Genomic DNA, 43719 nt, shown 5'->3' with positions numbered 1-43719 from the left:
GCGCTCGTATTTTTCGTATGGCGCTCGTATTTTTCGTATGGCGCTCGTCCAGCAGGCTTTTCAGCCGCTGGACGAGCATAAAAGTTAGCCAATCAACAAAAAAACCGGCTAAGAAGGTCATTTAGGCAACCTTACTAGCCAGTTTTTATTCTTAAAGATACGTTATTGCTTCATCGTTTTTGTAGACCGTATCGATTGTAGCCCCGCCTAAACAGACATCTCCATCGTAGAACACGACAGCTTGTCCTGGTGTAATCGCGCGTTGTGGTTCATCAAAAACGACATGAAGTGTTTCGTCTTCCATTACGTGAACGGTTACGCCCATGTCAGGTTGGCGATATCGAAACTTCGCTGTACACTTAAAAGAAGCAGATAAAGGCTTGTCTGAAACGAAGCTCATTTTCACTGCTTTTAAGCTGTCAGAATAAAGCTTGTCATTATGAAAACCTTGCTCTACGTATAGTACGTTGTCTTTTAAATTCTTACCGACAACAAACCAAGGATCTCCGCTTCCTCCAATACCGAGGCCATGACGCTGACCGATTGTATGATACATCAATCCATCATGCTTCCCCTTAACTTCACCGTCGAACGTCTGCATCTCACCGGGCTTCGCAGGCAGATACTGACTTAAGAATGCTTTGAAGTCTTTTTCTCCAATAAAGCAGATGCCCGTTGAGTCTTTTTTCTTTGCCGTTGCGAGACCTGCCGCTTCAGCAATCTTGCGGATCTCAGGTTTCTTCAACTCACCGATTGGAAACAATACGCGTCGCAATTGTTCCTGTGTAAGCTGGTTGAGGAAATACGTTTGGTCTTTATTTTCATCAACACCGCGAAGCATTTTCACTTCACCATCTATTTCAGCCACACGTGCGTAATGGCCTGTGGCTACATAATCTGCACCTAAATTCATGGCGTGCTCAAGGAATGCCTTAAATTTGATTTCCTTGTTGCACATCACATCAGGATTAGGTGTTCTTCCTGCTTTATATTCTTCCAAAAAGTATGTGAATACCTTGTCCCAGTACTCTTTTTCAAAATTCACAGCGTAATATGGAATGCCGATCTGGTTACAGACCGCTATCACATCGTTGTAATCTTCTGTTGCTGTACAGACGCCGTTTTCATCGGTATCATCCCAGTTTTTCATAAAGATTCCGATAACGTCATAGCCTTGCTCTTTTAATAAAAGTGCGGCAACTGAAGAATCTACACCGCCGCTCATTCCAATGACTACTCGTGTATCTTGAGGTGCCTTTTTGTTTAGTTCCGTTTGCATACTGTCCACCTCATTTCTTTCATATGACAAACATTGTAACTTATTTTGTTAAACGTTTCACTATTTTTGCTGTCTCGATTGCCGCATACTCAATATCTTCCATATTGTTGCCGTATCCGAAGCTGAAACGAACGGATGACTTTGTTCGTTCACCTTCACCAAACATCGCTGCCAATACATGCGAAGGCTCATGTGAACCTGCTGTACAAGCCGAACCGCTTGATGCAGCAATACCCGCCAAATCTAGATTGACTAAAAGAACTTCTGTTTTCACTCCAGAAAAACTGACGTTGAGTATGTGGGGAAGTGTACTTTTCTCACTTCCGTTTTCAACATAAAAAATTCCTTCTTGATCCCAGATTTCTTTCATTTTTTCTTTATATTTCTGATATTGCGCGTAACGATCTTTGCGCTCAGCTTCAGCAAGAACAGCAGCTTTATGAAGAGCTCGAATTCCTGCTACGTTTTCAGTTCCTGCACGGCGTTTTCGCTCTTGCTCTCCACCGAATCCTTGAGGAATAAATGGAATGCCTTCTTTTACATAAAGAAAACCAGTTCCTTTTGGACTGTTGATCTTATGACCTGAAGCACTTAGGAGATCGATACTCAATTCCTTAACATCAATGGATACAAGTCCATATGCCTGAACAGCGTCCGTATGAAAAATGATCCCATTTTCTTTTAATACGTTGCCGATCGCTTTGATATCTTGAACGGTTCCAGTTTCATTGTTACAAAACATAATAGAAGCTAAAATCGTATCATTTCTTATTTCTTGCTTCAGCTCCTCAAGGGAGATTAGTCCGTTTTCATCCACCGATAAGTAGGTTACTTCAAAGCCTCTTTTTTCAAGTTCATGAAAAGTATGAAGAACCGCGTGATGTTCGATATGTGTAGTGATAAGATGTTTTCCGTTACCTTCTAAAGCAGAAGCGACACCTATTATTGCGAGGTTATCACTTTCCGTACCGCCGCTTGTAAAAATAATCTCATTTCTCGATGCACCGATTGATTCTGCAATCGCCGCTCTCGCATCATCAAGTACTTTTCGAACTCGTCTGCCAAATTGATGGATACTTGAAGGGTTTCCAAAATGCTCGGTAAGATACGGAATCATCTCTTCGACCACTTCAGGATGTACAGGAGATGTTGCAGCGTGATCTAAATATACGTTTTTCATTACTCCATTCCTTCCTATATATAAAACATGTAAGCGTCCTGTCCACCTTCGTCTTCATAATTTGCCAAATCTTCGAGTGTTGTAGAATCTAGTACGTCTTTTACTGCATCACGGATTTTAATCCATAGGTTCCGTTTAGCAGGTTCTTCATCGTCCATTACTTCTACTGGTGAGATCGGCCCTTCAAGAACACGGATGATATCTCCAGCTGTGATCGTTGAAGCTTCTTTAGCTAAAATATAACCTCCGTAAGCACCTCTTATACTTTTAACAAGACCTGCATTTCTTAGAGGTGCAATAAGCTGCTCCAGATAGTGTTCAGAAAGACTATATTCTTTTGCAATTAATTTTAGCGCGATAGGACCTTCACCTGATCTCTTTGCTAATGCCATCATGATGGTTAATCCGTACCTGCCTTTTGTTGATATTTTCAAATTGTTCACTCCGTTCTAAAACAAACTTCACTAACTTTTGGCAATACGGAAGAGTTCTTCCTACGATTGCTCCGATTGTTACACAAAAAATAATGGTACCAAATGAAATGGGGCCTTTTAACATCCATCCACAGAAAAGAACACAGAGTTCCATAAATAGACGAATGTTTGAAACTTTCATACCCGATCTCTCGGTAAGAGCGAGCATTAAACTGTCTCTTGGTCCAGCTCCGCACTCTGATGAAATATAAAGTCCGATGCCAAATCCTAAAATCAAGATTCCAATTATAAGGAACAGCCATTTCCCGACCCATGTAATCGGATCATGGAAAAAAGGCAGCCATAAATAAAAATCAATAAACAAGCCCACAGACACCATATTTAAAAAAGCACCTGACTGAGGCATCTTTTTAGTTAATAATGATGTTGCTAAAATAACGAAAAAGCCCATAATGATTGACCACGTTCCTATTGATAACCCGAACTGTGAAAACAAACCGATATGAAGGACATCCCATGGGGCGCTTCCTAAGTTTGCCTTGATCATTAGAGCAATTCCGAAGGCCATAATAAATAAACCCACAAAAAATACAGACCACTGAAACAAAAATTTGCTCCATCTTGAATGTTTTTGGTCTTTCACTATGCAAAATCCTTCCTTATTAAGTTGTCTGATTCTACCACTTTTCATAAATCTAAAGCTTATTATAGCATGAAATCATTTCACCTTGCATGGTGTACTGATGTATAGTATTGTCATATGACGACTAGAACAAGTGTACGGAAGGGTTGAAAAAATAATGGACTTGTTTTCTTATAAAGACGAAAGCTCTCACTCTCTAAAAAGACCTCTTGCTAACCGAATGCGCCCTAGGAAGATTGAGGAGTTTATCGGTCAAGAACACATTGCAGGAGAAGGAAAACTATTAAGGCGGGCGATCGAAGCGGATCAGCTTACCCCCATGATCTTTTTCGGTCCTCCTGGAACAGGCAAGACTACATTAGCCAAAATTATCGCCAACTCGACATCAGCATGGTTTGAGCAGTTAAATGCTGTTACTTCGGGAGTGGCAGACTTAAAAGTAATCATGGGAGCAGCAAGAGAACGACTTTTGTTAGAGGATAAGAAGACGGTGCTCTTTATCGATGAGATCCACCGCTTCAATAAAAGCCAGCAGGACGCCCTGCTTCCTTATGTAGAAGACGGTAGCGTTATCTTAATAGGAGCTACAACAGAAAGTCCGATGTTCGAGATCAATCCCGCCCTTTTATCCAGATCACGATTGTTTCGCTTTGAACCATTAACTGACGGGCATATCGCAAAAGTTATTGATCAAGCTCTTACTGATAAAGAAAGAGGATACGGCAAGCATCGTATCCATATGGAAAAAGAGGCACAAGATCATATTGTTTCTATAGCGAACGGTGATGCACGAACAGCACTTAATGCAGTGGAACTTGCTGTGTTGACAACAAAACCAGATAAGGATGGCACCATCCATATTACACTTGAAATTGCAGAAGAATCCATACAACAAAGAGTGCTTCAATATGATAAAAAAGGAGACAACCATTATGATACAGTCTCTGCTTTTATTAAAAGTATCCGCGGCTCTGATCCAGATGCTGCTCTCTATTGGCTTGCTAAAATGATTTATGCCGGAGAAGATCCGCGGTTTATTGCACGCCGCCTGCTTGTACATGCGGCTGAAGATATCGGATTAGCTGATCCGAACGCATTGTTGATTGCCCATGCTGCAAGCTATGCAGCAGACTTTACAGGAATGCCTGAAGCCCGTATCCCGCTTGCGGAAGCAACACTTTACCTAGCAACTGCTCCAAAAAGCAATAAAGTCATTACAGGAATCGATAAAGCACTCGATGTAGTAAAAAAAGAAAAAACAGGTCTTGTTCCGATCCACCTCCGTGATGCTCATTATAAAGGGGCAAAAGAATTGAAGCACGGTGAAGATTATAAGTATCCTCATCATTATGAAGATGGATATGTGCCACAAGAATATTTGCCTCGTCACCTGCAAGGCAAGACTTTTTATGAGCCGACTGAACGCGGGTTCGAAAAAAACATTAAAAAACGACTAGACTATTTCAATGAACGAAAGAAAAAAGGAAAGTAAATCTATGAGACTTTTAACCGTTTTAGCAAACTAGCAAAATTTCTCTCCTTCTGTGTATAGGATTCTCTCTCATTGGTAAACATGAAAATAGTAAATGAATATTTTTGTAGCTAAGGAGAGGATTACCGTGTCAAAAATCAGACAGGACGCATGGTCAGAAGAAGACGATCTCTTGCTGGCCGAAACGGTTTTGCGCCATGTCCGTGAAGGCAGTACACAGTTGCATGCATTTGAAGAGGTAGGAGATAAATTAGAACGAACGAGTGCTGCTGTTGGCTTCCGATGGAATGCGATCGTTAGAAAAAAATATGAACAAGCTTTAAAGATTGCTAAAAAGCAAAGAAAAGAGCGTCAGCGTGCGTTAGCAAGGTCGCAGCAACAGCAGCAGACTAAACCTGCTCAAAAGCCCGTTCAGCCGATTCAGCAGGTCCCAACACCACAGATGCATGATGACGAAACCTATCATCCTGAAGAGTTTTTTAAAACACCATATACGTATGATAGTAAAACTGCAGTTTCAATGTCTGCTTCCACACCTGCTGCTCATACTCCACAGAGCTATGTTAACCAGCCAGCAGCTGAAGCGCCGGCAGTTTCTGCGGTTTCGAGTACACCAGCAGCGTCGTCCACACCATTCTCTAATCGCCAGCCACAAGCTAGTAATGGAGATGAACTTACACTTGATGAAGTGATAGATTTCCTAAACGGTTTGAAACGAAACGGAATGTCAAGCGGGAAACTTGTTCAGGAAAATATGGAACTGCGATTACAGATGAACGAATTGCTGCAGCAAAATAAAGTGATGAAAGAACAGCTTGCCGTTCTAGAAAAAGAGCATCAAACCGTTCAAGAAGATTATCAAGCTCTCATCCAAATTATGGATCGAGCAAGAAAAATGGTGTTGTTTCAAGATGAGGAAACAAACCCAAACGTAAGCTTCCGCATGGATAAGAATGGAAATCTCGAGAAACTAGCAAAATAAATGTGAAAAATGACTCATTAGGTTGCGGCTTAAACCGGATGAGTCATTTTTACGTTTAAGATCGTGTAATTTTGTAGAAAATCGGATAAATCATTTTATACACGTAATTATTGAGTCTATACACCGGAATTATTTGCAATTACCTCGGAATTAATTAGGATTACCTCGTAAATAAAGCTGACGTGTGCATTACACAAAAACACTTTTCTAGCTATGTCCTTGTTAAATGAACAAGAATAACTAGAATCATTCAAAAGGTATAAAAAAGGCACTGACTTATCTCAGCCAGAACCTTTCCTCTCATTATTTATCTAATTCTTTCAATCTTTATATTGTTTTTCTCAATGATCTTATTAATGACATATCCCGCCATATACAGTCCTGATACGGATGGAACAAATGCGTTGGAAGAAGGCGGCATTTTAGCTTTACGAATGCCAGGAGCGTTCTCAGGTACAATCTCTTTGCGGATTTCTTCACGAATTTGTACTGGTTTCTCATCTGAGAAAACAACCGGTATACCTTTTGTAATTCCTTCTTTTCTTAGACGCTGACGGATAACCTTTGCAATTGGGTCATAGCTTGTTTTAGAAATGTCTACAATTTGAAGGCGCGTCGGATCTAGTTTATTCGCCACACCCATACTTGAGATGATTGGAATGTTGCGGTTCAAGCATTCCTTCATGAGATGTATTTTATAGGAGATCGTATCAGATGCATCAACTACAAAATCCAGTCCATATTCAAAAATCTGTTCATACGTTTCTTCCGTATAGAACATCTTAAGAGCAATAACTTCACAATCAGGATTAATCAGTGCGATTCTTTCTTTCATTAAATCCACTTTTGGTTGTCCAACAGTTGTTACTAGAGCATGTATTTGACGATTCACATTTGTGATATCGACGTCATCTTTATCGATAAGGATCAAACGGCCAACTCCTGAACGCGCAAGAGCTTCGGCTGAAAAAGAACCTACCCCGCCAATTCCCAGCACAGCAACAGTTGAGTTTTTCAGAACGTTGATTCCATCTTTTCCGATCGCAAGTTCATTTCTTGAAAATTGATAAAGCATACTAAAGAAATCTCCTTTCAGCGTGCACAAAATAAAGAAAATGCATCTTTATCAGCATATCCACTTTTGAAAACAAAATCAATATGCTTACTTGGTTTTTTGCACAAAAAAATGAGCCCCAAAAATGCCGTCTTCCCTTAGTTTTGAACCTGCTCTCGCAGGTGGGTGCCCTGTTTCGCATTTTGTCCGTCCCCTATCTCTCAGGGCATGGACGCTGTGAGAAAACACAAACTCCCTAGTACTTAATGTTGGCTCAAAACTTTCGGGTTGTTAACGGTCATCATAGGACCCATCGCTTAAATTCATACTATCATACGAAGATATCAAATACAAGACAAAATGTGTCTCCGTAAAAAACAATTCGTATTTTTCTAAATATTCGTTTACTTACTCTCTTGCTTTACTTTAACAGAAAGGTGCAGTTCATCTAATTGCTTTTCATTCACCTGGGATGGTGCGTTTGTCAACAAGCATGAAGCTGAAGCCGTTTTTGGAAATGCAATCGTATCTCTTAAGTTGGTTCTGCCAGCTAAAAGCATTACCATACGATCCAGTCCTAGAGCAATTCCGCCATGCGGAGGTGTTCCATACTCAAATGCTTCTAAAAGGAACCCAAACTCTTCACGTGCCGCTTCCTCAGTGAACCCTAATGTTTTAAACATTTTTTCTTGAATATCTCGCTGGTAGATACGCTGTGATCCGCCGCCTAGCTCATATCCGTTCAGAACTAAATCATACGCTTGAGCCCTTACTTCAGCCGGATTAGAATCCATTAGATGAAGATCTTCTGTCTTTGGCATTGTAAATGGATGGTGAAGAGCAACGTAGCGATTTGCATCTTCATCGTACTCCACAAGAGGGAAATCGACGACCCATAAGAAATTGAATTTGGATTGATCAATCAGATCGAGATCTTTTCCTAATTTTTGTCTAAGAGCCCCTAAGCTGTCTGCTACTACTGAAGGCTTATCTGCTACGAATAATAGCAAATCTCCTTCTTCTGCTTGAAGTGCACGTGTAAGGTTTGCTGCATCTTCTTCGTTAAAGAATTTGGAGATCGGTCCTTTTAAGCCTTCTGCCTCAACTTTCATCCAAGCTAGACCTTTTGCTCCGTATCGTGCTGTAAATTCAGTAAGTCCATCGATATCTTTCCTAGAATAGCTTGCTGCATTTCCTTTAACGTTGATCGCTTTAACTTGTCCGCCGTTCTCAACTGCTGCAGCAAATACTTTAAAACCTGAATTCTTCACAATTTCGGATACATTAGTAAGTTCTAGACCAAAACGAGTGTCGGGTTTATCTGAACCATAGCGGTCCATCGCTTCTTTGTAAGTCATTCTTGGGAATGGCTTTGGAATCTCAACACCTTTTACTTTTTCCAATAAACCAGTCATCATCTCTTCCATCATAGATAAGAGTGGTTCCTGACCCATAAAAGAAGTTTCGATATCGACTTGTGTGAATTCCGGCTGACGGTCTGCACGGAGGTCCTCATCTCTAAAACAACGAACAATTTGATAGTATTTCTCAAAACCAGAAACCATTAAAAGCTGCTTAAATAATTGTGGAGATTGGGGAAGAGCATAAAACTCTCCTGGGTGCACACGACTCGGTACAAGGTAATCACGAGCTCCTTCTGGTGTGCTCTTCGTAAGCATCGGTGTTTCCATCTCCATAAATTCATCATTCTCAAGGAAGTTGCGGATATAGCGTGTTACCTCATGTCTCATCTTCATTGTTTCTTGCATAACAGGACGACGCAAGTCTAGGTAACGGTATTTCAAACGAACGTCTTCTGTAATTTCCATATCTTCACTAATAGAGAACGGAGGTGTTTTTGCGCTGTTCAATATTTTAATATCTTCACCAGAAATTTCGACCTTACCTGTAGCCATAACAGGGTTTACAGTACTCGGATCACGTTCAATGACATTTCCAGTTACAGTAAGAACATACTCACTTCTTACTTTCTCAGCTGTTTCTAGTGCTTCTGCTGATACTTCAGGCGAAAAGACGATCTGTACAACTCCAGAACGGTCACGAAGATCAATGAAGATCAATCCGCCTAAGTCTCGTCTTTTTTGTACCCATCCAGTGATCGTTACCTTTTCACCGATAAATTGTTCCGTAATCTTTCCGCATTGATGTGTGCGATATTCCATGTGATGTGTCCTCCTTATTTCCCTTGCTTAATAAATGTGCTCAATTCTTCGATCACTACTTCTTGTTGATCGCCAGAATCCATATTTTTAACCTTTATGATTCCTTTTGAAAGCTCTTCTTCACCCAATATAGCAACATATTTTGCCATCAATCGGTCAGCAGCTTTAAATTGTGCTTTCATCTTTTTATCTAAGTAATCTTTGTCACTCTTAATGCCATTCTGACGAAGCTGACTTAAAATCGATACGGATTTTTGTTTTGCTTCATCACCAAGTGCAACAACATAACAGTCAAGTTCTTCTTTTGTTTTTAGCGTTACGCCTTCTGCTTCAAGTGCTAACAAAAGCCGTTCTAAGCTCATCGCAAAACCGATACTAGGAGTAGCAGGACCGCCTAAGTCTTCAACTAGACCATTGTATCTGCCGCCGCCGCTTAGTGTTGTAATTGCGCCAAAGCCGTCTGCTTCACTCATGATTTCAAACGCAGTGTGGTTGTAGTAATCTAATCCTCTAACTAGCGTTGGGTCGATCACATACTCAATGTTCATTGCTTCTAAGCTTGACTTCACGTCTTCAAAGTACGTTTTCGACTCTTCGTTTAAATATTCCAAGATTGAAGGAGCATTCTTCATAAGTTCGTGATCACGGTCTTTTTTACAATCTAGAATTCGAAGTGGATTTTTCAATAATCGGTTCTGACAATCTGAACAGAATTCATCAATTCTCGGTTCAAAATGTGCGATCAATGCTTCTTTATGAGACTTGCGGCTTTCAGCATCTCCTAATGTATTTAACACGAGACGAAGCTTTTTCAAACCAAGCTCTCTATATACCGTCATCGCAAGTGAGATTACTTCTGCATCAATGGCAGGATCTGCTGAACCCATTGCTTCAATACCAAACTGTACAAATTGACGATAACGCCCTGCTTGTGGTCTTTCATAACGGAACATAGGCTGGATGTAAAATAACTTTACTGGCTGCCCTGCAAGACCGAACATTTTATTTTCTACGTAGGATCGAGTTACAGGCGCTGTTCCTTCTGGACGAAGAGTTAAACTGCGGTCACCGCGATCATTGAATGTGTACATTTCTTTTTGTACGATATCTGTTGAGTCACCTACACCTCGCTGGAACAGGTCTGTATGTTCAAAGATCGGTGTGCGGATCTCTTTATAGTTAAAACGCGCTGATACTTCTTTCGCTTTTTGTTCAATCAGCTGCCACTTTTCTACTTCTCCTGGGAGTATATCTTTCGTTCCCCTTGGAATATTAATACTCATTTTCTTTCATCCTCCCGTTTTTTGTTAAAATCAAAAACAGTTTTCGTGTACTTTGTTGCTCTTATGAAAGTGGTTGATTTCCGCTCTAGGTGCTCGCTTTTTGCGGGGTGTGCGGTGAGCCTCCTAGCGCTATGCGCTGTTAGGAGTCTCACCTGTCCCACTCGTCCCGCAGGAGTCTCACACCTTGCGCTCCAACCAACTGTTCAAGTATGAGACTCGAACACAATGCCTTTAAGGCACAATATGTTAGAAAACAACCAAATAAAAAAATCCCGTCCCTTATGAAATCTGTCATTTCATAAGGGACGGGATTTCCCGCGGTGCCACCCTGCTTCGAAGCTAAATAGCTTCCTCATTTTGCAAGTAACGATTGCCCACGTGTAACTCTACTGAGGTTTAAAATAACCGTTCGAATTAAAACCTATGAAGTGTCTTTCGCTCTATCATCAGGGAGAAATACTTCCAGCCGTGGTATTTCCTCTCTAACCCTGTGGGGTAAAGGTACTTTTCTTCGTCATCAGTTTTACATTTTGGAATTGTAGACTATCATACTTTTCATTAGGGTATGATGTCAATAGTTTTCGCGTTTTATTTTTTTCCTTAATTGATTGACTTGATACAAGTTTAATCCAAACTCTTCTGCGAGCTCCATGTTGTTCGATGATTTTTCGAGTGAAAGAAAGTCATGAAAACTTAAATTCTTCCAAACAGGAACCCCTTCAATACCTTTTCGGTTCTGCCTCATTAAAAACCCTCCGCCTTTTTTGATTTAGTCTTTCCAACAAGGCGAAGGTTTCATTCATTTGTATTTACATTTTTGAGTCCAAAATCAAGGTTACAGGGCCATCATTCGTAAACGTTACATCCATCATTGCACCAAAAACACCTGTCTCAACATGAACACCTAAATTCTTGAGCTTGTTGTTAAAATACTCATACATGGTAATCGCATGATCAGGTTTTGCGGCTTCCATGAAATTCGGCCGTCTTCCTTTTTTCGTATCACCGTACAGAGTAAATTGAGAAATAGACAGAATGCTGCCGCCGATATCTTTCAGTGACAAGTTCATCTTTTCATTTTCATCTTCAAAGATACGAAGATTTACGATTTTTTCTGCTAAATAATCAGCGTCTTTCTCTGTATCATCATGTGTAACACCAACTAATAGCATAAGCCCGCTGTCGATTGTACCTTTCACTTCAGAATCAACAGTAACCTCTGCATGTTTAGCGCGCTGCAATACAACCTTCACTATTAATCACTTCCCTTACGCCTATTGCATCAGCCGTCTTACAGCATATATATCAGGAATCCGTTTAATTCGCTCTACAACTTTTTGCAGATGACTAACATTATGGATTGAAATGGACATGCTGATTGTTGCCATTTTATTTCGATCTGATTTACCGCTGACTGCTGTAATGTTTGTCTTTGTTTCTGCAACTGCATGCAGAACCTCATTAAGAAGACCACGACGGTCAAAGCCGTTAATTTCAATATCCACATTGTAATTTTTTGGCTGTTCCAAGTTACCTTCCCACTCAACAGGCAATAGACGTACTTGAGCATCTTCATTATGAACATTCACACAGTCTTCCCGGTGAACAGAAACACCGCGGCCTTTTGTAATATACCCTACAATGTCATCTCCAGGTACTGGATTACAGCACTTCGATAAACGAATAAGCATATTATCAATGCCTTTTACGACAATACCAGAATCTGTTCGTTTTTTGGGCTCAGGCTTATCAGCAGAATCCCTAATCGCATCAAGGAGATCCGAATTGTCAGGATCTTGCTCTTTTTTACGACGCACCTTATCTGTTAGTCGTGTAGCGATTTGAGCCGCTGTTATACCGTTATAGCCGACTGCTGCATACATGTCTTCCTCGCCTGCAAAATTATACTTTTGAGCGACATATTGAAGGTTTTCAGTTGTGAAAATGTCTTTAAGCTCGTAACCTCGATTCTTAATCTCTTTTTCGACGAGCTCTTTCCCTTTTGCAACGTTCTCTTCTCTTCTTTCACGCTTAAACCATTGTCGGATTTTATTTTTTGCATGAGAGCTTTGAGTGATCTTCAGCCAATCTTGGCTTGGTCCATAAGAATGTTTGCTCGTTAAAATCTCTATGATATCTCCAGTTTTTAAACGATAATCTAATGTGACCATCTTCCCGTTCACCTTAGCTCCGATACACCTGTTGCCAATTTCCGTATGGATACGGTAGGCAAAGTCAATCGGAACTGAACCTGAAGGCAGTTCATAAACATCTCCTTTAGGCGTGAAGACAAACACCATATCAGAGAAAAGGTCGACTTTTAAAGATTCCATAAATTCTTCAGCATCTACAACATCATTTTGCCATTCAAGAATTTCACGGAACCACGTCAGTTTATTTTCAAACGTACTAACAGGTGCTTTTGCAGCACCTTCTTTGTAAGCCCAGTGTGCAGCGATCCCGTATTCCGCTACACGGTGCATATCTGCAGTTCTGATCTGGACTTCGAGCGGATCTCCTTTTGGTCCGATAACGGTCGTATGAAGAGACTGGTACATATTTGCTTTAGGCATCGCAATGTAATCCTTAAAGCGTCCTGGCATAGGTTTATAGGCAGTGTGGATAATCCCTAATGCAGCATAGCAATCTTTAATATTTTGAACGATAATTCGAACGGCAAGCAGGTCATAGATCTCGTTAAACTGCTTGCCTTGTTTAGCCATTTTCCGATAAATGCTGTATATATGCTTAGGTCTTCCAGAAATATCCACCTGAATGTTAACTTCTGTGAGCTTGCTCTTCATTTCATCCATTACTTGATGAACATACTCTTCCCGTTCAGCGCGTTTTTGCTGCATTAAGTTAACGATTCTGTAGTATTGCTGTGGATTTAAATACCTTAAAGATACATCTTCTAGCTCCCACTTAATAGTTGAAATCCCAAGACGATGGGCAAGCGGCGCGAAGATTTCCAGCGTTTCATTTGCTTTTTGTATCTGCTTTTCTTTTGGCATATGTTTCAGTGTACGCATGTTGTGAAGACGGTCAGCAAGCTTAATCAGAATACATCTGATATCTTGTGCCATCGCAACAAACATCTTGCGGTGATTCTCAGCCTGCTGTTCCTCTTTAGACTTGAACTTGATCTTTTTCAGTTTTGTAACACCGTCAACAAGCATGGCCACTTCTTCATTAAACTGGTTGGATATATCCTTTAGAGAAATAGAAGTATCTTCAACTACATCGTGAAGAAACCCTGCAGCTACAGTTACAGGATCCATTTGCAGGTTTACAAGGATAGCTGCCACTTCAACAGGATGATGAATATAGGGCTCTCCTGATTTACGGAATTGTCCCTCATGTGCACTTTTTGCGTATTCATAGGCTTTCGTAATAAAGCCAATATCGTCTTTAGACAGATAGCTTTCCGCTTTTTGCAATACTTGCTCAATCGTCATGGAATCACCTTACGTTGTCATTGTATATTGCTTCTATTATCGTTAAATTGAACCCTCATGTAAAGCGAAAAACGAAATTTGTCGAATGAATGGGCAGTTTTTGTGACAGGATTGTAAAAAAAGGTTGTTGTTGTAAACATAAAACTACAAAGTTTACGAAAACAGCCAAAAATAACAACCTTTTAGAAGAGAATCTAAAAAAGAGCCCCTTTAAAAGGAACTCTCTCATCTTTTTAGTATTGAGTTAAAGTGAAGATATCATAACCTGAAAGCTTCTTACGACCATCTAGATAAGTAAGCTCGATCATGAATGCGATTCCGACAACCACTCCGCCAAGTTCTTCAACAAGTTTAATCGTTGCTTCAATTGTTCCGCCTGTAGCAAGTAAATCATCTGTAATCAAAACTCTTTGTCCTGGTTTGATTGCATCTTTATGCATTGTTAAAACATCTTTACCATATTCAAGCCCGTAATCAACTTTGATCACTTCACGAGGAAGTTTTCCTTCTTTACGAACCGGGACGAATCCTAGTCCAAGAGTGTAAGCTACAGGACATCCTACGATAAATCCACGTGCTTCAGGTCCAACAATAACATCAACCTGTTTTTCTTTAGCGTACACAGCAATATCATCCATTGCTTGTTTATATACTGCACCATCAGACATTAGTGAAGTGATATCTTTAAAACGAATGCCTTCAATTGGAAAATTTTCTACTACTGAAATAAACGGCTTATAATCCATGAATTTGTGCCTCCTGAAAATTACAAACTGGCTTTTGGCCGTGTTTGTTCTGTAAACCAGCTTTTTAAAGAATGATAAGAAGAATAAACGAGCTGATTCTCAATATCTGCTTGTTCAAACTTTCTCTGATACGTTTCAGAACTTTCTAATTCTCTTTTGCTAGGTTCTTTATTAATGAAAATAACACCATCGTCTATTGTAACAAAATCCAGCTCAAAAAACACCTTTGACATGAAATCTATTGTTTCTTTTGACCATCCCTTCCATTTCGCGAGTTCCGCTCCATCTTTACGAACATTAAACGTTTTTCGTTTTGCTAAAAATCCATAAAACCATTTAAAGTGTTCTCTTGTTGGCAGCGTAGTGAAAAAATGTTCTGTGTTCTGATGAAACACCGCATAAATACGAGCAGGTTCTCCGATTGTTTCCAGCCATTCAGAAAACGAAGCAAGAGAGGAAGGAACATCTAGGAACACTAAATATTTATCTTTAAAATAATCTTTCGGAAGTGCAAATAGCTCATCTTGTCCGATCACGTGTTCTTTCAATCCCTCAAGTCCAGCAAGATTTAATGTATCTTTTTCAAACGCAATAAAACACGTTTTGGAATATGGCAGACCCAGCAACCTCTTGACAGCGTCTTTTAGGCCGCGGTAGTCGAAAAGCTGAAAATGATTTACAGAGAGATCCTCAAGAAGCAGTTGAGGTTTTCGATATCCGTTCCATTCGTTAAGCTGAATTTGACCCACTAATGAAAGCAGCGAATAGGGCGTCATCTCTTCAAGCAAACTTCCTTTTTGAAAACCGATACAGTCCAATACAGACATCTCGCCGTTTCCTACTTGTAATTTTAGGTGATTCGACTGGCTGCCAATCTTTTTCATCTCTCGTATAGGCACTTCTTCGATCAATACACGAGGTGATGGGTTTCCTACACCAAAAGGAGCTAGAGCACTCAGCATCTCAACAGTTTCAAGTGAAACCTCATCTAGAGCAGCACTAAGGTCAATAGAAGTAACGGGAAGATAGTCTTCTGGCTTCAAACAATTCTTAGCTTGCTTTATAAGCCTGTTTCTTAGCTCGTCCACATCATGCATCGACAATGTCATTCCTGCTGCCATTGGATGACCTCCGAAATGGGGAAGGATATCTCTAGATTCTGAAAGGTTCTCAAACATATCGAACCCTTTTATGCTTCTAGCCGAACCTTTAGCCGTTTCCTTCTCCGGATCTAAGCAAAGCACGATTGTTGGCCGATAAAATTTTTCTACTAAACGGGATGCAACAATTCCGATTACCCCAGGGTTCCAACCCTCTTTTGCAAGTACTAGTACTTCATTTTCCTCAGGCGGGAAACGCTCCTCTACCATCGCGATTGCTTCTTTCGTGATTTCGTTAACGATCGCTTGACGCTCTTTGTTTACTGAGTCGATCTCTTCTGACAGCATGGCAGATTCTTCACGGTCGTTTGAGGTAAACAGCTCCACAACTGGCATAGCTGAACCAAGTCTGCCTGCTGCGTTTACTCTCGGTCCTATCGCAAATCCTACATCTTCCGCGGAAAGTTCTTTTTCATAAAGTCCAGCTACTTTTAAAAGCTCTTGCAAACCGATCTTATCTGTTTTTGAGAGTGCTTCGATTCCAAGTTTGGCGATCACTCTATTTTCATCAACGAGAGGAACGAGGTCGGCTATTGTTCCTATACACGCAAAATCAAGCAAGTGTAAGAGAGGTTTTCCGTGCAGCGCGTGTGCTACTTTAAAAGCAACCCCTACCCCTGCGAGTCCTGAAAAAGGATATGTGCAGCCTGGTTTTTTAGGGTTGATGATGCTATAAGCGTCTGGTAATACAGGCGGTGCTTCATGATGATCGGTAATGATAAAATCGAGTCCGATCTCTTTTGCAACAGCTGCCTCATGAACAGCAGAAATTCCCGTATCAACAGTTACTACAAGGGAATATCCATCTTCTTTTGCTTTTCTGAGAGCGGGCTCATTAGGTCCGTAACCTTCTGTGAATCGATTTGGGATGTAATAATCAAACTGTGCGCCCAATTCTTTCAGCGCATAATACATAACAGTAGTACTGCTGACACCGTCTGCATCATAGTCTCCAAAAATTAATATTTTTTCTTCAGATTCTATCGCTTTATGTATCCGTTCAACACTTTCTTTCATGCCATCCATCAAAAAAGGGTTATGAAACTGATTCGTATCTATTTTTAAAAATGCTTGTGCTTCTTCTATAGTCTCAATCCCTCTTACAATTAGCAGATTTGCAATAAGGGGAGGTACGTCTAATTCCTGGGATAGCCATTTCGCCTTTTCTTCCGAGGGTTCTTGGATTTCCCACCTTGTTCTAGGTTTCAGCATAAAAAATCACCTCTTAACCTATTCATTATACAAAACAGGATTAGAGGTGACAATTTATGAATGAAATTTGTTCTTTAGATTTCTGGTTCTGCTTCCAAAGATCGTGTCTTTTTCGATTTCATTTGTCGTGATTTCATAACGTACCACAACTGAGAGGCGATAAAGATAGATGAGTAAGCACCGAATGTAAGACCGATTAACAATGCGATAGAGAAGTTTCTGATTGAATCTGCTCCAAAGATTAAAAGAGCAACAGCTGCGATAATAACCGTTAGTACAGTATTGATGGAACGTCCTAACGTCTCGTGAATACTTCTATTAACGATTTCAGCCAGCTTTTCTTGCGTTCTTACTTTTTCAAGTTTCATATTTTCACGAATTCGGTCAAAGGTAACAATCGTATCATTGATGGAATAACCAACAATGGTCAAAACAGCTGCGATGAACGGCAAATCAACTTCTATTCTAAAGATGCTGAAAATCGCGATGATCATAAATGCATCATGTAGCAATGCAACAACTGACGCAACAGCCATAGACCACTCAAAACGGAACGCTACATAGATAATGATACCGATAGAAGCAATTAATACAGCATAAAAGGCATTTTGAGCAAGCTCACGGCCTACAGTAGGTGTAACCGTACTAATACTTGGTGTTTCCCCATATTTTTCTTCAAAATGGGTATTAATTTTCGCTACTTCGTCTTTTGTCAATGCACCCTTGAAAGCAACATTCGCTTGATCGTTATTTCCAGCGAGCACCACAGATTCAGGTTCAAGGCCAAGTGTTTTAAACTCTTCTTCAACACCTTCATTTGTTAATGTTTCAGTCGCCTGAATGTTTACTCGTGATCCGCTATCAAAATCAATTCCCAGCTTTAAACCGATTGTAAGCAAGAATACAAGTCCAACAACCGTCAGGATAGCAGAGATGATAAAGTAGAGGTTTCTGTTTTTTACAAAGTCGTAATTAAAGCTCACGGATGTCACTCTCCTTTACACCAAACAACCCTGGCTTCTTATCCATCACACGAGACTGAACCCATAGTCCAAGGAAAAGTCTTGTACCAAAAACAGCTGTGATAAAGCTTGCCAGTACCGAAATGATTAGAACTAATGCAAACCCTTTAACAGAGCTTGTCCCATAAGCGAATAAAACAGCTGCTGCAAGGATGGTTGTAACGTTTGCATCAAAGATTGTAGTAAATGATCTGCGGTTACCCGCTTTAAATGCACTTAGAACAGATTTCCCGCTTCTTAATTCCTCTTTAATTCGTTCATATGTGATAATGTTGGCATCAACTGCCATACCCACACCCAGGATCAGCGCTGCTATACCCGGAAGCGTCAGCACGCCATTCATCAAGTAGAATATAGCCAGAATCAAGTAGATGTAGATCGTCAATGTTAATACAGCGATTATTCCTGGAACGCGATAGAAGATCAGCATGAATAAGAAGATCGCCGCAATACCAATAAAACCTGCTAGAACCGTTTCATTTAATGCTTTTTCTCCAAATTTCGCTCCAACAGACGTGGAATATACTTCGTCAAGTTTAACTGGCAATGCACCTGCATTAAGGATACTTGCAAGACTTTGTGCTTCTTCAACAGAGAAAGCACCCTCAATCATAACATCGCTTTGAGAAAGAACTTGATTTACAGCAGGAGCAGAAATGTATTTTGGCTCCTTACCTGCTAACTCTTTCTCCTGTTCTTTCTTAAACGAATCACCTTTTTCAAAATCTAACCAAATGACTAGAAGATTTTCTCCAGCAGGCATATTCACGATCTGTTCAGTAACTTGTTTAAACTTATTAGCATCTTTAAGTTCAAGCGTAACGATCGGTTTGTTTGATTGTTGTGTAAATGATTGTTTTGCTGCATTTCCCTTTAAATCCGAACCATCAAGCAGCACTTTGTCATTCACATCGCGAAACGTTAATTCTGCTTGTGTTGATAAAAGCTCACGTGCTTTGTTTTGATCAGATACTCCGGCAAGCTGAACACGGATACGATTGTTGCCTTCAATCTGAATGTCAGGTTCAGAAACACCTAACACATTGATACGGCTGTTAAGCGCTTCAACCGTACTTTTTAACGTTTCTTGTGTTATTTTTTGACCCTTTTTAACTGGCTTCACTTCATAGAGCACTTCAAAACCGCCTTGAAGATCAAGTCCAAGCTTCGTTCCTTTTACGATCTTTTCTGTCGTAAGCCCAATAAGTGCGGCAACCATTGTAAGCACGACAAAAAAGATGACGATCTTACTTCTCTTTACCACTTTAAGAAACCTCCTTCATGCTGCACCAAATAGACAACACTATGTATAAGTACGAATACTAATCCTTCCCATTATAGCGATTGTTGTTTTTTTCTGTCAATTTGTCTTAGAAATATTCATAAATAAAACATAAACAAAGTGAAGCATCTGCTTCACTTTGTTTATCCTTCTTTATAAGATTGAATCGTTAGCCATGTCATAAAATCATTTAGTGAAAGTGCTAAAATTTGATCGACTAAAGCGTGTAAACGAGGCTCTATTTTTTTTTTCTTTAATCTTGCCTGTACGCATTCCCATATTTCCTCATCTGTTACACTTTCGTACCCCAAATAGTGAAATTCTTCCTTTTTGCTTTGTACGGCTGGCTTTAATTCTTTTTTCCAATGAGTAAAATGAGTATCCTCCACCATTCTTCTCTCCTTTCAATATGAAACAAGCTGTCATGACCATTCACACATCATGCATATAGTGATATATGAGATTGTCCAAGAAAGGACAGGTTAAGATGACAAAACAAACACTTGTACAAGGAACGATCCTGCTTATATTAGCTGGGCTTGTAACTCGCATACTCGGCTTCGTTAACCGAATTGTAATGGCACGCGTTATGGGACCTGAAGGTGTTGGACTTTATATGATGGCAGTTCCAACGTTTTTATTAGCTGTCACACTGACAAGGTTAGGCCTTCCGATCGCTATCTCAAAGCTTGTAGCAGAAGCAGATGCTACAGGCGATAGATCGAAAGTGAAGAAAATCTTAATCGTATCGCTCGCCATCACGGGTGTTCTCAGCATCGTGATCACAATCGCTTTGTTTATTGCAGCACCACTATTAGCTCAGTACTTTTTCACAGACAAAAGAACGATATGGCCGTTGCTCGCGATTGCTCCTGTTGTTCCAGTAATCGCTGTATCCTCCGTATTGAGAGGATACTTCCAAGGACTGCAGAACATGAGACCTTCCGCATATTCACAAGTGATCGAGCAGGTGGTCAGGATTGCGCTTGTTGCTTTATTAACCGGTCTTTTTCTACCGTATGGTGTAGAATTTGCAGCAGCTGGAGCGATGATTTCCGTAATCATCGGTGAACTGGCATCATTGTTATACATGTTTTCCATGTTTAAAGTCAAAAAGAAAATGCGCATACGCAAAGGCTTCTTCAAGCAGTTAAAAAAAGGACATGAAACATTGAAAGACCTATTGAATATCGCACTCCCTACAACAGGAAGTCAATTGATCGGGTCGGTTTCGTACTTTTTTGAACCTATTGTTGTTGCTAAAAGCTTAGCACTCGCCGGAATTACCACAACCATAGCAACAGCACAGTATGGGGAACTTGCAGGCTATGTTATTCCTTTGTTGTTTTTGCCAACTTTCATTACCTATTCGCTTTCTGTGTCTTTGGTCCCTGCTATAAGTGAAGCGAACGCACAAAAAAAATACCATCTTATCGAGCATCGGCTAAACCAAGCGTTGAAACTCTCTATGCTTTCAGGTGGTATCGCGGCAGTTGTTATGTATGTATTTGCGGTCCCCATCATGGACTTAATGTATAATTCACCTGCTTCTGCATCCTATGTAAAAATCATGACTCCTTTTTTCTTTTTTCTCTATTTCCAAGGACCACTGCAAGCCGTACTTCAAGCCTTGGACTTGGCACGTTCTGCGATGATCAATAGTCTTATTGGAGCATTAGTTAAATTAACAGCTATTTTTGCACTTGCTACACGACCAGAATTTGGAATAATGGGAGCAGCACTTGCAATAGTGATTAGTATTGTTGTGGTAACATTGCTTCATTTTGCAACAGTTATTAAAGCCATCAGCTATACGATCGTCGTGAAAGATTTTGTATTTTGTTTACTCGCTATAATCGTTACAGGCGGTGGAGCTGTTTACCTATACAGGTTTATGATGCCTCAATTCCCACCCCTCCAAGGTCTTATCCTATGTGTGACTGCCACATGCTGCCTTTATCTATTCACATTGATCTTCTTTAAACTTTTTGGAAAAGAAGATTTAAAACATATACCATTCATAAAAAGATGGGTATAAAACAGCCGCTCGGCTGTTTTATTTTTTATTATTCATTTCGTCAACATAGAGTGAGCCATCATCGTTAAGTGTGCAGAAGGAAATCGATTTAATATCTTTAAAACCGACTTTTTTCAGTTCTTGTCTCAGCCAAAAAGAAGTCTTATCCATTTTTTCTAAATTGTCCTCTAAGATTTTCCCGTCCAATATAAGTGGTAAGATCATTTGAAAAGGTGTCCTGTTTGAATCTTCGTTTTTCTTAATAACAGATAGTTTTCCTGTAGTTTCTAAAATGCCAAATTCAACTTCATTTAAACTTTTTATGTTGTTCTCTCTTAATTGTGTAAGAAGATCATCAAAATTATATCGTTGTTTTTTCATCTCATCTTCATCTACTTCACCTTCTCGAATGATTAAAGAAGGTTTTCCGTCAACAATCTCTCTCATTCTTCTGCTCTTCAAAGAGATTAACGCTAACAAGAGCTGTATGCCAAGCAATACAAAAATGGATACAAGGGAATTTATCATTGGAATTTTTGGATCTTCAATGGAAATAACCGCTAACTCAGCAATCATAATAGAGACAACAAAATCAATTATGGACAATTTTCCCATCTCGCGTTTACCCATCATACGAAAGATAACCATGATTAAAAAATATATAAAAAGCGTTCTAAATATAATCGTATAAAGCTCCATGATCCCCCTCCTTCCATTATCTTTCTCAACACATTCCATTTGTTAGTGTGGCACAGAAATGAAAAAACATGATACGAAGGTTTTGCCAATAACAAAGAAAGGGGAACGAAAGCGAAAATACCTTGCTTGTACTTCTAATTCTGAAATGGGCTGAATAAAGTATAAAGAAAGCTTGTAGGATTAAGGAGGATCAAAAGATGGGGATTAAACATATGGTTTCTTCTATGGGACGGGGATTGATAGCAGTTCTTCTTATGATTATGCTATGCAGTTTGGTGCTTTCATTAATTTTACGATTTACCGGTGTAACAGAAGCATCACTCAAATGGGTCACTATTGGGTTATCTTTTTTATCATTATTTATTGGCGGGCTGATTTCGGGAAAAAAGGGGCAAAGTAAAGGCTGGCTTTTGGGCGGTGGTACAAGTATCCTGTTCTCTTTCCTGGTATTTCTTATTCAGTATTTAGGCTATCAAAGTACGTTCAACTCTTCTCAGTATATGTATCACGGCCTTTTTCTTCTTTTAGCGATGATCGGTGGGATAATGGGCGTGAACTTAAGCAGTCATAAACAAACATATAAATAAGACCCGTTACATAACGGGTCTTATTTTTTTGCTATAAAGCTGCTTCTTCTTTTACTTCGCGAATCGCATTGCGGTCAAATGTTAGCTTTGCACCATCATTCGAACGAATAACGGCAACGTTGTCATCAATGCTGTCCAGCGTGCCGTGCAATCCACCAATCGTTACTACTTTGTCGCCTTTTTTTAGATTAGACTGCATTTCTCGAACCGCTTTTTGTCTTTTTTGCTGCGGTCTGATCAACAGAAAATAAAAAATAGCAAACATTAAAATAATCGGTAATATTCCTCCAAGATTTCCCATACTTATTCACCCCTTTCTGTAAGTTAAAGACTGTTTTCGTAAGCTTTTTTAAAGTAGTTGATTTCCGCTCCAGCCGGCTCGCTTTCCACGGGGCGTGCGGTGAGCCTCCTGCCGCTCTGCGCCATTAGGAGTCTCCACCTGACCGCTCGTCCCGTAGGAGTCTCGCCACCTTACGCTCCAATCAACTTTTCAATGAAGAAAATGAGCTAAAGTTTATGCCAAGTGAAATATGACTGAAATCGGATTGCTTTCGAAACCTTTTTTAAAAATTACGCGCGTTCGGCTTGTTGAAGCCGTACATTTCGAAAAACTCGTTTCTAAAATCAAGAAGCCTGTCTTCCATGATGGCTTGCCTTACCTGCTTCATTAAGTTTACCAAAAAATAGAGATTGTGGTAACTTGTTAATCTGAATCCGAAAGTTTCGTTTGCTTTTACAAGATGACGAATATACGCTCTTGAATACGTTCGGCATACATGGCAATCACACTTTTCATCTATTGGACGGAAATCACGTGCGTACTTTGCGTTTCGGACCACTAGTCTTCCTTCGCTTGTCATACATGTGCCATTTCTTGCGATACGAGTTGGCAAAACACAATCAAACATATCGATTCCTCGAATGGCGCCGTCAATGAGTGAATCTGGAGATCCAACACCCATTAGATAACGAGGTTTATTTTCCGGAAGATGCGGAGTTGTAAAATCTAGAACTCGGTTCATGACATCTTTTGGTTCTCCTACAGAGAGACCTCCAACCGCATAACCAGGAAAATCAAGTGATACAAGATCTTTAGCACTTTGCTTTCTCAGCTCTTCGTACTCTCCGCCTTGAACGATACCGAACAGAGCTTGATCCTGAGGTCTAGCATGTCCTTTTAAGCAACGCTCAGCCCATCTGCTCGTACGCTCTACAGATGCCTTCATATACTCATATTCAGCTGGATATGGCGGACACTCATCAAAAGCCATCATAATATCAGAGCCTAGTGCGTTTTGAATCTCCATCGCTCCTTCAGGACTTAAGAAAAGCTTTTCACCACTAAGGTGATTTCTAAAGTGAACGCCTTCTTCCTTAATTTCTCTAAGATCACTTAAAGAAAAAACTTGGAATCCTCCTGAGTCTGTAAGAATCGGACGATCCCAATTCATAAATTTATGCAGGCCACCTGCTTCTTTTACGATATCATGACCAGGTCTTAGCCAAAGGTGATACGTATTGCTGAGGATAATCTCTGCACCGAGCTCTTTTAATTCTTCAGGGCTCATCGTTTTTACTGTAGCTAACGTACCAACAGGCATAAAGATAGGAGTCTCAAACGAACCATGCGGGGTATGGACTTTTCCGAGTCTCGCTCCTGACTGTTTACACGTTTTTATTAGTTCATAAGTTACTGCTGGTTTCATCACTAGAATATATCCCCCTTAAAGTATAAGCATCGCATCACCGAAACTGAAAAAACGATACTTTTCTTCAACGGCTTCATGATATGCTCTTAAAACGAAATCTTTCGTTGCGAATGCGCTCACCAACATGATTAACGTTGATTTGGGCAAATGAAAATTTGTGATCAGACCATCGATCGCTTTAAACGTATATCCCGGATAAATAAAGATATCTGTCCAACCTGAGTCTTCCTTAAATTCTCCATCGAATTTGTTTGCTACTGTTTCAAGTGTCCGAGTACTCGTAGTTCCAACGGTAATGATTCTTCCGCCAGAAGCTTTAACTTCATTCAGCAGTTCAGCTGTCCCTTTTGTAATCTGATAAAATTCTGCATGCATGTCATGTTCAAGAATATTTTCTACACTAACAGGTCGAAACGTGCCTAATCCAACATGAAGTGTTATGAATGTAACATGTACACCCATCGCTTTAATATCTTCAATCATCTCAGTTGTAAAATGCAACCCAGCTGTTGGTGCAGCTGCTGATCCTTGATGCACAGCATAAACCGTTTGATAGCGGTCTTTCTCTTCAAGCTGCTCCTTAATATAAGGAGGGAGCGGCATCTGCCCAAGGTCATCAAGAAGTTCATAGAAAATCCCTGTATAGAGAAACTGTAACTTCCTGCCTCCATGGTCGCTCTCTTCCGTACAAACCGCTTTTAAACGTCCGTCTCCAAATGTGATTTCCGTACCAGGTTTTATCCGCTTCGCTGGTTTGACCAATGTTTCCCACGTGTCGTTTCCTTCTTCCTTTAAAAGAAGTACTTCCACTTTTGCTCCAGTATCTGACTTTTGTCCAAAAAGTCTTGCTGGGAGAACACGTGTGTCATTTAAGACAAGGCAATCTCCTTTTTTTAAGGATTGCTTTAAATCATAAAAATGTTTGTGTTCAATTTTTTCTTGAGATCTATCTAACACCATCAGCCTAGAAGAAGTTCTGTTCTCTAGAGGTGTCTGAGCGATTAGTTCTTCAGGTAGATGGAAATCAAAATCATTTACGTTCATGTAATGTATTCCTGCTTTCTATTTAAATCGACCGATGATCATAAAGATCAAAGAAAGAACAACACTGATGATAATGGAAGTCATGATCGGAAAATAAACAGTGGTGTTTCCTTTTTTCCAAACCATATCACCAGGAAGTTTGCCAATATACGTACCTACTAATCCTATAATAATCAGGACGATTCCTGCAATGATTAAGAGCCGATTCACTCTGTGGACGCCTCCAGTCCAAAATAATGATAAGCTTGTTCTGTTACCATCCGTCCACGAGGTGTACGTTGTAGGAAACCAATCTGCAGAAGATACGGTTCGTATACATCTTCAATCGTCATGGACTCTTCCCCTATTGTAGCCGAAATGGTTTCTAGCCCGACAGGACCGCCCTTATACGTGTGAATGATCCCTAGTAATAATTTATGGTCAATATGGTCCAAACCTAAACGGTCTACTTGCAGAAGTTCAAGGGCTTTTTGGCAGATGGGCAGAGTTATGGTATCTTTGCCCTCCACTTGTACAAAATCTCGAACACGCCTTAATAGCCGATTTGCGATCCTCGGTGTTCCTCTTGATCTTCTCGCTATTTCCTCAGCTGATAAATCATCAACCGTTACTCCAAACACATCACCAGTTCGCCTTACAATCTCACTGAGTTCCTCTGGTTTATAATATTCAAGCCTTGCGAGCACTCCAAATCGATCTCTAAGCGGTGCAGATAAAGATCCTGCTCTTGTAGTCGCTCCGATAAGCGTAAAAGGAGGCAGATCCAGCCGCACAGACCTTGCCACCTCACCTTTTCCAATAACAATGTCTAAGCAAAAGTCTTCCATTGCCGAATATAATATCTCTTCAATGGCACGTGAAAGCCTATGTATCTCGTCTATAAATAACACATCACCAGGTTCTAATGAAGTTAGAATAGCAGCTAAATCTCCTGGTCGTTCAATCGCAGGACCACTGGTTGTCCTCAAGTTAACTTCCATCTCATTTGCAATAATGGAAGCTAACGTTGTTTTACCTAGACCAGGCGGCCCATACAGCAAAACATGATCAAGCGGTTCATTTCGGAGCTTTGCAGCTTTAATAAATATTCGCAAATTATCTTTAACGGAAGTTTGGCCAATATACTCATCTAACAGTTCAGGGCGCAGGCTTAACTCAATGTTTGCTTCATCTTGGCGTTCCTCTGAAGAAACAATCCTCTCTTCCATACATCCTCACGTCCTTATGCATTCATTAACTTCTTTAATGCTACTTTTACATATTCATTAGCAGACATCTTTTCTTTCTTTAAAGAGGGAAGGATCTTTTGAATTTCTTTTCTTCCATATCCTAAAACAGCGAGTGCTTCGAGCGCTTCATCAAGTTCATCACCAGCTGTTTCAACTTCTGCAAAAAGACCTTCTGTAATTTCAACATCAGCAAAGATAGACAGCTTGCCTTTTAGATCAAGAATCATTTGGCGTGCTGTTTTCTTTCCTACACCAGGGAATTTCGTTAAGAATTTTTCATCTTCCTGTTCAATGGCATTCACCACTTGTTCAGGCTGCCCAAACGCTACAATCGCAAGTGCTCCTTTTGGACCAATACCTGATACATTTAACAGCTTTAAAAACAGGTCCCGCTCTTTTCGATTTTTAAAACCGTATAATGCAAGAATATCTTCACGCACGTATTGATACGTATAAACTGTTCTTTGTTCGTTTAGCTTATAGATAAATGGGTTTGGACATAGCACTTTATAACCGATCCCGTTATTATTCAATACCATATATTCTGCTGTTATGTAATCAACATTTCCAGAAATATTTTCAATCAACTTTTTCTCTCCCTAACGCTAAACCGAGCGTATGTTTCTATCCCCATTGTAACATAGCACACCCCCTAATTCCTTATAAAAAGTGAATTTGATTACATTGTGTGACCATTGTGGTTGAACAGCAATTCTTGAATAAGTCGGTTTTTGTCAAATCGCCTTTATTTTTCAATCATCGACTCAATCCACCAAATAATCGCTTAATTCACCTGAGAAAACGCTTAATTTAGGCTGAAAATAACTTATAATTCTCAATTCAACAAAAAAGAACTGCTCAAAAGTTGAATAAACTTTTGGCAGTTCCTTACTAGCTAGCGGTTATTTTCGAAAGGACGTTTTATTGCATTTCCAAGATCGCTTCCTGCATTTACGATGTCTTTACTGATTCCGCGTACATCTGATTCCACTTCCGTGTAAGCACGGCCATCACGCAAATCATTATCAACATTCTCAATGCGGTTCACCATTTTTTGATCAGAAACAACCTTCACATCACGATTTGGTGCCAAATCAGCAGTGGTTTCCCTAACTTTTTTAGTCAGTTCTTCCTTTTTGTTCTCATCCGTGTCTACTCCTACAATGACGTTGTTATCCTCAAGAATAACGTGAGCATCGTCTACACCCCGGATGTCGTTTACTTTATTGGCAATACGTTCAGCGAGCTTACCATCATAATCTTCATGATAAGTTGAGGTATGATCATTTACATCTCGGTCAGCCATATCAGAAATAAATCCACTACCACGGTCAAGATCACCACGATTATCTCCCTCATTTGAATAATATCCAATTGGGCGAGTGTCGTTGTCATTCCTGTCCTGTGATTCATTTACACCGTTACAGCCAACAAGACCACCAGCAAGAATTGTTACGGTAAGTGTCTTTATTAATACCTTCAATGGAAAAACCTCCTTTCACCATTAGCTTGGCAAGAGAAGGCTCTAAATAATCCTGTTAAATGTAGGATGTCATTTTAATTCATTTTATTTATAATCTTTTCAACAAATTTTTTTCTGTGGGAATAGTCACGCAAAGTAAATCTTGTAACATCCTCAATCATACCTTGATCTTCATATTTCAAGGCTCTATTCCATTCCCTGTAAAGATCCGTTGGAAAGACTAAACAACTAACAAACCATTTTTTTGTAAACATTTTCAAAAAATCTTCATTACCCATTTCTTCCATTTTTGCATAAGACCAGTACCAAAACGGTAATATTCGATTGGCGTATTGCAGCCAGTCAAAAGCTTGAGGGACTGCTGCAAACAAATCAAAGTCAATCAAGTAGGCTTCCTTGGATTTTTCTTTATTGATAACAAAATTATGCGGCGCTACATCACCATGCGTGATTTCTTTTCTTTTATGGGCTTTTTTCTCAAGCACTTCTACAGCATCATGATCGAAATTCTTGAGGCTCCAATTTCCCCACATTACGATGTCAGATATCAAAGGCTGCATTTGATGACTCCATTTTGCAGAACGAGCATGATATTTAAATGTATCAAACCTATCGCTCCACTTTTTATAAAGTGAATAGGACGACAACTGATCATAAGTAGATGAAGGAATGTTTTTTGAAAAAGAATGAAAACGACTAATTGCATCCATTCCTGCACGTACATCAGATGGATTGCCAAAATGAAGACCTTCTCCTTTATAAAAAGGCATAATGGCCCAAATATATTCTCCAAACTCCATTGTCTTCTTTTGATTAGGATAAGCGGTATATGTCCCCATAATTCTTGGTTTTTGACCATGATAAAGTTTGGACAGCTTCAATTGTTTTTTACACGTTTCCATCCGGCTGAAACCCTTTAAAACATACTTTCCTTGTTTCGATTCAATCCAGATTACATTATCACGAAAAAATCCATAATCAAGAATTTCAATGCCCATCTCTTTCATCTTTTTAAGAAAAAGACGATCTCCTTGGAAATCGTCCCTACCATCCCTATTCATCGTCTTCCGTTTCTTCCGAATAATCTTCCTGAAGTTCACGGGATTGAGCTTGTGAATACGGATCAGGCATGTTATACATTCCCTGACTCTGTGGCATCTGAGGCATTCCTACACCCTGCGGCATCATGCCCATCTGACCCATTCCTACGCCCTGTGGCATCATACCCATCTGGCCCATTTGCGGCATCCCTGGCATTCCCATCGGCATTGCACCCATCTGGCCCATCTGCGGCATTCCTGGCATTCCCATCGGCATTGCACCCATCTGGCCCATCTGTGGCATTCCTGGCATTCCCATCGGCATTGCACCCATTTGACCCATTTGTGGCATCCCTGGCATCCCCATCGGCATTGCACCCATCTGGCCCATCTGTGGCATTCCTGACATGCCCATTGGCATTGTACCCATTTGGCCCATTTGTGGCATTCCTGGCATTCCCATCGGCATTGCACCCATTTGGCCCATCTGTGGTATTCCTGACCCTCCGCCTTGTGGCATCATGCCCATCTGACCCATTTGCGGCATGCCTGACATTCCCATTGGCATCATACCCATATCACCCGGTTGTTGAAAGCCTTGTTGACCACCAGGTGTATATTCTCCTGCTGGCATTTGATCCATTTCGGAATCAGGAAATTCACCGAATGGCATAGAACCACTTTGCTGCATCCCAACACCTGCTTGTTGGCCACCTTGTGGGTAACCTCCACCGTAAAGTTGCGGCATACCACTAAATCCTTGAGGAGGCATCATACCGTACCCTTGAGGCATCTGCGAATACGATTGCGGCTTAGGAAACATCGGTGGCATAGAGCCATACATATTCTGCATCATACCTGAAGACTCTTCCATTAAGAATGGATGTTTGTTAGGTGCATAACCATCTTTTCCTGGATACAAGCCATGTTTACTTGCAACATTAGGCTGGTTAGCCATATTGGGCTGATTCGATATGTTTGGCATGTTTGCAATGTTTGGCATGTTTGGTTGGTTTGCCATATTTGGTTGATTAGCCATGTTTGGCTGCTGATTAGGATACCCCATTGGAACATAATGGCCTAAGTTTGATGACTCCATCATCCCAGCAAAATCTTTGTCATGCAGAGGCGCCATCGGTTGCTTCATAGGCGATTTCATCGGTGTATCTTTTAGGATAGGAATATCTTTTTGAATAGGAGTATCTTTTTTCATCGGTTCAACATCTTTTTTCATTGGTACATCTTTTTTTATCGGTGCAACATCTTTTTTCATTGGTACATCTTTTTTTATCGGTGCAACATCTTTTTTCATTGGCACGTCTTTTTTGTCCATCTTAGTCGGTGCTGGTTTCATAGGCGCTGGCTTCATTGGGGCCGGTTTCATTGGAGCTGGCTTCATTTCTTGTTTTATAGGCGCTGGTTTCATAGGCGCTGGCTTAACAGGTGCTGGTTTTGGAGCCTCCTGTATAGGTGCAATCGGTTTTTCTTTTACAGGTACTATAGGCTGCTCTTTTTTCATTCCTGGCATCTTGATTGGGATCTTAATCTTTTCACCCCGCTCGATTACATCTGTTTTAGAGAAACCAGGATTTGCTTTTCTTAAGTCATGAACTGGAACATCATATTTTTCAGCTATTTTGTCAAGTGTGTCCCCTTTTTGCACAATGTGAATTCTCACGCTGCAAAACTCCCTCCTGCCAAATTTCCTTACAGTATATGAACATTTGGGCATATTGCTACATCTTAATGAAGTGTTATTATTCCTTTATCAATTTATGCCTGATAAAAGAAGGATATGACAGGGGAGAGTTAGGGCTACATCATTCGGTTTAAAGCCATTACCGCATATCTTTTTGTCTCATCATCTACTGAAATTATATTCTCAGGGTTACCTTCTATAATATTTTCTAAAGACCATAGCAAGTGTGGCAGGTCAATGCGATTCATCGTTAAGCATGGACAAAGATTAGGGTTTAATGAAACGATCTTTTTGTCTGGAAACTGTTGAGCTAGGCGATTAACTAAGTTCATCTCTGTACCGACTGCCCATTTTGTTCCTGGTTCGGCGTTTTTAATCGTTTCAATGATGTAATGTGTTGATCCGTTAAGATCGCTTGCTCTTACCACTTCATGCGTACACTCTGGATGGACGATGATTTTATAATCAGAATGATTTTGTCTAAAGTCTTCAATTTGATTGACTGTAAATTTCTCGTGAACAGAACAGTGGCCTTTCCAAAGAATCACTTTAATGCGCTCGATGTCAGATCCGTCGAACACTAATTCATCTTTAATCGGGTCCCAAATCGCCATATCTTCAAGCGAGATCCCCAAATCATATGCCGTATTTCTACCTAGATGCTGATCAGGTAAGAAAAGCAGTCTTTCTTTCTGCTCAAACGCCCATCTTACCATCTCTTTAGCGTTTGAAGAAGTAACTGTTGCTCCTCCATTCTTACCGCAAAATGCTTTTATATCAGCCGTTGAATTCACATAAGTCAGCGGAAGCATGGTATCACCAAATATCTTATTCAATTCTTTCCATGCTCTTTCTGTTTGATGAATATCCGCCATGTCGGCCATCGAACATCCAGCTTTTAAATCAGGAAGTATGACAGTCTGATTTATGCTGCTCAGCATATCAGCTGTTTCAGCCATAAAATGCACACCACAGAAAACGATAAAATCAGCCTCTTTGTTTTGAGCGGAAATTTTAGCTAGCTGAAGAGAATCTCCTGTAACATCTGCAAATTGTACGACTTCATCTTTTTGATAATGATGTGCAGGAAGAAATAGCTTATTCCCTAGCTGCTTTCTTATTTCCTTAATCCTTAGTTCCATTTCTGCAGATGTTAATTCAGAATAATGAGCTGGCAATGATTTATTCTTAGGAAAGGTTTTGAGTATATTCATGCTTAATAACTCCTTTAACGTTCATGCTAATATCTAGTGCTTTATAGGAATGAGTTAAATAGCCTAACGAAATATATTGAACTCCTGTTCGGCTATACGCTGGGATCATGTCAAGTGTAATGCCCCCGGATGCTTCTGTAATTATGCCTGGAGGTACATGCTTCATCCTTTGTACGATTTCATCTGGGGTACAGTTATCGAACATAATGATATCTGCCCCAGCCGAAACTGCTGCAATCACTTGTTCTTCCGTCTCAGTTTCTACTTCAATTTTTACCGTGTGTCCGAATTTTTGTCTTGCTCTTTCAACTGCTTCTTGAATAGATTGAAATCCTGCAAGGTGGTTTTCCTTCAACATCACAGTGTCGTATAGTCCGAATCGATGGTTAAAGCCTCCTCCACATCTAACTGCATATTTTTCAAGCATCCTTAGTCCAGGTGTCGTTTTTCTTGTATCACAAATACGTGTTACACCTTTGCAATTTGAAACAGCTTTTTCTGTGACCGTAGCGATGCCTGAGAGACGCTGGAGCAGGTTTAGAAGGACTCTTTCTCCCGATAAAACACTTTGTCTTTTCCCGGTAATTTCCGCAAGTTGAGTACCAGCTTCACACCACTGTCCATCACTTACATAAATGTTTGTTTGAACAGTGGTATCAATCAGTTCATAACCTGTTGAAAGGATCGGCCCTCCAGCAAATACACCTTGTTCCTTCGCAATAATCGTTGCTGTAACTTCTGTGTCTCCTTCAAAAAGTGAAGCTGACAAGTCTCCTGAACCAATATCTTCAATTAAAAACTCTTGCAGCTGCTTTTTTAGCAATAATGGATTCATCATGCCATAAACTCCTTATAATCTTTTTTTGCTCCCACTCCGTTTGTGGAAAGGGATAGTCGTTTCGATAATGACTGCCCCTGCTTTCTTCACGCTTTAAAGCGCTCGTCAAGGTTAGCCAAGCCATCGTTTGTATGTTTAACCTTTTAATCACGGATAATGGCTCATTGATCAGCTGCGGTTTCCATGTTGTTAACTGCAGCATCTCTGCCGCTTTTGCTAATCCATCTTGGTGCCTGCAAATTCCGGCATGTTGATCCATAATGGATCGAACTTGCTCTTCTCTAAGCAGTTCCTCTACTAGGGCAAAGTTCTTAGGCGACGTTTCTGAATCCGGAAAGGAAATTAAACTCATCTTACTATTGTCTGAACTAAGGACACTGTGTGCTGCTGCCTTAGCAAAAACTGCTCCTTCCAAGAGCGAGTTGCTAGCCAGTCGATTAGCTCCGTGCACTCCCGTATTTGCACATTCACCTATCGCATATAATCCTGCCATAGATGTTTTTCCTGTGTGATCAGTAATAATGCCGCCCATCGTAAAATGAGCTCCAGGTGATACAGGAATTAAACCTTCTTTTAATGAAACCCCTGCTTTATTACATAACGCGATTACACCAGGAAATTTATCTTCAAAACCAGTAATTCCTTTAATATCAAGATAAACTCTTTCACCATGATGATGAATCTCTTGAAATATCCTTCTTGAAACGATATCTCTTGGCGCCAAATCTTTAAGGGGATGAAAACCTTCCATAAAAGGAATACCTTTAGAATTAACAAGGATCCCACCTTGGCCTCTTACCGCTTCTGTAATCAACCCGACGGTATCACTTCCATAAAGTAATGTTGGATGGAATTGAACAAATTCCAAATCAGATAGTTCAACACCCGCTCGGTATGCCATACATAAAACGCTTCCATCTGATCCAAAAGTGTTTGAAGTAGTGTCATAGATTCCAGCATATCCACCGCCAGCTAAAATCGTATCTTTTGCATGTATGAAGGTCGAATCCCCTTCTTCATTCTTGCAATATACTCCTGTACATCTGTTGTTCTGAATGATTAAGTCCACGGCGTATTGATGGGAAATCACCCTGACTTTATCCTTTATTCGCCGTATTAGAGCTTCCATCACCTTTTTGCCTGTCTGGTCTCCACCTGCATGAACAACTCGATTGCGATGATGACCACCCTCTTTACCAAGCATAAAAGAACCGTCGTCTTTTCTGTCAAACCGTACCCCCCACCCTTCTAGAGTTTGGATAACTTGTGTTCCTTCCTGAACAAGGTGCTTTACCATTTCTTGATCATTATGAAGATGACCCGCTTTCATGGTGTCGAGAAGATGCTCCACCCAGGAGTCTTCTTTATCAATAGCTGCTGAGATTCCGCCTTGTGCTAAAAAGGAATTGGATTTCTCAGCAGAAAACTTTGTGATAACTATCACATTCTTATACGAACTTAAATATTCAGCAGCTATCAACCCAGCAATTCCTCCGCCGACAATTAATACATCTGCATCAATATGAGTCATTCAACAAAACACCTCAACTTTACACGTGTCTTGACACCTATATTTACATAGATTTAAACTAGATACAACTATTTTATTTAAACAGAGGTGAAAACCTTGATATATCTCGATTACGCTGCAACAACTCCCATATCAGAAACAGCTCTTGAAGCATTTATTCATACATCAAAAGTTTACTTTCACAATACGGAAAGTCTCCATGATGGCGGTTTAAACGCAAAGGATTTATTAGAACACGCAAGAATATCGTTAGCCACTTTATTGGGAAGAGAAGGAGAAGGAATCTATTTTACTGGCGGAGGTTCCGACGGTAATTTTCTTGCCATTACATCGTTAGCGTTTGGAGCTCAGAAAAAAGGACGACACATTATCACTTCAAATATAGAACACCCTTCAGTTGAATACGTTCTTACCTATTTAGAGAAAAACGGATTTGAAGTATCAAGAATTCCTGTAAACCATAACGGAAAAATTTCTTTAGAGCAGTTGCAAACAGTGATCCGGAAAGATACCATACTTGCAACTATTCAGCATGTAAACAGTGAGACAGGAATGATTCAAGATATCAAGCAAATAGGAAACTTCTTAGCCGATAAAGAGATCTTGTTCCACAGTGATTGTGTTCAGTCATTCGGTAAATACAGCGTTGACCATTTTAGTTCAGCTTCCATAGATTCTTTTACCGTCTCTGCTCATAAAATTCATGGACCTAAGGGAACTGGAGCCGTTTATATCTCACCATCCGTTTATATAAAACCTCTTCTTTCTGACGTAACTCATGAGCGTGGCTTCAGACCTGGAACGGTTGATTTGCCATCCATCGTAGCTTTTGTTACTGCCGCAGATGAACACATAAGAAAGCAATCTGTCCATTTTCAGCATGCTGAAGATATGCGAAAACAGTTTTTATCGCTTATACTGAAAAATAAAGCTATTATTTTTGAAGGAAAGACTGACTGCTCCCCTTTTATTTTTCCAATTAGAATAATCGGATTGGAAGGTCAAATTGTCATGCAGGAACTTACTAGAAAAAAAATCGCTGTTTCAACTGGATCTGCCTGCAAAAATGGTCAGCAAGAACCCTCTAGAGCTCTGCTTGCAATAGGGAGAACTGGCAGTGAAGCCCATGGTCTCGTGCGAATTTCTATTAGCCATCTAACGACAAATGAAGATATCGCTAGGCTAGGAAAAGCTCTTAATGAGATTACAAACAAATTTAAATCGGTCAGTGAGGTATTATCCATATGAGCAAACTTGATAAATTAAAAGGTGATGAAAGAAGGTCGCAGCTTATATCGTGGTTGTTAGAAGCCGAAGAGCCCCTAAGTGGTTCATTACTAGCTGCCAAAACAAACGTCAGCAGACAAGTTATCGTTGGGGACATGTCACTGCTAAAAGCGAGCGGCGAGCCGATCATGGCAACGGCACAAGGTTATGTTTATGTAAAGTCTGATAATAAAAACTCTTTCACATGCGTGATTGCTGCAAACCATCAGCCAGAAGAAACAATCGACGAACTTCATACTATCGTCGATTACGGTGTAACCATTGAAGATGTAACCGTTGAACACCCTGTATATGGAGATATAAAAGCTTCACTTAAACTGTCTACCCGTAAAGATGTAGAGGATTTAATTAAGCGTCTTAAAGATACAAATGCTACCCTTCTAAGCGAACTAACAGAAGGTATTCATATGCATACACTCTCATCAGACTCGCAGGAAAAGTTAGATAAAGTTTGTGATGCGTTAGAGGAGAAAGGGTTTTTATTGTAGGGTTTTTTAGAGGCTGTTTGCGAAAACTTTGTTGCTTTGGAAGTCTATATTTAACTGTTCGTATTTCTCGGATGGCGCTCGTATTTTTCGGATGGCGTTCGTCCACCGTGCTTATCAGCCGCTGTACGAGCACAAATCCCATGAATTAATCCATAAAAACACCCCCTAGCCTACTTTGCTAGGGGGTTACCTTATGCTCCTGTTCCTACTACTTCTACTCTTTCAACAGTTTCCATTCTATTAAGAGTACTTAACAAATCCTTCAGATCACCTTGCAGCATGTTCGTTTCGATCGTTAATGTTATATGCGCTCTTCCTTGTAAAGGAATCGTCTGATTGATCGTCAATACGTTGCATCCTTGAGAGGCAACTACTGTTAAAAGGCTCGACAGTGCACCGGATCGGTCTTCAAGATGAATAGAAAGCGTAATAATTTTCTCTTTTACCATTGTATGAAACGGAAAGATTCCATCACGGTATTTGTAAAACGCGCTTCTGCTCAAGCCCACTTTTTCAGCAGCTTCTGCCACCGTCTTTACTTTTCCTCTATCTAAGAGAGATTTAGCTTCCAAAGCTTTTTGCATGGATTCTGAAAGAACATCTTCTCTAACCATATAATATTGCTGATCATTTTTCATTTAACTTTCCTCCGACTTTAATCTACCCCTTATTATAAATAAAAAATAAGAAAATGTCTATCCCAGGTGGACATCTGTACATAAAAAGACAGCCTGAAAACAGGCTGCCTTTGCATTAATCGATAAATTCGAATTCATATTTCAAGATACGAACGACATCACCGTGCTCTGCTCCACGATCACGCAACGCCTGGTCAACACCAAGAGTACGCATCTGACGCGCAAAACGTTTCGTCGCTTCTTCACGAGAAAAGTCTGTCATCTTAAACAGCTTTTCAATCTTTGGACCATTAATAACAAATGTTCCTGCAGGGTCACGAGTAATATAGAAACCTGCTTCCTCTTTTTCGTGCTTATAAAGAACCCTTTGCTGCTCCACACCATCATCATGTATTAGCGGGAATTCAGGCGTCACTTCTAGAATATCAGCTGTCGTAAACAATACTTCACGAATTCCTTGTCGGGAAATCGCTGATATTGGGAATACTTGAACTTCTTCACCAACTTTTTCTTTGAACGCTTCAAGGTTTTCTTCTGCACCCGGAATGTCCATCTTGTTAGCAAGAACAATTTGCGGACGTTCCATCAATCGCATGTTGTACTGATTAAGCTCTTCATTGATTTTCACAAAATCATCGTAAGGATCTCGGCCTTCCATACCTGACATATCAATAACGTGAAGAATTACACGCGTTCTTTCGATATGTCTTAAGAACTGGTGTCCTAGTCCAACACCTTCATGAGCCCCTTCAATCAATCCAGGCAAGTCAGCCATAACAAAGCTTCGGCCATCTTCTACTGCAACTACTCCTAAGTTCGGAGTAATTGTTGTAAAATGATATTCAGCAATTTTCGGCTTAGCTGCTGATACGATCGATAAGAACGTTGATTTTCCTACACTAGGGAAACCAACTAAGCCAACATCCGCTAACACTTTTAATTCAAGTGTAACTTCACGTTCTTCACCTGGCTCACCATTTTCCGCGATTTCAGGAGCGGGGTTCGCAGGAGTTGCGAAACGAGTGTTTCCGCGTCCTCCCCGACCGCCTTTCGCAATAATGGCTTGCTGCTGATGATGAACAAGGTCAGCAATCGTTTCACCTGTATTCGCATCTGTCACAACAGTCCCAGGAGGAACTTTAACGATCATATCATTCGCTTTTTTTCCATGCATGCCCTTAGACATACCGTGTTCGCCCCGTGGAGCTTTAAAGTGACGGTTGTAGCGAAAATCCATCAGCGTTCGCAATCCTTCTTCTACTTCGAAGATCACGTTAGCTCCTTTTCCTCCATCACCACCAGCAGGACCACCATCTGGAACATATTTTTCACGGCGGAATGCCACCATTCCGTTTCCGCCGTCACCTGCTTTTAAATAAATTTTGACCTGATCGACAAACATTTAATTCTCCTCCTTCCTTTTAAGAAGTTAACTGAATTTCAAAATAACACTTATTTTCCTGGTTATAGCTTTCGATGAGTAACGTGCTTTTATGTGTTGAAAAAATATTCTTCATGTTTTCAAACGTACTCTCTTCGTCTGCCAATGCCCCTTGAAAGGCGTAAGAAACCCGAAGAGCTGCAGGATGAAATGTAACAGTAAGTGAGTATTCATCATAACCCGAAATAGAATTGTTCAACACATCGCACACTTCTTTTGTTGTATGTAACAATTCGTCTTCAAATAAGCTGAAATCCCCGCTTTCCCCATTTACTTTTCCATACAATTTGACCGGATGTTTCAACCAATTATATGTTAATAAGTACTCCGATAAATTCGGGGTTTTCAGGTTAGAGATTCTTGATTCTTCCCGGGATAGTTCAATAACTTCATTCATAATCTCTTTTGCCCGCTCTGTGCGGTCAAGTGATAGGTTTGCTTTAATAAGCTGTAGCTGGTTTAGCCAGTCATGCCTGGCGTGGCGCAAAAGATCGACAGTTGTCCATTTGTTTGACATTATCGCACTCCTAGCCTTTCCTTTTAATATGGCTATACCTTACACCAACAAATTTAGCGCAGTACTTAATTCAACAAAAGCAAAGAAAAAACTCTAACCAATCTGGTTAGAGTTTTCATCTCCCTCTTACGCTTCTTGCGCGATTGGGTAAACACTTACCTTTTTGCGGTCACGGCCATAACGTTCGAAACGAACAACTCCGTCTACCTTAGCAAATAGTGTGTCATCTCCGCCTTTACCTACGTTTGTACCAGGATAGATCTTAGTACCACGTTGACGGTAAAGAATTGAACCACCAGAAACGAATTGTCCGTCAGCACGCTTAGCGCCTAGACGCTTAGACTGTGAGTCACGACCATTCTTTGTGCTACCTACCCCTTTTTTAGAGGCAAAGTATTGAAGGTTTAATTTAAGCATTCGTTGCACCTCCTTCATGTTCAGTCAATTTTATATACTCGCTGTATCCTTCTTCAATCGAAGCAAGAGATACAATCATGCCTTCCAAAAGCCATTGCGTTTTTTGATAGGTAGAATCATCAAGATTATCCGGTACTTTACACTTTAGAAATCCACCATCTTCATGAGTGGTCACTTCCGGCTCAAAGCCGCAAAGCTTTTCTATAGCATTAATTGTACCGAACGACACGGCTGTTGCAGCTGCACACACCAGATCTTGGCCGTGTGGAGCAAAGTCTGCATGTCCATCCATCGTAAACGAAAGTATGTTTTGATTGCGGTTTCTGTATATAGAAACTTTAATCATGGAAATTACCCGTTAATCTTGTCAATCACAACTTTTGTGTATGGTTGACGGTGTCCTTGCTTACGACGATAGTTTTTCTTCGCCTTAAACTTGTAGACAACGATTTTTTCGCCACGGCCATGCTTTTCAACTTTTGCCGTAACTGTAGCACCTTCAACTAAAGGAGCTCCTACTTTAAAGCTGTCGCCACCGACCATCAATACATCTTCGAAAGTTACTGTTTCACCAGCTTCAACATCTAGTTTTTCAACATAGATTGCTTGACCTTCTTCAACTCGAACTTGCTTACCACCAGTTTGAATAATTGCGTACATCAACGTGCACCTCCTCTTATACTCAGACTCGCCATCCTAGGCGTATTTAAAATACTTAAAACCTAGTCTGTGCGGTTGGAGCGGGTGCTCCAAACACTAACGAAAAAAGGATACCATGTTTGGCACCCTTGTGTCAATCTGAATCTTTTAACACTCTGCTTTTCACTTCATATTCTTTTCCTGATTGCCTCACGATCATTTCACGGTTTGAAGCACCTGCCGAAATAAACAAAATGAGTCCTGTTTGTTCCTCAATCGCTTTCTGTTTGTCTGGATTTTTTTTCAGCCATTCTGAAAAGTGATGAGGTACTTCCATCCATAGCGCTTCAGCATCTTCAAAAGCATATTCCTGAACTAACCGCTCCATCTTATAATACAGTGTTTCTGCACGGAGTATATAACCATCCATAAGATGGCTTTGCTTTTCCGCGAGTGTTTCGAGCAATGATGGACGTTCTTTTTTTCGAGTCATTTCAAACAATCCCATTTTTGTGAAGCCATGCAACACCATTGTAGAGGAATCGTTTCTTACTTCCTCACGCATTGCTTTCATAATTTGCTCTTTGTCTTCATTCGATTGCATGGTAATAAAATCGATCACAATCATCCCAGCTATATTGCGCAGGCGGAGCTGTTTCATTATTTCTTTAGAAGCGATTAAGTTCGTCTCAACAACTGTTTTAGAACGGTCTTTTTTTCCTGTGAATTTTCCCGTATTCACATCAATTGCCGTTAATGCTTCAGTCACATTAAAGTACAGAGAAGATCCATTTTTTAACCAAACAAGCGGAGAAAGTGTTTTTTCAATATCTACTTCAATTCCAAACTTGCGAAAAAGAGGTTCTTTTTTATTGTACAACTTTACAGAATAAGGATTACGATAAGAAGCGGCATATTCTTTCACATGGTTATACGTATCATAATCATCCACAACGATCTCTTCTACTTTTGTGTTTAACCATCTTTCTAATATAGGATAGAAAAAAGGAGGCTGAACAATTGAAGCAGGGGCTTTTTTACCTGCTGACTTTATTTCAGCCTCTTTAAATTGTCTCCTTAAGCTTGCAAGCTCACGATTCATCTCCTGCTCAGGAAAGTCCTCACATTCTGTTCGAATGATTAACCCTTCCGCATCTGATAACATTGAACTACCCCATGTTTGAAGTGCATTTCGCTTAGATTCTTTTATTTTTTTTGATATTCCAACGTGTGGGGTGAACGGGAAATATACAAGAAGGTGACCGGTAAAAGAGATAAGAGCTGTTAACTTTGCTCCTTTATCACCAGTCTCTTCTTTTGATACTTGGACAAGGATGGACTCTCCTTCTCTTATCAGATTTGATATAGATGTCTTTTTCTTATCATCATCCGATAGCTGTTGGTAAGCAGGAAGGTCATCTTTATGGAGAAAACCATTCTTGTTTGTTCCAATGTCTACAAACACCGCCTGCATGCCTGGCAATACTTTTTGAACTTTACCTTTATATATGTTACCTGTTAACGGCTTTTCAGTCGGCCTATGGATCGCACACTCTATAAGTTTGTCGTGATCTAGAAGTGCAGTACGTTTTTCCATTCCTGTTGCATTAATTACCACTCGCTGCATCTTTTAACTCACATCTCCCTGTTTTTGCATCTTCCTATTATTTTAACGAAAAACTTTTCCAATTGCACATTCAGGAGGATGTTTATGAAAATAAGCTTCTAAGAGCTCTGCTTCTTTTATCTTAATGGGTTTGAGATTCTTTATGACGATATGATGTGTAACCCCTTTCATAAGATGATGTGTAACTTTTGAAAGAGACCATGTAGGCGGAACAATGATCGTTCGTGTGGTGCTTGTTGAAGTTTGCTGCACCCTGCTTAATAAGAATCGCATAAAAACATAATGTCTGCTTCTCCATTCGAGGACATGAGCTAATCCTAAGAATAAGCATATCACCCATAAATTTAAATGTGTTGGCTGTATAGATAACTGCCAAGCGCTCCCGATGATCAATAAGCCTCCAGATACTAATAAAAACATGCGTTGTGCTTCTTTAAAAGGAATCCATTTCGTGAAAAGGGCAAAGGCCACTTTTCCTCCATCCAATGGCCATATTGGCAGTAGATTAAAAATGAACAATGTTCCGTTTAAAAGAAAGAACCAATAAAAGTCATCAGCAGAAATAATCTCTCCTTGCCTTAAAGAATATGCTACGCCGATTAACCAAACATGCTGCAAAGGACCAAGAACGGCCACCCATATTTCTTCGTGAAAAGGTCTTGTACCGTGCTCTTCCACAACAGCTGCCCCTCCAAAAGGAAGAAGATCAATTCTTGAAATTCTCCATTTAAAAAGATGGGCCCCAGCATAGTGACCCATCTCATGAATAAGAACAACGAAAAACCAGATGATAATTTCCCTGAAGTGTCCCGTATACACGGCTCCAAAGATAACAATCCAAAAGAAGGGATTAATCTTTATTTTCCGTATAAATTCCATTATTAATTTAATCAATATCAATCACCTTGCTCGGATCAATAAAACTCTTGTCTTTTTTAATCGCAAAATAAAATTTTCCTGATTTCCCGTCCTCGTTTTCTGAAACTTTACCGAGGCGTGTACCACTGTCTACATAATTATAAAGCTTTATAGACTTATCGATCTCCTTAAGATTTCCATACCAAGATTCTTGCTCATCCGAGTGCTGAATGATAACGGTAAGCCCAAGGTCATCCTTTTTTCCAGCAAATACAACATAGCCATCTTTTGCTGTTTCAACATCTTCTTCTTTTCCTGTTTCGATGACGATTCCTTTGCCATTCGTACTAAATGTCTCAAATACTTTTCCATTAGCAGGAACCGCAAATACTTCACTCACTTCTTCAGTTTTTTGTTCCTTTTGCAGTTTGTCTTTAGGCAATAATGCTAATGGCTTTCCGAATTTATCTTCATACCAATCTTTCGCAGCTGCAAACTGAAATTCATCTTGATAAACATGTTTGATAAAGTTTTGTGCTTTAGCCGTGTGTTCTCCAGAATTTTTAAAGATAATCCCTACTATTAAAAATAAGATGATGGAAAACATGATCTGCATCAGCATGGCGTGACGGTTAAATAGAGGATGAGATTTCTCTTGTTCTTCCCTGGAAATCATTCCTGGACCATTTTCTTTTGAACTGCCGTTCTTAGAAATATTCCCGTACTTTTTTCGGATTTCATCTGCTCTATTTTTCATAACCGTGCCTCCATTTTTATCATATATGTACATCCTATGACTTGTCCGGAAGAGATATGAGTAAAATGGTTTTGGTGGTTTTGTTGTTTTTAAAAGAGGAACAGCATCTTTTTAGAAAAACTGTTTTCGTTTATACATTGGTGCTCTTGTTAGCAGTTGATTTCCGCAGAGGCGAACGGTGAGCCTCCTTGCACCTTGCACATTAGGAGCCTCCACCTGACCGCTCGTCCTGTAGGAGTCTCGCAACCTTACGATCCAATCAACTCGCAAATGATGAGAATAAAAAAGAATCAAAAGCAACACTAGACTCAACCTTACAAGCTTCTAAAAAGGAAGCAAACAAAGAGGATGTTCCCTTGGAAATTAGCAAAGATGCTTCTTGCACACTATGCGTGAGACGGACCTCAGTTTAGCAGATATTCTGTAATCCCAAATAACCACTTACCGTTACTACATAGCTTGCGATAAAGAGTCTTAATAAAAACATCTTTGGTTAGTGATTGGAGCCCAAGAGGCGAGACTCTCGGCTAGGACAGGCGGGCAGGTGAGA

Annotated in this window: 41 protein-coding genes, 1 other RNA gene, 1 pseudogene and 2 other annotated features; of the genes and pseudogenes, 6 read left to right on the top strand and 37 right to left on the bottom strand. The window is 40.2% G+C overall.

The features are described 5' to 3' along the window. Positions 1–151 precede the first annotated feature (151 nt). The 4 genes from mnmA to AWM68_RS07845 are packed head-to-tail and all read right to left on the bottom strand — an operon-like array spanning position 152 to position 3536. Positions 152–1279, bottom strand: coding sequence for a tRNA 2-thiouridine(34) synthase MnmA (gene mnmA, locus AWM68_RS07860; protein ID WP_066239600.1), 1128 nt, complete (start codon positions 1277–1279; stop codon positions 152–154). 40 nt (positions 1280–1319) lie between these two features. Continuing rightward, entirely contained in the window at positions 1320–2459 is a 1140-nt protein-coding gene (locus AWM68_RS07855; protein WP_066239597.1) for a cysteine desulfurase family protein, read from the bottom strand. Between the two features lie 14 nt (positions 2460–2473). Further along, complete coding sequence (gene cymR / locus AWM68_RS07850) at positions 2474–2893, bottom strand: cysteine metabolism transcriptional regulator CymR (protein WP_066239593.1); 420 nt, start codon at positions 2891–2893, stop codon at positions 2474–2476. Beyond that, positions 2826–3536 carry a YczE/YyaS/YitT family protein gene (locus tag AWM68_RS07845; RefSeq protein WP_066239590.1) on the bottom strand — a complete coding sequence of 237 codons (711 nt, stop codon included), beginning with the start codon at positions 3534–3536 and terminating at the stop codon, positions 2826–2828. Before AWM68_RS07845 ends, cymR begins: the two co-directional genes overlap by 68 nt. Before the next feature lie 157 nt (positions 3537–3693). Here AWM68_RS07845 and AWM68_RS07840 point away from each other — a divergent pair, with 157 nt between their 5' ends. Both AWM68_RS07840 and AWM68_RS07835 read left to right on the top strand, forming a co-directional pair. Continuing rightward, complete coding sequence (locus tag AWM68_RS07840; protein ID WP_066239587.1) at positions 3694–5028, top strand: AAA family ATPase; 1335 nt, start codon at positions 3694–3696, stop codon at positions 5026–5028. 127 nt (positions 5029–5155) lie between these two features. Beyond that, positions 5156–6010: an RsfA family transcriptional regulator gene (locus AWM68_RS07835; RefSeq protein ID WP_066239584.1), complete on the top strand. Its 855-nt coding sequence runs from the start codon at positions 5156–5158 to the stop codon at positions 6008–6010. 307 nt (positions 6011–6317) lie between these two features. Here AWM68_RS07835 and AWM68_RS07830 read toward each other — a convergent pair whose 3' ends face one another. The 11 genes and pseudogenes from AWM68_RS07830 to AWM68_RS07785 form a co-directional block, all read right to left on the bottom strand. Further along, positions 6318–7085 (bottom strand): tRNA threonylcarbamoyladenosine dehydratase, encoded by a 768-nt coding sequence (locus AWM68_RS07830; protein WP_066239581.1) that lies wholly within the window; start codon positions 7083–7085, stop codon positions 6318–6320. 111 nt (positions 7086–7196) lie between these two features. After that, a non-coding RNA gene (gene ssrS, locus AWM68_RS07825) (6S RNA) lies at positions 7197–7377 on the bottom strand. A 91-nt stretch (positions 7378–7468) separates the two neighbouring features. Further along, a complete protein-coding gene (gene aspS, locus AWM68_RS07820) occupies positions 7469–9247 on the bottom strand; it encodes an aspartate--tRNA ligase (protein ID WP_066239578.1) in 1779 nt (592 codons plus the stop codon). 14 nt (positions 9248–9261) lie between these two features. Next, positions 9262–10530 carry a histidine--tRNA ligase gene (gene hisS / locus AWM68_RS07815; RefSeq protein WP_066239575.1) on the bottom strand — a complete coding sequence of 423 codons (1269 nt, stop codon included), beginning with the start codon at positions 10528–10530 and terminating at the stop codon, positions 9262–9264. A gap of 298 nt (positions 10531–10828) precedes the next feature. Then, positions 10829–11057, bottom strand: a binding site (T-box leader). Between the two features lie 44 nt (positions 11058–11101). Then, the gene (locus AWM68_RS21700; RefSeq protein ID WP_197468144.1) at positions 11102–11275 is read right to left on the bottom strand and encodes a hypothetical protein; all 174 of its coding nucleotides are present in this window, start codon (positions 11273–11275) and stop codon (positions 11102–11104) included. A gap of 64 nt (positions 11276–11339) precedes the next feature. Then, positions 11340–11783, bottom strand: a complete 444-nt coding sequence (gene dtd / locus AWM68_RS07810; protein ID WP_066239572.1) for a D-aminoacyl-tRNA deacylase — start codon at positions 11781–11783, stop codon at positions 11340–11342. 21 nt (positions 11784–11804) lie between these two features. Next, the gene (locus AWM68_RS07805) at positions 11805–13988 is read right to left on the bottom strand and encodes a RelA/SpoT family protein (protein WP_066239570.1); all 2184 of its coding nucleotides are present in this window, start codon (positions 13986–13988) and stop codon (positions 11805–11807) included. A gap of 233 nt (positions 13989–14221) precedes the next feature. Further along, positions 14222–14734: an adenine phosphoribosyltransferase gene (locus AWM68_RS07800; protein WP_066239566.1), complete on the bottom strand. Its 513-nt coding sequence runs from the start codon at positions 14732–14734 to the stop codon at positions 14222–14224. Positions 14735–14754: 20 nt separating this feature from the next. Further along, complete coding sequence (gene recJ / locus AWM68_RS07795) at positions 14755–17106, bottom strand: single-stranded-DNA-specific exonuclease RecJ (protein ID WP_066239564.1); 2352 nt, start codon at positions 17104–17106, stop codon at positions 14755–14757. 74 nt (positions 17107–17180) lie between these two features. Continuing rightward, positions 17181–19392: pseudogene (gene secDF, locus AWM68_RS07790) on the bottom strand (protein translocase subunit SecDF). A gap of 161 nt (positions 19393–19553) precedes the next feature. Then, entirely contained in the window at positions 19554–19802 is a 249-nt protein-coding gene (locus AWM68_RS07785) for a post-transcriptional regulator (protein ID WP_066239561.1), read from the bottom strand. 95 nt (positions 19803–19897) lie between these two features. Between AWM68_RS07785 and spoVB the strand changes: the two genes are divergently transcribed. Beyond that, positions 19898–21448 (top strand): stage V sporulation protein B, encoded by a 1551-nt coding sequence (gene spoVB / locus AWM68_RS07780; protein WP_066239558.1) that lies wholly within the window; start codon positions 19898–19900, stop codon positions 21446–21448. Positions 21449–21466: 18 nt separating this feature from the next. Here spoVB and AWM68_RS07775 read toward each other — a convergent pair whose 3' ends face one another. Then, positions 21467–22126: a DUF421 domain-containing protein gene (locus tag AWM68_RS07775; protein ID WP_066239556.1), complete on the bottom strand. Its 660-nt coding sequence runs from the start codon at positions 22124–22126 to the stop codon at positions 21467–21469. 197 nt (positions 22127–22323) lie between these two features. Between AWM68_RS07775 and AWM68_RS07770 the strand changes: the two genes are divergently transcribed. Further along, a complete protein-coding gene (locus AWM68_RS07770) occupies positions 22324–22713 on the top strand; it encodes a TIGR04086 family membrane protein (RefSeq protein ID WP_231868395.1) in 390 nt (129 codons plus the stop codon). A gap of 31 nt (positions 22714–22744) precedes the next feature. Here AWM68_RS07770 and yajC read toward each other — a convergent pair whose 3' ends face one another. The 12 genes from yajC to nadB form a co-directional block, all read right to left on the bottom strand. Continuing rightward, a complete protein-coding gene (gene yajC, locus AWM68_RS07765; RefSeq protein ID WP_066239553.1) occupies positions 22745–23014 on the bottom strand; it encodes a preprotein translocase subunit YajC in 270 nt (89 codons plus the stop codon). A gap of 262 nt (positions 23015–23276) precedes the next feature. Then, the gene (gene tgt / locus AWM68_RS07760; protein WP_066239605.1) at positions 23277–24419 is read right to left on the bottom strand and encodes a tRNA guanosine(34) transglycosylase Tgt; all 1143 of its coding nucleotides are present in this window, start codon (positions 24417–24419) and stop codon (positions 23277–23279) included. Between the two features lie 18 nt (positions 24420–24437). Further along, positions 24438–25466: a tRNA preQ1(34) S-adenosylmethionine ribosyltransferase-isomerase QueA gene (queA, locus tag AWM68_RS07755; RefSeq protein ID WP_066239550.1), complete on the bottom strand. Its 1029-nt coding sequence runs from the start codon at positions 25464–25466 to the stop codon at positions 24438–24440. Positions 25467–25484: 18 nt separating this feature from the next. Then, positions 25485–25676 carry a DUF2905 domain-containing protein gene (locus tag AWM68_RS07750; protein ID WP_066239545.1) on the bottom strand — a complete coding sequence of 64 codons (192 nt, stop codon included), beginning with the start codon at positions 25674–25676 and terminating at the stop codon, positions 25485–25487. After that, the gene (ruvB, locus tag AWM68_RS07745; protein WP_066239543.1) at positions 25673–26674 is read right to left on the bottom strand and encodes a Holliday junction branch migration DNA helicase RuvB; all 1002 of its coding nucleotides are present in this window, start codon (positions 26672–26674) and stop codon (positions 25673–25675) included. Before ruvB ends, AWM68_RS07750 begins: the two co-directional genes overlap by 4 nt. A gap of 14 nt (positions 26675–26688) precedes the next feature. Continuing rightward, complete coding sequence (ruvA, locus tag AWM68_RS07740; RefSeq protein WP_066239541.1) at positions 26689–27282, bottom strand: Holliday junction branch migration protein RuvA; 594 nt, start codon at positions 27280–27282, stop codon at positions 26689–26691. A 308-nt stretch (positions 27283–27590) separates the two neighbouring features. Further along, positions 27591–28178 (bottom strand): YhcN/YlaJ family sporulation lipoprotein, encoded by a 588-nt coding sequence (locus tag AWM68_RS07735; RefSeq protein ID WP_066239538.1) that lies wholly within the window; start codon positions 28176–28178, stop codon positions 27591–27593. 74 nt (positions 28179–28252) lie between these two features. After that, positions 28253–29239, bottom strand: a complete 987-nt coding sequence (locus tag AWM68_RS07730; protein WP_066239535.1) for a phosphotransferase — start codon at positions 29237–29239, stop codon at positions 28253–28255. Next, positions 29232–30896, bottom strand: a complete 1665-nt coding sequence (locus AWM68_RS07725) for a LysM peptidoglycan-binding domain-containing protein (protein ID WP_066239533.1) — start codon at positions 30894–30896, stop codon at positions 29232–29234. Before AWM68_RS07725 ends, AWM68_RS07730 begins: the two co-directional genes overlap by 8 nt. A gap of 137 nt (positions 30897–31033) precedes the next feature. Beyond that, positions 31034–32131 carry a quinolinate synthase NadA gene (gene nadA / locus AWM68_RS07720; RefSeq protein ID WP_066239529.1) on the bottom strand — a complete coding sequence of 366 codons (1098 nt, stop codon included), beginning with the start codon at positions 32129–32131 and terminating at the stop codon, positions 31034–31036. Further along, positions 32106–32966 (bottom strand): carboxylating nicotinate-nucleotide diphosphorylase, encoded by an 861-nt coding sequence (gene nadC / locus AWM68_RS07715; protein WP_066239602.1) that lies wholly within the window; start codon positions 32964–32966, stop codon positions 32106–32108. The genes nadA and nadC overlap by 26 nt, the downstream gene beginning before the upstream one ends. After that, positions 32920–34500 (bottom strand): L-aspartate oxidase, encoded by a 1581-nt coding sequence (gene nadB / locus AWM68_RS07710; protein WP_066239526.1) that lies wholly within the window; start codon positions 34498–34500, stop codon positions 32920–32922. The genes nadC and nadB overlap by 47 nt, the downstream gene beginning before the upstream one ends. Positions 34501–34596: 96 nt before the next feature. Here nadB and AWM68_RS07705 point away from each other — a divergent pair, with 96 nt between their 5' ends. Both AWM68_RS07705 and AWM68_RS07700 read left to right on the top strand, forming a co-directional pair. Next, positions 34597–35748, top strand: coding sequence for an IscS subfamily cysteine desulfurase (locus AWM68_RS07705; RefSeq protein ID WP_066239522.1), 1152 nt, complete (start codon positions 34597–34599; stop codon positions 35746–35748). Beyond that, the gene (locus AWM68_RS07700; protein WP_419865575.1) at positions 35739–36275 is read left to right on the top strand and encodes a transcription repressor NadR; all 537 of its coding nucleotides are present in this window, start codon (positions 35739–35741) and stop codon (positions 36273–36275) included. The genes AWM68_RS07705 and AWM68_RS07700 overlap by 10 nt, the downstream gene beginning before the upstream one ends. Before the next feature lie 191 nt (positions 36276–36466). Here the strand turns inward: AWM68_RS07700 and AWM68_RS07695 are convergent, their stop codons facing one another. The 9 genes from AWM68_RS07695 to AWM68_RS07655 form a co-directional block, all read right to left on the bottom strand. Further along, positions 36467–36913, bottom strand: a complete 447-nt coding sequence (locus AWM68_RS07695) for an ACT domain-containing protein (RefSeq protein WP_066239516.1) — start codon at positions 36911–36913, stop codon at positions 36467–36469. 115 nt (positions 36914–37028) lie between these two features. Then, positions 37029–38315, bottom strand: coding sequence for a GTPase ObgE (obgE, locus tag AWM68_RS07690; protein WP_066239512.1), 1287 nt, complete (start codon positions 38313–38315; stop codon positions 37029–37031). Between the two features lie 19 nt (positions 38316–38334). Next, on the bottom strand, positions 38335–38871 hold the full coding sequence (locus AWM68_RS07685; RefSeq protein ID WP_066239510.1) for a Spo0B domain-containing protein: 537 nt from the start codon (positions 38869–38871) through the stop codon (positions 38335–38337). Positions 38872–38997: 126 nt separating this feature from the next. Then, positions 38998–39288, bottom strand: a complete 291-nt coding sequence (rpmA, locus tag AWM68_RS07680) for a 50S ribosomal protein L27 (protein WP_066239506.1) — start codon at positions 39286–39288, stop codon at positions 38998–39000. Continuing rightward, on the bottom strand, positions 39281–39634 hold the full coding sequence (locus AWM68_RS07675; protein ID WP_066239503.1) for a ribosomal-processing cysteine protease Prp: 354 nt from the start codon (positions 39632–39634) through the stop codon (positions 39281–39283). Before AWM68_RS07675 ends, rpmA begins: the two co-directional genes overlap by 8 nt. Before the next feature lie 5 nt (positions 39635–39639). Beyond that, a complete protein-coding gene (gene rplU, locus AWM68_RS07670) occupies positions 39640–39948 on the bottom strand; it encodes a 50S ribosomal protein L21 (protein WP_066239500.1) in 309 nt (102 codons plus the stop codon). Between the two features lie 14 nt (positions 39949–39962). Then, positions 39963–40035 (bottom strand) — a sequence feature (ribosomal protein L21 leader region). A 46-nt stretch (positions 40036–40081) separates the two neighbouring features. Continuing rightward, positions 40082–41554, bottom strand: coding sequence for an Rne/Rng family ribonuclease (locus AWM68_RS07665; RefSeq protein ID WP_066239498.1), 1473 nt, complete (start codon positions 41552–41554; stop codon positions 40082–40084). 42 nt (positions 41555–41596) lie between these two features. Beyond that, complete coding sequence (locus tag AWM68_RS07660; RefSeq protein ID WP_066239496.1) at positions 41597–42448, bottom strand: site-2 protease family protein; 852 nt, start codon at positions 42446–42448, stop codon at positions 41597–41599. Then, positions 42441–43169, bottom strand: a complete 729-nt coding sequence (locus tag AWM68_RS07655; RefSeq protein WP_066239494.1) for a M23 family metallopeptidase — start codon at positions 43167–43169, stop codon at positions 42441–42443. The genes AWM68_RS07660 and AWM68_RS07655 overlap by 8 nt, the downstream gene beginning before the upstream one ends. Positions 43170–43719 lie beyond the last annotated feature (550 nt).

The organism is Fictibacillus phosphorivorans (assembly GCF_001619875.1).
In the GTDB taxonomy this organism is placed as follows: Bacteria; Bacillota; Bacilli; order Bacillales; family Fictibacillaceae; genus Fictibacillus; species Fictibacillus phosphorivorans_B.
The sequence above is the reverse complement of the archived record's forward strand: the minus strand, read 5'-3'. Positions and strand labels throughout refer to the sequence as shown.

Coding starts and splice junctions, on each gene's coding strand:
- mnmA (WP_066239600.1), bottom strand. CDS start 1,279: ATGCAAACGGAACTAAACAAAAAGGCACCTCAAGATACACGAGTAGTC.
- AWM68_RS07855 (WP_066239597.1), bottom strand. CDS start 2,459: ATGAAAAACGTATATTTAGATCACGCTGCAACATCTCCTGTACATCCT.
- AWM68_RS07840 (WP_066239587.1), top strand. CDS start 3,694: ATGGACTTGTTTTCTTATAAAGACGAAAGCTCTCACTCTCTAAAAAGA.
- AWM68_RS07830 (WP_066239581.1), bottom strand. CDS start 7,085: ATGCTTTATCAATTTTCAAGAAATGAACTTGCGATCGGAAAAGATGGA.
- aspS (WP_066239578.1), bottom strand. CDS start 9,247: ATGGAATATCGCACACATCAATGCGGAAAGATTACGGAACAATTTATC.
- hisS (WP_066239575.1), bottom strand. CDS start 10,530: ATGAGTATTAATATTCCAAGGGGAACGAAAGATATACTCCCAGGAGAA.
- AWM68_RS21700 (WP_197468144.1), bottom strand. CDS start 11,275: ATGAGGCAGAACCGAAAAGGTATTGAAGGGGTTCCTGTTTGGAAGAAT.
- AWM68_RS07805 (WP_066239570.1), bottom strand. CDS start 13,988: ATGACGATTGAGCAAGTATTGCAAAAAGCGGAAAGCTATCTGTCTAAA.
- AWM68_RS07800 (WP_066239566.1), bottom strand. CDS start 14,734: ATGGATTATAAGCCGTTTATTTCAGTAGTAGAAAATTTTCCAATTGAA.
- recJ (WP_066239564.1), bottom strand. CDS start 17,106: ATGCTGAAACCTAGAACAAGGTGGGAAATCCAAGAACCCTCGGAAGAA.
- AWM68_RS07785 (WP_066239561.1), bottom strand. CDS start 19,802: ATGGTGGAGGATACTCATTTTACTCATTGGAAAAAAGAATTAAAGCCA.
- spoVB (WP_066239558.1), top strand. CDS start 19,898: ATGACAAAACAAACACTTGTACAAGGAACGATCCTGCTTATATTAGCT.
- AWM68_RS07775 (WP_066239556.1), bottom strand. CDS start 22,126: ATGGAGCTTTATACGATTATATTTAGAACGCTTTTTATATATTTTTTA.
- AWM68_RS07770 (WP_231868395.1), top strand. CDS start 22,324: ATGGGGATTAAACATATGGTTTCTTCTATGGGACGGGGATTGATAGCA.
- yajC (WP_066239553.1), bottom strand. CDS start 23,014: ATGGGAAATCTTGGAGGAATATTACCGATTATTTTAATGTTTGCTATT.
- tgt (WP_066239605.1), bottom strand. CDS start 24,419: ATGAAACCAGCAGTAACTTATGAACTAATAAAAACGTGTAAACAGTCA.
- queA (WP_066239550.1), bottom strand. CDS start 25,466: ATGAACGTAAATGATTTTGATTTCCATCTACCTGAAGAACTAATCGCT.
- ruvB (WP_066239543.1), bottom strand. CDS start 26,674: ATGGAAGAGAGGATTGTTTCTTCAGAGGAACGCCAAGATGAAGCAAAC.
- AWM68_RS07730 (WP_066239535.1), bottom strand. CDS start 29,239: ATGAATAGGGATGGTAGGGACGATTTCCAAGGAGATCGTCTTTTTCTT.
- nadA (WP_066239529.1), bottom strand. CDS start 32,131: ATGAATATACTCAAAACCTTTCCTAAGAATAAATCATTGCCAGCTCAT.
- nadC (WP_066239602.1), bottom strand. CDS start 32,966: ATGAATCCATTATTGCTAAAAAAGCAGCTGCAAGAGTTTTTAATTGAA.
- nadB (WP_066239526.1), bottom strand. CDS start 34,500: ATGACTCATATTGATGCAGATGTATTAATTGTCGGCGGAGGAATTGCT.
- AWM68_RS07695 (WP_066239516.1), bottom strand. CDS start 36,913: ATGAAAAATGATCAGCAATATTATATGGTTAGAGAAGATGTTCTTTCA.
- obgE (WP_066239512.1), bottom strand. CDS start 38,315: ATGTTTGTCGATCAGGTCAAAATTTATTTAAAAGCAGGTGACGGCGGA.
- AWM68_RS07685 (WP_066239510.1), bottom strand. CDS start 38,871: ATGTCAAACAAATGGACAACTGTCGATCTTTTGCGCCACGCCAGGCAT.
- rpmA (WP_066239506.1), bottom strand. CDS start 39,288: ATGCTTAAATTAAACCTTCAATACTTTGCCTCTAAAAAAGGGGTAGGT.
- AWM68_RS07675 (WP_066239503.1), bottom strand. CDS start 39,634: ATGATTAAAGTTTCTATATACAGAAACCGCAATCAAAACATACTTTCG.
- rplU (WP_066239500.1), bottom strand. CDS start 39,948: ATGTACGCAATTATTCAAACTGGTGGTAAGCAAGTTCGAGTTGAAGAA.
- AWM68_RS07665 (WP_066239498.1), bottom strand. CDS start 41,554: ATGCAGCGAGTGGTAATTAATGCAACAGGAATGGAAAAACGTACTGCA.
- AWM68_RS07655 (WP_066239494.1), bottom strand. CDS start 43,169: ATGAAAAATAGAGCAGATGAAATCCGAAAAAAGTACGGGAATATTTCT.